Below are 57,083 nucleotides of genomic sequence, written 5' to 3'. Positions count from 1 at the left end.
CGGACCGATGACGGCAACGACTTCGCCGCGTCCGACCGTCGTCGTAATGCCTTTTAAGACTTCTAGTTTTCCAAACTGCTTATATAGATCAGTAACTTGAATCATAGGTTCCATATGATTACCCACTCTTTCTCATAGCTTTTTCGACTTGCTGACCAATCAAGGACAATCCCATGACAAGTACGAAATAGACGAATCCTGCAAACAATAACGGTTCAAAATACAAGGCCTTCTCTCCACCGACGACTTGCGCCCGGCGCATGACGTCGAGGACACCGACGGTCGAAATCAAAGCGGATTCTTTTGTTAATGTGATCAGCTCGTTCATGATCGCCGGCAGGATATTTTTGAACGCTTGCGGCAAGATGATCGACCGTAACTGTTTCATGTAAGGAATACCAAGGGCGTCTGCTGCTTCCCACTGTCCGCGGTCAACGGCTTGAATGCCGGCCCGGATGATTTCCGAAATGTAAGCCCCGGAGTTTAAGGAAAAGGCGATGATGGCGGATTGATACCCCGTCGTCACGTACCCTGTCAACTGCGGTAACCCAAAATGAATGATTGCCAGTTGTAAAATCAACGGCGTTCCACGGAAGACCGCCGTATAGGCATGACCAATAAATCGAATAAATCCGTTTTTCGTGATTTTTAACGCCGCGACGACAATCCCGATTAACATACCGGCAATCGCGGCGACGATGACGACTTGAAATAGAACTGGAATTCCTTGCAGAATATATGGGATTGAATCTTGAATCTTTGTAAAGTCTATCATAACCAATCTCCTAACGTCGCACAAAAGGGATGAGGTTACCCCCACCCCTATGCACTACTCTTATTTTGCTTCTTTTTGGAACCATTCTTCCGCGAGTTTATCGATGTCGCCGTTGTCGATCATCTTCTTCAACTCTTTGTTGAAGTCGTCACGCATTTTGTCCCCTTTTTTGAAGGCGACGGCAGAACCGGTTGGCCCGTCTTCTTTGATTTCATACGTTTTTAATGCTTTGTCCTGATCCATGTATTTGACGGCTACTGCGTCTTCAATGATCAAGGCGTCGATCCGGCCCGTATTCAACTCCTGAATGATTTCCGGAATTTTATTTAATGAAACAGCTTCACTGTCTTTGTAACGGTCCTTCGCCAACGCTTCCTGGATCGATCCGAGCTGGACACCCAGTTTCTTGCCTTTTAGCTCGTCATCTGACGCGATCGCTTTATCTTTCGTCATGACCAGGTTTTTGGACTGGAAATAAATATCCGTGAAGTCGGCGTTTTTCTTCCGCTCGTCGGTCGGCGTCATTCCCGCCATGACGAAATCAACACGTCCCGCACTGAGCGCTCCAAGCAGACTGCCGAACTCCATGTCCTCAATTTTCAAATCATATCCGAGGTTTTTTGTGACTTCTTTGGCGATTGCCACATCAAATCCGACGATGTCATCACCTTTTGCTGTATCGATATACTCGAATGGGAAGTAATCCGCTGACGTTCCCATCGTCAATACTTTATCGTTCTTTTTTGTCGTATCCCCTGTCGATTCCTCCGAAGCGCCACATGCTGCCATTGTGACTGCTAGAATGCCTGCCATTGCCGTTGCTGCTAATTTCTTCATCAATAAATTCCCCTTCCAACGCTCAATTGTCAGAACTTTAACAATAGTATGACTTATGTTTTTTTCTAATTCAATACTAAAAAGTTCGACCTGATTTATTGCTTTTAGAATATACGAATATTTATTCATTGTAAAGCATAATAATCTGTAAAAATTGCATAAAATACGGATTTATTCATATTTGATGAGTAATCACTTATGTTGATAACGCTTACATTTATTTCAGGACAAGCGACTTTCGTTCAACGGACGGTGTTTCATAAAAAAACCTGCCCCTCAAGCAGGGGCAGGTTTTTGATTTACTTAAGCGTAGATTTCAATCAGTGACTCTAACTTCTCGACGACTTCTTCCGCTGTAAACGATTCGATGTCAAACCGTTCGACCATCGACAGGATGTTTCCATCCTGCATCAAAGCGAATGATGGCGATGACGGTGGATATCCTTCGAAGTATTCACGGGCCCGATCGGTTGCTTCCCGGTCTTGTCCTGCAAATACCGTTACGAAATGATCCGGTTTGACACCTTCCATACGGTTGACATAGGCAGCTGCCGGGCGGGCAATACCGCCGGCACATCCACAAACGGAATTGACGAGGACAAGCGTCAGTCCTTCGCGCTTCATTGCCTCATCGACGCTCTCAGCCGTCGTCAATTCTTCAAAACCGGCTGCCGCTGCTTCTTTACGTGCCGTTTGAACGACATCTTCAAAATACATTTGGAAATCCATTGTATTTGTTTCCCCCTTTAATTCGTTGTCTTCTTTATTGTACGAGTTTCGATGAAATCTGTCCAAGTCTGCCGCTCAATTCACGTTCTAAATACGGCTTTGCATGCAACAGCTCCCGGAAAGCGATATACCGGTCGATTTTTTCTTCTGTTGGCCGTTTCGGATTTTTGTAAGCCCGAATCAGGATGTTTTTCGGCGTGTTTTCTAAATCGATGAATTCAAGCAATTGCGTCTCGTATCCGACAAGTGTCAATAACTCGGCCCGAATCGAATCCGTCGCGAGTGAAGCAAACTTTTCTTGAATCAACCCATGTTGCAGCATGACGTCAAGCGGTGAACAATCCAGTTGACGGTTTAATTCCTTTTGGCAACACGGAACGCTGAGAATCACTGATGCGTTCCAATCAACGGCACGGGCAAGTGCGACATCGGTCGCGACGTCACAGGCATGTAACGTCACCATCAAGTCAACTTCTGTGTCCTGGTCGTAATCGTGGACATCACCGACACGGAAGGACAAATCATCATACCCTAAATCAGCAGCGATCGCCGCACAGTCCTCAATGACTTCTTTTTTAAGATCAAGACCGGTGACATTTAAATCAAAACCTTTGACGATCTTCAAGTAATGATAGAGAGCAAACGTCAGATACGATTTCCCGCATCCAAAATCTAAAATCCGTAATGTGCGTCCTTTCGGCAACACGGCGATACTGTCTTCGACGAATTCCAGAAAACGATTGATTTGTTTGAACTTGTCGTATTTTTGACGTTTGACCTGTCCCTCTTCCGTCATGACGCCTAAACGGATTAAAAACGGCACCGGTACACCGTCCTCTAATAAGTGACTTTTCTTCCGGTTATGCGACAAGTCTGCTTGGATCAGCTCTTTGGCAGTCGTCTTGAGGGAGACTTTCATTTTCTTCGAGAGTTGAAATTGGATTTCTTCCGTTTCGAATCGGAATAAAAATTGACGGAATTCGTCAAAGAATTGGTCCATTCTTACAATAAATTCTTCTATACTTAAATTCTCATGCTTAATGATCCGCTCATGTTGAAACTCTAACTGGATTGCATACGTATCTCTAAGTAGAATCGGTTTTACCTTGATTCGGCGGAGATCATTTGATTTCAGACGCGGACCGCTAATCGTCGCGTGTATGAGTGAAGTCGCCTGCAGTTTTTCCGTGAGCAAGTCTTTTAATTGATGTAGTTCCACGTATCGTCCCGTCCTTTTTTGTTTGGTCTTTCGAAACTGTAGCAAATTCATCCGTGTTCGACAAGCAAGTCAGCTTTCTTTTCAGTCGTCATACTTAATTTAAGGAGGAACATAACATGTTTAAAAAAATCCTTTCCCAAATCGGTATCGGTGCCGCAACGGTCGACACACGCCTCGAGCAAGAACACTGCGAACCCGGCGGTACGATTCAAGGAATCGTCCATATCAAAGGCGGTAACGTCGATCAGGAAATCGCACGGATTTATCTTGCCTTCAACACCCAGTACAAACAGGAGGTTGGGGACAGCAAAACGTTCACGACATTCACACTGGATCGGTTTGCGTTAAATGAAGCACCTTTTACCATCGAAGCCGGTGTCGAACGCGAAATTCCGTTCACGCTGCAAGTTCCTTTTAATACACCACTCTCCGTCAGTCAATCGAAATCCTGGATCGAGACCGGTCTCGATATCGCGCAAGCGGTCGACCCGTCCGATCATGATGCGGTCGTCGTCAAGGCAAACGACTATCAATCCGTCATTCTTGAAGCAATAGAAGATCTCGGATTCCGCTTGAAAAAAGCGGATACAGAAAAATTACCGGGCCGCTTCCGAAAAGACTTACCGATTGCGCAGGAACTCGAATATTCTGCCCGCGGCACGCATTATGCCCATAAACTGGATGAAATCGAAGTCATCTTGTTGCAGGACCGGTCCGGCATCGACATCGTTCTTCAAATCGACCGTCGTGCCCACAGCCTCGGCTCTTTGTTCAGCGAAATGGCGGGTACGGACGAAACGATGACAAAACTTTCCTTATCCAATCAGGAGTTAACAAATCCGTCGCTGGTGAAACAACGCCTCGCGGATTTGATTGAACGCCACAGCTGATTTATCTTTTCCATAGAAAACACCGGATCCGCCAACAAGCGAATCCGGTGTTTTTACGTTGTCTCGTCTTATTTCAATGATGTCGTTGTAATAATCTGTGCCAGGCTTTTTTCAAATGTCTCTTCTATCCAGCCCATTTCCCAAAACATCAATTCGTAATAACAGCTTCTGACGAAATGCTGCTTCATCCGGGTACGTTCTTGATCACTTGCTTGCGTTGCCAGCTCATTCAAACGGTCGATCTGCTCAAAGACCACCCGCTCGAACCAATCCGAACTGTACGTCGCAATCCATTGTTGATAAATCGGTGAAGCCGGTGCAGCGGTCTGTAATTGTTGTCCGATCTCATAATAGAGCCAGTAACACGGCAAGATGGCAGCAATCGTCTCCCCGAGCGTCCCTTCGCTTGCATGATGCATATGTGAAATATAGGCGTATGCGGTCGGGGCCGGCTCGAATCGGGCTAATGTTTCGTCCGAAATTCCAAGCGGTTCAAAAAACGACTGGTGCAGGCTCAGTTCTGCAGCATAGGTCGATGTCGCATGTTCCGCGAGTTCCGCAATCGTCGCGAATTCCTGTGCCTTGGAAGCGGCACGTGCCTGAATTTTTGCGAAATGTTTTAAGTAATAGGCATCTTGCAGCACGTAATGCCGGAATTTCCCTTCCGGCAATGTTCCGTCTGCAAGACCGGTTACGAACGGATGCGTAAAACTGCTGTCCCAGTACGGTCTTGCTGCTTGCCGGATTTCTTCACTGAATTTCATATTTCTTCCCCCTTTTGTAATCAAAAAAACGCCACACCTGATGTCAGGCATGACGTGAAAAGACCATAAAAAGAGGATCCGTCACGCCACTTCCCTCCGTAAGTCCAAACTTAATCAGGTTCAAAGGGTCCGCACGTCTCCGTCGTCTCAGTCAGCCTACTGACTCCCCTAGTGGTCGCTATTCGATTTGTTTCAAGTGTAACATGATTTCATTCAATCCTGAACATGCTCCCCTTCTTTCCATTGTTTTTTTGTACAATGAACATGACGGAAGGTCGATGTCGGCTCGTTCTTGAGACCGATTCTCTTCCGTCACCGGTCGATTAGACTGAAATTAGTACCTGATACTTAACTTACGGAGGAATTTGACAATGAATAAAACCATCACATGGACTGCTTCGGCATTACTTGCCACGACGTTATTACTGCCTACTGCCGCATCTGCCGAGCAGGTCGTCGACAAAACGATCATCACACTCGGAGAATCACTCGGAGCAAAGGATAAAGCATGGGTCTTGTCCCGCCTCAATGCACCGGAAGGCATCACTCCGATCATCGCGACTTCTGCCGATGAGGAAAAATATCTCGGGAAAAACATTCCCCAGTCCCAGCGCGGCGGCAATATGTATTCCTCCGCCAAGATCGAATTGGCTGAAAAAGGCGACGGTCTGTCCGTCGCAACCGAAAATATCACGTGGGTCACAAAAGACATGTATTTGAATGCGCTGGTCACGGCCGGTGTGACCGATGCCGACATTACGATTACTTCCCCTTATAAAGTAACCGGTACATCTGCCTTGACCGGTATCATGAAAGCCTATGATCAAACGTCAAGTGAGACCGGTATCAAACTGACGGATGAACGGAAAGATTTAGCCCAACAAGAATTATCGGTCACATCAGATGTCGGAAAAACCGTCGGGACGGATAAAGTCGCCGACTTGATGAACGAAATCAAAGCCGAAATCGCGAAGCAAAAACCGGAGACGAAAGTCGAAATCGAGAATGTCATCGTCCAAGTCATTCAAAACAACAATATCAATCTGTCCGATGCCCAAATGGAGCGCTTGACCGGTCTGTTTAACCAAATGGAAAAAGCTGATCTTAACTGGGGACAGATTGAGACGGGACTGAAGGATGCCGGACAAAACATCCAGTCCTTTGCGACATCGGAAGAAACAAAAGGATTTTTTGCCAAACTGTTTGACGGTTTAAGTGCCTTCTTTAATTCCATCGCCGGTTTATTTAAATAATCTGCTCTTCCTTTCATTCCCGGTGGCATGGTAAAATAGAGTCATCGAATGAGAAAAGGTGGTGTGGAAAGATGGGTTTTGCTGCGTGTAAGCATTGGTTGATGGAACAACTGTATCTGTTGCGCGCGATTTTTCATGGAATGGCGTTCTAAGGGACTAGTCTGTCCTTTTTTGAAGAACTCTATACTTGAAAAATAAAGCAAAGCGCATCTTCCACTGGTGAAGGAGAGTGCTGTTTGCGCTCTCCTTTTTTTGATGCGTCAGAGAGGAAAATTCATATGATGATCTGCGACATCCAACACCTGTCCAAACAATTCGGAGGCGACGATATTTTAACGGATGTGTCCCTCTTTATCCAGTCACATGACCGCATCGGCTTGATCGGACGTAACGGGAGCGGGAAAACGACTTTCCTGCGTTTACTGGCCCGGCTTGATTCACCTGACACCGGAACCATCTACCAAAAAAGCGGGCTATCCATCGGTTATTTGGAACAATTGCCGGTATTCGATCCTCACATGACCGGTCATGACGTCCTCTGGACCGCGTTCGCCCCTTTACTCGACTTACGGCAATCGTTGCACCGGCTCGAACAAGAGATGGCAACGAAAATCGATCAACTCGAGTCATTGCTTGCACATTATACGAAGGTGACCGAAGCATTCGAGCGGCAAGGCGGCTATTTACTGGAGTCTAAAGTCGACCGGATGATTAACGGTTTACGGCTTCATCCGTTACTTGATCGTCCGTTCGATCAGCTCAGCGGCGGTGAACAAACAAAAATCTGTCTCGGACGGATGCTGTTAAGTGAACCTGACTTGTTGATTCTTGACGAACCGACTAACCATCTCGATCTGGACGCCGTCGAATGGCTCGAGTCATTTTTAGCACACTATGCCGGCGCCGTCTTACTCGTGTCTCACGACCGCGTCTTTCTTGATACGGTCGTGACGAGCATCGCCGAACTCGAAGATGGTGAAGTCCGGCTCTACCATGGAAACTATACGTACTACATGACGGAAAAAGAACGTCTTTTACTTGAACAATTCCATGCCTATCAGGAACAGCAAAAAAAGATCAAGCAAATGAAGGACGCGATCCGCCGTCTCCGGCAGTGGGCCAATGAAGCTTCTCCCCCAAGCGAAAAGCTGTTCCGGAAAGCAAAATCAATGGAACGTGCGCTGGATCGAATCGAACGGATCAAACGTCCGAAGCTTGAGGCCGAGACACCGGATCTTACGTTTACGGCACAAGGTAAAACAAGCCGGACGGTCTATCGTCTGGAGGACGTCGGCGTTTCCTTCACCGAGTCACCGTTGTTTCACTCCTTAACCGTCGATATCGTTGCCAAGGATCGCTTGGCCATCGTCGGTGCCAATGGAAGTGGGAAAACGACTCTGTTGCAATTGTTGTTAGGTCATATTCAACCGACGAGCGGTCTCATCTCCCAAGGTCCTTCGGTCAAAATCGGCTATTTATCCCAACACATCGACTTTCCTGACGATCAACGGTTAATCGATGTCTTCCGGTCAAACATCGTATGTGATGAAGGGACAGCCCGTAAACGGCTCGCCCAGTTTTTATTTTTTGGACCCCGTGTCTTTTTACCTGTGACCGCTTTAAGCGGAGGCGAGCGTATGCGGCTGATGCTCGCAATCCTTGTCAACTCGGAATTAAACGTCTTGATCCTTGATGAACCGACGAACCATCTCGACATCGAATCACGGGATGCCCTCGAAGAGGCGCTTGAATCGTTTAACGGAACGCTGATCGCTGTTTCGCATGACCGCTACTTTTTAAATCGGCTGTTTACGAAAACACTTTGGCTCGGACAAACACCGACACTGTATCACGGCCCATATGCGTATGCGGTAAGCAAACGAACTGTCGCGCCCTCTGCCGCTGAACCGACACAACTTTCTTTAAATAAAAAATCACCTCAACCGGCACCTTCGATGATTCCGATGCAAACCTCCCGGCAACTCGAAGAGACCATCCAGCAGGCAGAGCAGGAGCTTTTTCTTCTGGAGTCACGACTGGAACAGACAAGCGATTACGAAGCATTGATGAAACTTTCTACCAGTCGGGAAGAGCTGGTTCAAAAGATTGACGAACTGTACGAACAATTCCTTGCCGTAGAATGATTCTCTAACCATATATCACCCTGTTTTGACCTGTCGTAATCATCGACAGGTCTTTTTTTCTCATTCTGAATCAAGTTCTCCTTTTACATTCTAAATAATTAATTCGATTAGTTGCCGAAAAAAAGTTTTAAAATTTCTCTTGATAATTATCTGAAAATTCGTATAATTTAGCTTATAGCCATTTTACCACAATACATGAGGAGGAATTTTTCAGATGGATGCCTTTCAGCAAGCAGTACAATCAGGAGTCGATTTTGCCAACAACTTATTATGGTCCTATGTTTTAATCGCGGCATTAATCGGCGTCGGCATCTACTTCACCATCCGGACAAAATTCATTCAGTTCCGGTACTTAAAAGAAATGTTCCGCGTCACACTCGATAAAAATGAGAAAACAACGGATGATGAAGGAGAAAGCATCACTTCACTGCAATCGTTCTTCATCGGTGCCGCTACCCGGATCGGAACAGGTAATTTAGCCGGCGTTACGATTGCCATCACGCTCGGCGGTCCCGGTGCCGTCTTCTGGATGTGGATGGTCGCTTTGCTCGGTGGAGCAACGGCTTTGATTGAAAGCACGCTCGCTCAGGTCTACAAAGTCCGCGACAGTAAAACCAACGCTTACCGCGGCGGACCAGCCTACTACATCGAAAAAGGATTGAAAAACCGTGCTCTCGGCGTTGTTTTCGCCATCTTGATTGCCGTCACGTTTGGCCTGATTTTCAACTCGGTTCAATCGAATACGATCGCAGCTGCCTTTGACAATGCCTTCGGGATCAACAAAGCGGTCATCGGCGGTATTCTCGTCGTCTTGACAGGACTCGTCATCTTCGGCGGTGTTCACCGCGTTGCGAAATTCTCTGCTGTCGTTGTCCCGATCATGGCGGGTCTTTATCTAATCGCTGCCCTCTTCGTTGTCGTCACGAACTTCACAGAACTCCCTGCTGTCTTCATGATGATTCTCAAGAGCGCATTCGGCATCGAACAAGCCGTCGGCGGATCTGTCGGAGCAGCTATCTCACTTGGTGTTAAACGGGGTCTCTTCTCGAACGAGGCCGGAATGGGTTCAGCACCAAATGCTGCTGCTGCGGCTGAAGTCTCGCACCCTGCAAAACAAGGGTTCCTCCAGACACTGGGTGTTTTCCTCGATACACTGATCGTCTGTACAGCAACTGCTGCCATCGTCTTGTTGAGTGACAGCTATGCTGCCGGAAACGGTGAAGGAATTGCGATGTTACAAAATGCTTTAGGCGAACAGCTTGGAGCTGTTGCCCCGGCTTTCATCGCAGTCTGTGTTTTCCTGTTTGCCTTCAGTTCCATTGTCGGCAGTTATTACTACGGCGAAACGAACATTGAATTCATCAAAAACAGTCCGGCTGCCGTCTTCGGATTCCGGATTGCGACAATGGCTTTCGTTTTCATCGGATCTGTTCTCAGTCTCGGAATGGTCTGGAGTTTTGCCGACCTCTTCATGGCCGGTATGACCTTGATCAACTTGACAGCCATCTCACTTTTAGGTGGCATCGCGCTGAAAGTCATCAACGATTACCAGGAACAACGGAAAAAAGGACTTGATCCTGTTTTCTCGGCGAAAGCTCTCGGTATCGAAAATACAGAGTGTTGGGACGAAGAAGAAATCGTTCGTCCGGCAGCAGGAGAAGCATCCCCACCATCAATCGCTCGCCGTTAATTTCAGGATTGCCTTGGACATCGACAGAAGTCATGTCCAAGGTTTTTTTCTGTCCAGGATTATGTTTATGCAATCTTGGGAAAATAGGAACAGGTAGAATTAAAGGAGGAATCATTCGTGTCAAAAGTCATGCTCATCATCAATCCGTCGTCCGGTAAAGAACTCGGTAAAAAACATGCGGAACTCGCGGAAGGAACATTGGCTCAACGATTTACGGAAGTCGATGTACGCTTCACGGAAAAAGAACTCGATGCAACTGAATTCGCAACACAAGCTGCACTCGGCCACTATGACGCTGTCGTCGCCATGGGCGGGGATGGCACAGTGAATGAAGTCATCACTGGTATCGCGGAACAGGAGCATCGTCCGACACTCGGAATAGTGCCTCTCGGGACGGTCAATGATTTAGCGCGTGCCTTACACATCCCGACGGAACCCGAGGAGGCGATCAGCGTCTTAGAGGATGCCCCTTCCCGTTCACTCGATATCGGAAAATATGATGATCATTATTTCATGAACGTCATCGCGGTCGGGTTAATCGCTGAAGCGGTCGAAGAAGTCAGTGTCGAACAAAAAACATCACTCGGTTCCGTCGCCTACTTCATCGAAGGATTAAAAGCCTTTAAGGATCACAGCCCCTATCCGATTCGCCTGACGGCGGCAGAAAAATCGTTTGACGGTGAAACGCCTCTTCTGATCATTTCCTTGACTAATTCTGTTGGTGGTTTCGAATCATTCGCAAAGGATGCCCGTGTGGATGATGGACTGTTACATGTCTTCATCGTGAAACAGCTTGGTTTCTTTGATGCCTTACAGGCCTTACCGAAATTATTGACCGGAAAGATTTCCGATGCCGATCAAGTCGAATACTTTACGACAAAAGAAGTTCATGTCGATTCAAAAGAACGTCTTCCGATTAATGCTGACGGCGACACAGCGGGTCATCTTCCCGTTACGGTTCAGGTTTTAAGTCAACATTTAACAGTTTTCGCTCCTGTATCCAAGTAATCCTTATAGCCTATATTCGTGATGATATGCCTGGGCGCATCATCACGTTTTTTAATGTTTTCTTAAAAGAAAACTCTCAATTTCTATTTTTACAAAAACAAATTCAGATAATAAATGAAATATTATCCATTACAATATATGTTATACAACTATAACCTTGCAATGAAATTGAAATATTTTTGTGTTATTTGCGATGCTATAATCATTCTAGCAAGAAAATATTTATACATATTAAGTACATGAACTCCATATCTTACAACTTTGAAAGGGTCTTGTTCCCTTACATAATCGTCCGTCGTCTTTCACATTTTAGGAGGAACTTCTACATGAAACGCATGATTACAACTATGACAATGACAGCACTGATGGTTTCTGGTTTCGCTACAACGGCTACCGAAAAGGTTGAAGCAGCAACAACGTATAAAGTTAAAGTAACAGCGGACGGGTTACGGGTTCGAACGGGTCCATCGACTGCGTATAAAGTCGTCGGCAGTGTTAATTCCGGTCAAACCTTCAATTATTTAGGTGTTTCCGGATCTTGGACAAAAATTTCTTACGGCGGCGCATCCCGCTACATTTCTTCTACATATGCAAAAAAATACAGTGTCACGACATCAACTAAAGCATCTAGCGGATTTTCGCGTCCGGCAAGCGGTCCGATTACTCAGGGATACGGCGGGGCAAGCGGTGTCTACGGCTATACCTTCCATAACGGAATCGATATCGGCGCACCAACAGGCACACCGGTCTATGCCTCTGCCGGCGGTACCGTCATCACTTCCCGGTATTACGGGGCCTACGGTAATCACATCATGATGAAAAGTACTGTCAATGGTGTCTCATATACGACAGTCTATGCTCATTTAAACAGCCGTTCCGTGTCTGTTGGGCAAACGATTGCCAAAGGCACAAAGATCGGGACGATTGGTGCAACAGGCAATGCTTTTGGTGCTCACCTTCACTTCGAAATGCATCGCGGTAGTTATGTCTACAGCGGTACATATGCAGCAAACAGCGTCAACCCGCTCAACTACTTCAATTAAGATGTAAACTCTACTCACACGAATGTTTGTCTTCGTGTGAGTTTTTTGTCGTTCGTTCAAGATGAAATCCTTCCGAAAGAATGGTACGGTTGTAAAACAGACTGTTCGCAAAAGGAGGATTTCCCTTGAAGAAGACACTCCCGCTTCTGCTTTCAACCAGCTTCGTGCTGACGATACTTGCCGGATGTCAGGATCAACCGACACCGGAAGAACGATTGGACGCCTATATTAAGTTATGGGAAAAACAGGATTATGAAAAAATGTACGCGGAGTATGCCAGTACAGAAACGAAAAAAACTTATGGTAAAAAGGAATTCGTGGATCGGACGAAAAAACTAGCAGAATCTCTTGCGATTAAAAATATTTCCGTCAAACGGACGAAAACAGACAAAAACGAGGATAAGGAACAGGCAAGTTTACCGGTCACGATTTCTTTTGAGACGTTGGCCGGACCCGTTTCTTATAAAAAAGAAATTCCGTTGACGTTTGAAAAACAGAAAGATACGGAAAACTGGTACATCAACTGGGATTCTTCCTTTGTTCTAAAGGATTTTAAAAAAGAAGACAAGATTCAATTGACGACACTCGAGGCGAAACGCGGTGATTTGCTTGATACGAAAAAGCAACCTCTTGCCACGACCGGAACCGGATACGAGGTCGGTGCGGTCGCAGGTAAAATCAACGATCTTAAAACGCTCGCCAAACAATTGAACCGTCCTGTCTCAGCGATCGAAGAGGCGCTCGCCGCCAGCTGGGTCAAAGACGGACAGTTCGTTCCGTTGAAAACATATACCGTAAACGACAAAACACAAATCAATCGTCTGAAACAGATTGATGGTGTCAGCGTCAAGGAAACAGAAGTCCGGGCCTATCCGTTTGGCAAAGCGACTTCCCATCTGATCGGCTATACCGGTTCGGCGACAGCGGATGACATCAAACAATCGAAACAAACGATTCAGGCCGGTGAACAAGTTGGAAAACGCGGGCTCGAGCAGGTCCTCGACGAAACATTACGCGGGAAATCGGGTGCCCGAATCGAGATCGTTAAACCGGATCAATCAACGGTTAATGTCGCAGAGACAAAAGCGAAGGATGGACAAGACATCCAACTGACGATTGACGGCAAGTTACAGCAAACGACTTATGCGACGATGAAAGATGATCCGGGAACCGCAGCCGTCATCGACCCACGGACAGGTGAAACACGGGTCCTGCTAAGTTCACCGGGATTTGATCCGTCCGAGTTTACGACGGGCATTTCCCAGGCTCGGCTCGATACATTGACGAACGATCCCGATCAACCGCTCTTAAACCGGTTCACGAGTGCCTTCGCACCCGGGTCGACCCAAAAACCGTTGACGGCAGCAGTCGGCTTAAACAGCAAGACACTTGATCCGGAAAAAGCCTATACGATTGACGGGTTAAAAACGAAGATCAACGGTTTTAACGTCACCCGGATTCATGAAACACCGGATCCGGTCAATCTGCATAATGCGCTCGTTTACTCGGATAATGTCTACTTTGCAAAATCAACACTTGAACAGATCGGAACCAAAACGTTTACTTCGGGTCTGGAAGCACTCGGATACGGTGAAAAGATTCCCTTCACCTATCCGATGCGGGCATCACAAATTTCAAATGACGGCTCGATTGCTTCCGACGGACAGCTGATGGATACGTCTTACGGGCAAGGACAAATGCTGACGAACATCCTGCACCTTGCGTCGATGTACGAAATCTTCCTGACGGACGGAACGATTTACCGACCGACATTGCTCGCTGAGGAAGAAACCAAACAGGTCTGGAAAAAAGATCTCCTCGAAGTAAAAGATGCCGCCATGATCCGTGACGATCTGTATGACGTCGTCCATGCCGGTTATTCCTTACCGGCCGAAATCCCTGAGATTAAAGTCGCCGGTAAGACCGGTACGGCCGAATTAAAAAAAGCAGGCGAAGAAAACGGACAGGAAAACGGCTTTTTCGTCGGTTATGACAATGACAGAAAAGATCTGCTCGTTGCCATCATGATTGAATCGGTCGAACAGGAGGACCGGGGCAGTCCGTATGTCTCCGGACTCGTCGCGGACGTCTTAAAAAGTCATGCCGACAAATAAAACAGAAGTTACTGCAAAAAGGTGCCGGATTTAAAATCCCGGCACCTTTTTTTGCGTCTTTTCCTTTACACGGTCACGTCCGGCAGACGGGCAGCCATCAACTGTTCGATTGCCGCTTCATCTCCCTGCTGCAACAATTCGACAATCTTGCTGCCGACGATAACACCGGCAACGCTTGTACTCAGTTGACGGACATGTTCCGGCGTACTGATTCCGAAACCGGCCATAACCGGCACCGGACTCAGCTGTGCTACTTTCGCCAAATGCTGTTCGAGCGAATCCCCGAAGTTAGTCTGTCCGCCGGTCGTTCCGTTAACGGTCACAGCATAGAGGAATCCTTCACTGTGCGCCGCCAGTTTCTCAATCCGTTCCATCGGACTTGTCAAAGACACCAGTTGAACGAGTGCGATGTCCTGTTTATCGCGTCCGGCAAAAAACTGATCGCTTTGCTCGAGCGGTAAATCAGGAATAATCAGTCCGTCGACGCCGACTTCACGACAGGTCGATAAAAAAGTATCAATGCCGAAGCGGAAAATCGGATTCAAGTACGTCATGACGACAATCGGCACGCTCGTCGACTGACGGGCAATCCGGATTGCTTCGAGAACATCCTTCAGACTGATATTATCCGCCAGTGCCCGCAAACCTGCCTCCTGAATGACCGGACCATCGGAGACTGGATCGGAAAACGGGACACCGACTTCAATTGCCGTCGCACCCGATCGTTCGAGGAACGCTAAAATATCCGGCAGACGGTCGATGCCTCCGTCTCCTCCCATCACATACGGGATAAAGGCTTTTTCACCACGTGCATTGACTGTGCGAATCGCTTGTTCTAATCGCATCATGCTTCCCCCTTTAAGGCATTTCTGACGGTCATGACATCCTTATCGCCGCGTCCTGAGAGACAGATGACGACGACTTCTTCCGGTTGCATCCCTCTCGCAAGTTCCGTTGCATGGGCAACGGCATGAGCTGATTCGAGTGCGGGAATGATGCCTTCTTTTTGGCAAAGCAGTTGCAAGGCATCCAGTGCCTGCTGATCTGTCACCGCTTCATACTGGACGCGGCCGATGTCTTTTAACAGGCTGTGTTCCGGTCCGACGCCCGGATAATCAAGTCCCGCTGAAATCGAGTGTGCTTCCGTCACTTGACCGTGCTCATCCTGCAACAGGTACATCATCGAGCCGTGTAAGACTCCGACTTCACCTTTCGACATCGTCGCGGCGTGTTTCTCCGTCTCGAGTCCGCTACCGGCTGCTTCGATTCCGTACAAGGCAACCTCTTCATCATCGATAAACGGGTGGAACATTCCGATTGCATTACTGCCGCCGCCGACGCAGGCGACGATAGCTTCCGGTAACTTGCCTTCTTTTTCAAGGATTTGTGTCCGGGTCTCTTGTCCGATCACTGCCTGGAAGTCACGGACGATTTCCGGAAACGGGTGTGGTCCGAGAACGGAGCCCATCAAGTAATGCGTATCGTCGACATGTTTGACCCAGTAGCGCAATGCTTCATTGACGGCATCTTTTAACGTCCGGCTTCCTTGGGTGACGGACACGACTTTCGCGCCGAGCAACTCCATTCGGAAGACGTTTAGTTCCTGGCGGCGGATATCCTCTTCGCCCATGAAGATGACACATTCGAGATCAAGCAGTGCACAAACGGTTGCTGTCGCGACACCGTGTTGTCCCGCTCCGGTCTCGGCGACGATTTTACGTTTCCCCATCCGCTCAGCGAGTAAGGCTTGTCCGATCGTATTGTTGATTTTGTGCGCTCCGGTATGATTTAAGTCTTCCCGTTTCAGGTAGATTTTGGCGCCGCCGATTGTCCGCGTCAAATGTTCCGCATAATAAAGCGGAGTTTGCCGGCCGACGTAGTTTTCCAGCAAATCATTCATCCGTTCACGAAATGCCGGGTCTTCCTTCACTTCGGCATAGGCTTGTTCAAGTTCGAGAACAGCCTGCATCAACGTTTCCGGGATATAACGTCCTCCATAAATCCCGTACTGTCCTAAAGCGTCCGGTTGTGAATAACGTGTCATTAGAAAGTCTCCTTTACGGCATCATGAAATGCCTGCATTTTTGTTTGATCTTTTTGACCATCAGTTTCGATTCCGCTCGAGACATCGACGGCAAACGGTTCGTATCGGTCGATTACTTGTTTGACATTATCCGGATTCAGACCGCCTGCGACAAACATCGGTTGATCGATCTGTAACTCGGTCGTCCAATCGAAGGTTTGTCCGCTGCCGGCTTCCGGCGCATCAAACAAGACATAATCCGCTTCCGGATGAATCATAGCCTGTGATCCGGCTGCGAGTGCCTGAATGACCGGCACCTGTTTTTCGTGATAGATTTCGTCCACGACCGGACCATGAAGCTGAATGAAATCCAGTCCGACTTGTTCGACCGCTTCTTCGACTTCCTGTTTCGTCGGCGAGACGAACACGCCGACGACCTGAACCGTCTCTGGAATTTCTGTCCGAAGCCGTGCCGCTTCTGTCACTGTGACCTGACGTTTGCTCGGGGCAAAGACGAATCCGATATAATCTGCCAGTCTTACAGCGTACCGGACGTCTTCCGCCCGCTTCAGCCCGCAGAATTTAATACGTGTCATGTTTGACTCCGTTGACGGCTTCAATGAAATCTGCCGGATTCTCCGCCCGCATCAGTGTTTCTCCAATCAGAATCCCGTCCGCTCCTGCTGCATGAAGCATCTGTGCTTCTGCAACGGTCTTGATGCCGCTCTCACTGATATAGCGGACACCCGGTGACTTCGTCTTCAGCAGTTCGAGTGATGTGTCGAGACTCACTTCGAATTTTTTCAAATTCCGGTTGTTGATGCCGATGATTTTCGCCTGCAACCGCTCTGCCCGTTCGAGTTCTACTGCATCGTGCACTTCGACCAACACTTCGAGACCACTCGCATAGGCATACGCGTATAAATCGTCTAACGTCTCGTCATCAAGCGCTGCAACAATCAATAAAATCAAACTCGCACCATGCGCTTTTGCCAAATCAATCTGAATCCGGTCAATCATAAAATCCTTGCACAGGACCGGGACGTCGACTGCTTTCGTGACAGCCGCCAAATCTTCCATGCTTCCTTTAAAATAGGTCTGGTCGGTCAGAACGGAAATGACCGTCGCCCCGCTTTCGGCATATCGTTTCGCCTGTGCCACCGGATCGGCGTTTAATGAGATATCGCCTTTTGACGGGGACGCCCGTTTGATTTCGGCAATGACGGATAAATCGGTTCCGCCGAGTGATTGATGGATCGATTGGTTGAGTTGTCGCGCCTCTGCTTGTGCCACACCGTCGATCTTCAAGCGGGCGACTTCCTGTCGTTTCGTTTCAATGATACGGTCTAAAATATTCATCCGATTGCCTCCTGTTGTTTCATCCGTTGTAAATACTGTAATTTTTCAAGTGCCCGGCCGGAATCGATGCTTTCCGCCGATCGTTCAATTCCTTCTCGGATCGTTTCGACCCGTCCTTCGGCAAACAGGGCGATTCCGGCATTGAGTAACACCGTATCCCGGTATGGACCCGCTTCTCCACGCAGAACCCGTAACAGAATTTCTGCATTTTCCGCTGCCGTTCCGCCGCGGATGGCTTCAATCGGAGCGACAGATAATCCGACTTCTTCCGGATGCAGACTGAACCGGATCAATTCACCTTGATCAAGCAACACCAATTGATTGGTTCCGGCGAGTGAAGCTTCATCCATGCCGCATGCGCCGTGCAGGACGATGGCACGTTTTCGTCCGAGACGATGCAATGTCAAAGCCATCGTCTCCAGTAAATCTTCCCGGTAAATACCGAGCAACTGTGTTTTAAGGGGTACCGGATTCGTAAGCGGACCAATCAGATTAAAAATCGTTGGAATCCGTAAATCACGACGGACTTTCATGATTTGTTTGACACGCGGATGCATCCGTTGGGCGAACAGAAAGGCAATCCCGTTTGTCTCAAGTAACGTCGCAATTTCTTCCATTGAGACATCAAGCGGGACACCAAGGGCTTCGAGCACATCGGCGCTCCCTGTTTTACTGGAGACACTACGGTTGCCGTGTTTCGCAACCTTCGCCCCGGCACCGGCTAAGACAAACGCCGCTGTCGTGCTGATATTAAAGGACTGGGATCCGTCACCGCCTGTGCCGCAATTGTCGATGAAATCTGTTCCCGATACCGGAATGTCGACAGCGACTTCACGCATGATTGAGGCGAGGCCGGCCAGTTCTTCCGCTGTTTCCCCTTTTGCTTTTAAGGCAATCAGAAAAGCTGCGATTTCGCTGTCCGTGACGTCTTCTGCAAACAGTTCACGGGCCGCTTGTTGCATTTCTTCAAAACGAAGATGATTGGCGTTTGCCAGTTTTGTTAATACGTCCTTCATTCCTGTCACTCCTTCGTCAATTCGATAAATCGTTGAATCATCTCTTGTCCAAATGGTGTTCCGATCGATTCCGGGTGAAACTGAATCCCGTAGGTCGGATGGTCACGGTGTTCGAGTGCCATGATTATGCCGTCATCCGTCGTTGCCGTTACTTCAAGTACTTCGGGTAAGGTCGTCCGGTCGACAATCAACGAGTGATAACGCATGACGTCGAATCGTTCCGGAAGACCGGTAAACAGGCGTCCGGTTTGTTTGATGGTTGAGGTTTTCCCGTGCCGGATTTCATCCGCTTCAATGACGTGTCCGCCAAAGGCTTGACCGATCGCCTGATGTCCGAGGCAGACACCGAGAATCGGGATTTTTCCGGAATAGGTCTTAATCACGTCGAGACAGATGCCGGCGTCATCCGGATTTCCCGGACCCGGTGATAAGATGATACCGTCGGGATGCATGTCAGCCAGTGCAGTCACTTCAATCGCATCATTTCGGATGACCTGGATGTCATCGTAGACAGCCGCATATTGATACAGGTTATAGGTAAAAGAATCATAGTTATCAATCAGTACAATCATTTCCAAACCTCCAGTAGTGACTTCGCTTTGTGCAACGTCTCTTCATACTCCAAGGTCGGATCAGAGTCATAGACTATACCCGCTCCGGCCTGAACATACGCTTTTCCGTGCTGGATGACCATCGTCCGGATCGCAAGCGCAAAATCAAGATTCCCGCTGACATCAAAATATCCGACGGCTCCGGCATACACTTCGCGCTTTTTTGTCTCGTATTGATTGATCAGTTGCATCGCCCGAATTTTCGGAGCTCCGGAGACCGTACCTGCCGGCAGACAAGAAATCAAGGCGTCTGCCCCTGTCTTTCCTTCCGCCAGTGTCCCTTCGACGACGGAAACGAGATGCATGACATTTTTAAAGCGTTCGATTTCCATTTGCCGTGAAACATGAATGCTGCCGATCTGACAGACTTGACCGAGATCGTTTCGACCCAAGTCAACGAGCATCCGGTGCTCAGCCTGCTCTTTTTCGTCGTTCAGTAACTCATCCGCCAGTTGTATGTCTTCCTGTTTTGTTTTGCCGCGGGGGCGTGTCCCGGCAATCGGATTCGTCGTGACATGACGGCCTTTGACTTGAACCAGGCTTTCCGGGGATGCGCCGAGGACGATGACTTCTCCCAAATCAATGTAAAAGAGGTACGGGCTCGGATTGTCCTGCCGCAACTTCCGGTAAAAGTGGAACGGATCACCGGCGAATGTTGCGTCTAACCGTTGTGACAGCACCAGTTGGAAGACATCACCCTGCCGAATATGCTGTTTTGCCTGCTCGACGAGCGAGATGAACGTTTCTTTCTCAATCTGCGGTTGGTAGACGATATTTTCAAGCGGCCGTTCGATCCGCGTCTGTTGACCGGTTTGTTCGAGCTGCGTTTTACGGATATGCAGCTTCCGTACCATCTCCTGCCGGTCGGTCAGCCCGCCGAGTGACGTATGAATCAAATGCACGCGGTGTTCCAAATGATCGTATAAAATGATTTCGTCATAGACCGCAAGCAGTGCGTCCGGTAAATTCCGATCACTGTCCGGCACAGGTCCGATGTTTTCATAGGCCCGAATCGCATCATAGCCGACATAGCCGATTGCGCCGCTTAAAAATGGAAACTCGAAATCCGTTGTTCCCCGTGTCACAGACTGTTGCAGAAGTTGGACCGGATTTCCTGTCATCGTTACGGTTTCTTCCGTCTGAAGATGATGTCGTGTCACTTGACTGCCTTCCGCCCGAAGCAGTTCAACCGGATTAACACCGATGATCGAGTAGCGACCGTTCCCGCCGCTCGCCGAACTTTCAAGCAGACATTTCCGGTCTCCTTCCAGATGTAAAAAGATCGAAATCGGTGTTAACTCATCGCCGTTCATTTCGATTTGTTCGATTATCAATTGTTCTGTCTCGATCATCCTGTTCGCCTCCTGATATAAAAAAAGTCCTCCATACAGCAAATGCCGTATGGAGGACGATAGACTCGCGGTGCCACCTCACAATTGGAACAAAAACGTTCCCACTCTTTCCGATGCTTCTTGACGAGACATCGTAGCCTGAGATAACGGGGGCTTCCGTCACGACCTACTTACCGTTCAGTCCTGCTCTCATGAGACCATTCATCACACATCCTTGTACGGAAGTCCCACCATTCTTCCGCTCTCTGAAACAACGATTTGTCTGATTACTTAACTCATTCATCGATTTATTTATTCAATTGAATACGAAAAGGGTTTTCCCATCCATTCATGATAAACATGAAGGACGGGAAAACCCGCGGTACCACCTTCGTTGACTAGTGCTAGTCCCCTCGAACGAACCGGTCACCCTGATTCGTCGTCCCTGATAACGGAAGGTACCCGTCAGAGCCTACTGTAAGTTCGGTCTGATGCTCAGAAGTCCATTCACCTGTTTCCCGATACTGATTCGCACCACCCATCAGCTCTCTTGAATCGTTTCATAGGTTACTTCTCTTCGTCATTGCGTCTGTATTGTTTAATTGTTTTTTATGTTACGTTGGAAACCGTTTTCTGTCAACAGATTTGTCTGAATCAATATAAAGACAGTTGATTCGGGTCAATTGATTCGAGTGACTGTTTGACTGTCTGCAGGAATTGACCGGCCACGAGTCCATCGAGCACCCGGTGGTCAATCGACATACAGAGGTTGACCATATCGCGTGCTGCGAACATCCCGTTGACCCAGACCGGACGTTTAACGATCGATTCGACGGATAAGATTGCGGCTTGCGGGAAGTTCAGAATCGGTGCTGACTGAATCGATCCGAATGATCCGGTATTGTTGACCGTAAACGTTCCGCCCTGCATTTCGCTTGATGACAGGCGTCCGGCTTGCGCGCGTTTACCGAAATCATCAATCGACCGGGCAAGTCCTTTAATGCTGAGCTCGTCGGCATTTTTGACGACCGGTACGAATAGTGCTTCCTGTGTCGCGACTGCCAGTGACAGGTTGATCGCTTTTTTCTGAATGATCTTGTCACCCGCCCATGTCGAGTTCATGATCGGATGTTTCTTTAGGCCTTCAACCGTGGCTTTCATAAAGAACGGCAGGAATGTCAATTTTACGCCTTCTTGTTTGAAGAAAGCGTCTTTATGCCGGTTCCGGGCTTCAACCAAGTTTGTCACGTCAACTTCAATCATTAACCAGGCATGCGGTGCTTCGTGCTTAGAACGGACCATGTTCGTTGCGATTGCCTGGCGGACACCCGCTGTCGGAATTTCAATGTCTCCGTCTTCTGTCGTGCTTGCAGTTGATTTAGATGCTTGCGGACGTGACGGTTGCGCGGATTCCCGTTGCTCAGCCGGTTTTGCTGCCGGAACCGACTCAATCGTCGGTGCTTCGACTGTATCCGGTTGCTTGATTTGTCCGGTTTCGACAATTTTTAACAAGTCTTTCCGGGTAATCCGGCCACCGGCACCCGTCCCCGAAACCTGTTCCAAATCGATGCCGTGTTCAGCCGACAACTTCAAAACGGCTGGTGAATAACGTTTCTTCATCGACTGATCACTCGAGACCGGCGTTTCTTCAGTCGCCGGAACAGCTTCTTCCGTTGCCGCGACTTCTGTCGATCCGCCGCTGACTTGCAAGGTTACGATTGCTTCTCCGACTTGCAGCGTATCTCCTTCTTCAGCAAGCAGTTTGTCGATGACGCCGTCAAACGACGACGGTACTTCTGCCGTGACTTTATCAGTAATGACTTCCGCAATCGGATCATACTTTTTGACCGTATCACCTGGTTTGACGAGCCAAAGGGAAATCGTCCCTTCCGTTACACTCTCACCAAGCTGTGGCATCGTTAATGTTTCGGTTTTCATTGACGTTTCCTCCTTAGTACGCGTGCAGCGTCCGGATTTTGTCCTCGATTTTTTCACTCGAGACGTTAAAGAATTTCTCCATCGTCGGAGCGTATGGCATCGCCGGTACATCCGGACCGCAGAGACGCTCGATCGGTGCATCGAGATCAAACAACGCTTCTTCTGCGATGATGGCGGATACTTCACTCATGACACTGCCTTCTTTGTTGTCCTCTGTCACGAGCAAGACTTTTCCAGTTTTCCGGGCTGCCGCGACGACCGCTTCCCGGTCAATCGGATAAACCGTCCGTAAATCAAGAATATGAACATCGATGCCGTCTTTCTCAAGACGCGCCGCTGCTTCAAGGGCAAACTGAACACAAAGACCGTACGTGATGACCGTTAAATCTTCACCTTCCCGTTTGACATCGGCTTTACCGATTTCAACAGTATAGTCTCCTTCCGGCACTTCACCTTTGAGAAGACGATAGCCGCGTTTATGTTCAAAGAACAGGACAGGATCGTTTGAACGGATGGCTGCTTTCAGCAAACCTTTCGCATCATATGGATTAGACGGAATGACGATTTTTAAGCCCGGCGTCGAATTGAACATCGCTTCGACGGATTGGGAATGGTAAAGGGCACCGTGAATCCCGCCGCCGAACGGTGCACGGATGACGATCGGGCATGACCAGTCATTGTTCGAACGGTAACGGATTTTTGCCGCTTCACTGACGATTTGGTTGACGGCCGGCATGATGAAATCCGCAAACTGCATTTCAGCAATTGGACGCATTCCGTACATCGCTGCGCCGATTCCAACTCCGGCAATCGCACTCTCAGCGAGTGGCGCGTCGATGACACGTTCTTCCCCGAACTGTTCCAGCAATCCTTGTGTCGCGCGGAAAACACCGCCGCGGACGCCGACGTCTTCTCCGAGGACGAAGACGGAGTCATCGCGTTCCATCTCTTCTTTGATCGCACTGTTAATGGCTTCGATTAAACTTAATGTCGTCATTTCGTTTCCCCCTCATCGTACACGTAACGGAGTGCATTTTCCGGTGCATCGTAAGCTGCCGCTTCCGCATACGCTGTCGCTTCATCGACTTCTTGTTCGAGTTTGGTTTCGAGTTCCTGTGCCGTTTCTTCTGTCAGGACACCCATTTGAATCAGTTTTTCACGGAACAGTTTGACACCGTCGCGTGTTTTCAGTTCAGCCAGTTCTTCTGCCGAACGGTAGGATTTATCATCATCATCGGACGAATGCGGTACGAGACGTTCGACTTCAACTTCAATCAGTGTCGGACCCTCACCGCGCAGACCGCGTTCACGCGCCTCTTTGACCGCTTTGTAGACAGCAAGCGGATCGATGCCGTCAATCGTCACACCCGGCATCCCGTATCCGATTGCCCGGTCGGCAACGTGTTTCGCCGATAATTGTTTCGAGAGTGGTGTCGAAATCGCATATTTATTGTTTTCACAGAACAGAATGACCGGTAATTTGTGAATGCCGGCAAAGTTTGCTCCTTCATGGAAGTCTCCTTGGTTCGACGACCCTTCACCAAACGAAACGTAGGCGACAAGCGGTTCCCGACGCATCTTCGCAGCAAGGGCAATCCCGACCGCATGCGGTACTTGCGTCGTGACCGGACTTGATCCTGTCACGATGTTCAGGGCACGTGAACCGTAATGACCCGGCATTTGACGTCCACCTGAGTTCGGGTCTTCCGCTTTTGCGAAAGCGGACAACATGATATCACGTGACGTCTGTCCAAAATGCAGGACAACTCCGAGATCGCGGTAGTACGGCAAGATATAGTCTGTTCCTTTTTCAAGCGCGAAGGCAGCACCGACTTGTGCTGCTTCCTGCCCCTGACAGGAAACGAGAAATGGAATTTTACCCGCCCGGTTTAATTTCCACATCCGTTCGTCGATTTTCCGTGCGCGGACCATCGTTTCGAACATTTGAATCGCGTCCTGCTCCGTCAAACCCAGTTCGACGAGTTCTTTAAATTCTATTTTTTCCATCTGTTTTTCCTCCTTAGGCGTGAACCGCTAATCCGTCGACTGCCAGTGCTGCTTCCCCGAACGCTTCTGAAAGTGCAGGGTGTGGATGGACAAGCTGTCCGACTTCCCATGCCGTTGCATTCAGCACAAGCGCAAGACCGCCTTCACTGATTAATTCCGTTGCTTTAGGTCCAACGATATGAACGCCGACCAGATCATCCGTCTTGGCATCGGAAACGAGTTTAATGAATCCGGCTGCTTCCCCTTCAATCCGTGCTTTTCCAAGACCGTTAAACGAGAACATCCCCGTTTTGACATCGAGTCCTGCTGCCTTCGCTTCGGCTTCCGTCAATCCGACGGAGGCGGCTTCCGGCACACTGTAAATACAACGCGGAACAAAGGCATAGTTCAGCGGTGTCGTTGAACCGTTGACAATCGTTTCGACCGCTTTTGCCCCTTCTGCTGACGCGACGTGTGCGAGTTGCAGGCGTCCGATGACATCACCAATCGCAAAGATATGATTGTCCTTCGTGCGGAACTCATCATCGACTTGGATGAATCCGTTCTCGATGATGATGTTCGTATTTTCCAGTCCGATTCCTTCGACATTTGCCATCCGGCCGATTGCGACCAACAGCTTATCTGCCACAAGCGTCGTCTTGTCACCGTTACGGTCGACATCAATCGTCACGCCGGAATCGGTTAGCTGAAAGCTGTCGCTTTGTGCCGCTGCACTCGTCATGATTTTGACACCGCGTTTTTTGAGCTGACGGGCCACTTCCCGACTGACAGCTTGATCTTCCGTCGGTAAAATCCGGTCGCTGAATTCAACGACTGTAACCTCGACGTCAAAGTCCGTCAACATCGACGCCCATTCGATTCCGATGACGCCGCCGCCGATGATGACAATTGATTTTGGTAAAGCGTTCATGTCGAGTGCCTCATCCGAGCTGAGCACATATTCGGAGTCAAACGCCAGACCGTTTAACGGACGCGGTCGTGAACCGGTCGCAACAATCAATTGGCGCGGTAAAATCAATTCGCCGTCACCTTCTTCCGGCTCGACGCTAATCGTTCCCGGCATCGGTGAAAAGATGCTTGGTCCGAGAATCGAACCGCGGCCGTGAAAGACTTCGATTTTTCCTTTTTTCATCAGATGCTGGATACCAGATTCGAGACCATCAATGATGTCCTGTTTCCGTTGTTTGACCTGTTCGAACCGTAAAAACGATTCCGGTACGTCGACGCCGTATGTAGCGGCGTGTTTTACTGTCTGATAGACGGCAGCCGACTTTAAAAATGCTTTGGATGGGATACATCCACGATGCAGACAGGTTCCCCCGAGTTTTCCTTGTTCTACGATTGCTACCGTCTTCCCGGCTTGCGCAGCGCGGATCGCTGCGACGTATCCACCGGGTCCACCACCTAGGACAACGACGTCGAATTCTCTAGCCATGTTAGTTCGCCTCCATATTCCTTCACTTGTTCCTCTTGACGCAGTACACGTATTACGCCTTCTGCAAGCGCCCGTAACTCATCTTCTCCCGGTATCCGGATGATAGATCCGATATGGGCAATCCGTTCTTCAATCGCTTTCGTCAACCGGTCACTGTATGCGAGACCGCCCGTTAAGATGACAGCATCGACTTGACCGTATAAAACAGCACTTTGGGCCGCGATTTCTTTTGCAACTCGATACGCCATCGCCTCATACAGTAGAGCGGCTTTTTCATCTCCGTCGTCAATCCGACGTTCGATTTCAACCGCATCATACGTGCCTAAGTGCGCGACAAGTCCGCCTGACCCAACGACCAGACGCTTCATTTCCTCGAGTTTATACTTGGTACTATAACATAGTTCTACTAGTTGACCAACAGGCAGGGATCCGCTTCGTTCCGGTGAAAAAGCCCCTTCTCCGTCGAGTCCATTGTTGACATCAATCACGCGTCCGTTCAGATGGGCACCGACCGTGATCCCGCCACCCATATGGGCAACAATCAGCCGTAATTGCTCGTAGGGTATTCCATTTTCTTTCGCATACCGTTTCGCGACTGCCTTTTGATTTAAGGCATGGAAAATACTTTTCCGTTCGAGTTCAGGCAATCCTGTAAGACGGGCAATCGGCTCCAGTTCATCGACGACGACCGGATCAACGATAAATGCCGGAATCGATAACGTTTGACCAATCTCATCTGCAAGCAGTCCACCGAGATTCGAAGCATGAATTCCGAATGTGCCGTTCAGTAAATCCTCACGCATTTCCTGATTGACGCGGTATGTCCCGCTGACGAGCGGACGAAGCAGACCACCGCGACCAACAATCGCCGTAAGCGCTTTCAAATCAATCTGTTCTTGTGCCAGCACATCGAGGACGACTTGGCGTCTGATGTTCAGCTGATCTGAAAGCGGTCCTCCGACCGCTTCAGCTGAATGGCGCAACGTTTTCGTAAACACTTGCTCTGTTCCATCAAAGATTCCGATTTTCGTTGAGGTTGAACCCGGATTGATGGTTAAAATACGTTCGCTCATTGAAATCCTCCTCTGATTAACCGCGTGATCCTAAAATGTTTTTATCCCGGCGTAAGAACTGGCTGCGGGCACTGCCCATTGTCGCGATCCGTTCTTCTGCCATCTTCTCTGCTGCCCGGTAAGTCGGCAGATGGTCACGTTTGGCAATTTCGATGACTTTTGCTACCGCATCATAGACGAGTTCGACTTTTTTCATCGCCCGCTCACGGTTGTACCCGTCGAGTTCGTCGGCCACATTGATGACACCTCCTGCGTTGATGACGAAGTCCGGTGTATATAAAATACCGCGTTCCTGGAGCATATCTCCATGACGATCTTCTTTGAGTTGGTTGTTTGCTGCTCCGGCAATGATTTTCACTTTCAGTTGTGGAATAGTCTCATCGTTCAATGTCGCACCTAAGGCACACGGCGCAAAGATATCGGCATCGACGCTGTAAATTTCATCCGGTCCGACGACGAGAGCGCCAAACGCTTCTTCTGCACGGCGTAATGCATCTTGATTGATGTCTGTGACAATCAATTTTGCGCCTTCTTCATGCAAGTGACGGCATAGGTTGAAAGCAACGTTACCAACACCTTGAATCGCAACTGTTTTTCCTCCGAGTGAATCTGTGCCGTATACTTCTTTAGCGGCTGCCTTCATCCCGCGGTAAACGCCATAAGCCGTGACTGGTGACGGATTGCCGCTTGATCCGAATGCCGGGCTGACACCGGTTACGAAATCTGTTTCCATGTGGATATAATCCATGTCGGCGACTGTTGTGTTGACGTCTTCCGCAGTGATGTAACGTCCGTTTAACGACTGTACGTAACGACCGAATGCACGGAACAGAGCTTCTGATTTTTGCGTTTTCGCATCACCGATGATGACCGCTTTCCCGCCGCCAAGGTTCAGACCGGCTGCCGCATTTTTATACGTCATGCCTTTTGCCAAACGAAGCGCGTCGATCAATGCTTCCTCGTCAGACGCATAGTTCCACATACGGAGTCCGCCGAGTGCTGGTCCGAGTGTCGTATCATGAATCGCGATAATCGCCTTTAATCCTGAGACTTTATCGTGACAAAATACGACTTGTTCGTAATCTTCCATTGCCATCGTTTCGAAAATACTGAATCGTGCTTCTACGTTTGTTTCAACCATTGTTAGTTCCCCCTTAGATTGTTTGTTTGATTTTTTTGGTAGGTTGCGCATTAAGTAAAGCAAAGGCTAATGAATAGAGTTTCGCTTCCGCCGTGTCGGCTCGACTTGTTAAGACGACAGGTGCTTTAGCCCCGACTAAAATCGCTGCAACCGATGCCTGAGCAAAGTACATCAGGGATTTATAAATTACGTTTCCGACCTCGATTTGTGGCACGACGAGTAGATCCGCTGCCCCCGCAACGTCTCCTGTCAGTCCCTTTTGTTTCGCCGCTTCTAAATTGACGGCGTTATCTAGAGCAAGCGGACCGTCAACAAGGCAATCCTTGATTTGTCCGCGTCGATTCATTTGTGTCAGTAAGGCGGCATCAATCGTCGCCGGCATCGTCGGATTGACGACCTCGACAGCAGCAAGTACTGCCACTTTCGGCAAGGAATATCCGACGGCTCGAAGTGCGGTCACACCGTTTTCAATGATGTGGACTTTATCCTCCAGCGTCGGAGCGATATGAATCGCAGCATCCGTCAATCCAATGGCGGTCTCCCGTCCCGGTACTTCAAACAAAGCGACATGAGACAACACTTTTCCTGATCGTAAGCCCGTCTCCTTGTTCAAGACAGCTTTCATGAACGTCGCTGTCGGAACGAGTCCTTTCATCAAGACATCCGCGTCCCCTTTGCGGACGGCATAGGCGGCACGCTCTGCTGCTTCTTGTGCCGTAGCCGTATGCGTGATGACGAACTGTGATTCGCTCAACTGTCGATCATGAATCATTTTTTGAATACGTGTCGCATCCCCGAACAAATGAAAACGGGCTAAATCATTCTCAATCGCCAACGACACTGCATCCATTACCTCTTCATCATCAGCGGATGCAATCGCAACGACTGCATCTTCAAGACCTGCTGCTTGTTGAACCATTTGTTCAAACCTCAAGCCATTTCCCCCCTTACCTGTCGTTCTCTTTATTTAATAGCAATTTCCATGCCAACTCTAAACCGACGGTATACCAACATCTTCGTCTTTATTTTTGCATGGAATTGCATTTATTTGCAATATATTGCACGCAACATTTTGCAAATCAACATTGGATGTTAAACCGTTCCACTTTGTAATAGAGTGCCCGTAAAGAGATGCCTAACTGTTTGGCAGCTTCGGTCTTATTTCCATTTACGACATCAAGTGCTTCCCGAATCAATTGTTCTTCGACGTAGGACATCTCATCCGACAGATGCTTGATTTCTTTTTTTGGACGTTCCGACCGTTTAGACGGTGTCGGGGAAACGAGTTGCAGGTGGCCTTTGCGTAAAACCTGTTCCGTTTTATCCGTAAAAATCAACGCGCGTCCGATGACATTTTCGAGTTCCCGGACGTTTCCTTTCCACGTCTGTTTTCGGATCGCTTCCAATGCATCTTCAGAAACACGTTCGACGGACCGGCCGTAACTTTGGTTCAATTTACGCAACAGATGTGTCGACAGCGGAGCAAGATCATCCGGTCGTTCGCGAAGAGCAGGAATATGGATCGGCAGCCGGTTGATCCGGTAATACAAATCTTCCCGGAACTCCCCGGTGATGATTTTCTGTTCAAGATTGGCATTTGTCGCGGCAATGATTCGGACATCGACCGGAACCGCTTTGGCTCCACCGACGCGAACGACTTCATTTTCTTGCAGTACCCGTAATAATTTGGCTTGGACATCAAGCGGCAGTTCACCAATCTCATCTAAAAACAAGGAGCCGCCATGCGCCTCTTCAAAATAGCCTCTTTTTCCGCCACGGCGGGCGCCGGAAAAGGCGCCTTCTTCATAACCAAACAATTCACTTTCAAGTAGGCTCGGCGCAATCGCTGCACAGTTGACCCGGACGAATTGTTCGTATCGGCGATCGCTTGCCGCATGAATCGCATGGGCAAACAATTCCTTCCCGGTACCGGACTCTCCCCGGATCAAGACATTGACCGGCATCGTCGCGGCAAGCTTCGCCTGATCGACGACAAAACGCATTGACTCACTTTCGGCAATGATGTCATCAAACGTGTATTTCGCCTCCAGTGTCCGGATTTTTTGTTTGGCCGCCTTCAATTCTTTTGTTAACGCTTTCATTTCCGAGATATCGCGAATGACACCGACTGATCCTCGTACTTGACCATCCACGACGACCGGTGCGGCATTGACAATGATATCCCGTCTGTCTTGACCAATCTTCATCCGGGCATCCCGAACACTTTCGCCTGTTTCGAGCACCCGTAAATGGACCGATTCCTGCATCCCGATATCTGCGCTTGCCGGCTTACCGATGACGTCTCCCTCTGTATATCCGGTCATCCGGGTATACGCAGGATTGATCAGCATCGTTTCCCCCGCCTGATTGGCTACTGAAATCGCTTCACTCGTACAGTGAATGATAGCTTCGAGCATCCGCTCTTTTTCTGCCAAACGCTCGAGTAACACACGGACAAACTCTCCCGGTAAAACCGCGGCTTCCGGAAAATAATGAATCAATTGCTCGAGCACACCGTGTTCTCCGGTCGCATCAATAATAAAGTCAATGGCCGTGCCTTGAAAAGCCGTCCATGTTTTTTCCACCCGGATATGTCCCCGTTTTGCGAGTTGAACGCCAATCGCGTGTTCGTCTGGATCGACGACCCCGATTACCGTCAACAAAGGCGAACGTTGAAAAGCATGTAATACTTCTGTTCCACCGCGCCCCGCACCAACGATCAAGAGATGATGCATTCTAATTCCCCCTTTGAAACTGCTTACATCTTTATCCTACCTGTATTAAAACAGGAGGGCAAATCGAATTCGCAGTCATATGGATTTTCTGATACAATACGCTTGGAAAGGGGTCACAATCATGCGAATCATCGGTCTATTATCTTTACTCATTCCGGGTATCATCGGTGCCATCGGCATTAAGTTGATGCGGGACAGTGTTTTCTTAAAAGCGCAATTCCCCTTCCGGTATCTAGGGGATTCTGCCTATGTATATGTATTACAAGGATTTTCCGGCCTGGCGTTAGCCATCGGCGGAATCGGCTTCGTCGCCGGTTATGTCTTTTACCGCGATCGTAAACGAGGCAAAGTATCGGAGCGCTATCAAAAAAAATAAACACACAAAAAGGTCCCCATCTCTTGAACTCATTTCAAGCGCGGGACCTTTTATTCATATAAAGTTGGTTTCACTTACGGATGAACTCCTCTCATAGCAGAACTATTCGTGTACTTCAAAACCATAGGTTGTCCTCTTAATGAAGAGGTTGAAAGAAATCAGATTTGGCTATCGAGCGATCGATAGAAAGGTAAAACTACTCCAGTATCTGACTTTACTTGGACCTAGGTGAAGCGTAATGTCATCCGCTTGTTGCAGTCGATCATTCGGTTGCTAACATTCACTGCTAGACAACACTCCTTTTCACGAACTGTACTTGTTACTGGTCTTGCTTGGTCTTGCTTGGTCTTGCTTGGTCTTGCTTGGTCTTGCTTGGTCTTGCTTGGTCTTGCTTGGTCTTACTTTGGACGTTTAATTTACGTTACCCTTCACTTTTTCCTTGCTTCGAAATCATGAAGTCTCATATCTGTTTGAGATAAATCATCCGAAAAAGATATGAAATGCCTTGGTAAGAATTCTACCAAGAGAATGTCGTCCATCATTCTTGAGCCGTTTACAGGTGGCGACCTGAGATGAAATTCGTTGAACGGTTTTCCGGGAACCAATTCGACTCGACGTTCATCTGACGTCTTTCCAAATCATTTGGTACCTTTATTATAACAAACATTTCAGTTTGTGCAACATTTATTTAATGAATATTCAGTTTTTTATTTGTATTTAAAAAAACCAGGCTTCTCCGGATTTTCTTCATCCGTCAAAACCTGATTACCGCTCTATTAAGATCCGTTCATATGGTTCGATACATAAGAGATGAACTCGGAATTTTTCGGACTTTTCTCCTGTTCAATTCGTCCGTTAAACAATGTATGTTCATTCATGCCTTCTTTCCAGGCCGACTTAATCGCATGGCGCATCGCCCGCTCGACACGCGAAGCAGTCGTTTGATGTTTTCTAGCAATCGTCGGGTATAGCTCTTTTGTAATCAGCCCCAATAAATCTTCCCGTTCCAGCACCAACAAGACCGCCTCTTTCAAGTACGTGAATCCTTTGATGTGCGGCGCAATTCCGATTTCCCGGAGCGTGGTCCCGACTTTCGTTTCGACCGGTTCCGCTTGGCTTGGCTGTACGCCGTTCACGACCAGACGAATTTTGTTGACGAGTTGATCTAAACTGAACGGTTTCAATAAAAAGTAGGCAGCGCCCAGTGAAACAGCCTGTTGCGATACTTCATCCTTCCCGAACGCACTTAACATGATGACAGCCGGACTGCTCTTTTGGTTCATCAAGGCCTCCAAGACACCCAGTCCATCGAGATGGGGCATGATGATATCCAATAACAGCACATCGGTCTCGACATGTCCCAATTTTTCGAGACAACTTTCTCCGTTATAGGCAACGCACACTACTTCCATGTCTTCTTGGGCAGATAGATGTTGCCGAATCAATTCGACCATTTCTCGGTTATCATCCGCAATCCCGACTCTAATCAATTGTTACACCCCATTTTTAAGCGATTCCTTCATGTTCATTGCCTGTTCCATCAGTTCTTCCGCATGACGCAATGTCAAGTCCGTCATATGTGTGCCGGAAATCATCCGTCCCAGTTCATTTCCGCGCTCGGAGTCCGTCAGTACGTTGACCTGTGTCGTCGTCCGGTCCGTTTCTTCGATTTTACGGATATACAAGTGTTGATCCGCAATCGATGCAACTTGCGGCAAGTGGGTGATACACAAGACTTGACTGTCGATTGACAGACGATAAATCTTTTCTGCCATCGCTTGTGCGACACGTCCGGATACCCCTGTATCCACTTCATCAAAGATGATGGAAGCCACACCGACCGAACGTGAGAAAATCGATTTCAGTCCGAGCATGATCCGAGACAATTCGCCGCCGGAAGCGACTTTCCCGAGTGATTTAAACGGTTCTCCGGCGTTCGTCATAATGTAGAACTCGACGAAGTCGATTCCGTTTTTACGTAAAGTCGGCGCCTTTCCATCTTGGAGGAAGCGGATTTCAAAGCGGGCTTTTTCCATATACAACTGACGGAGTTCAAGGTGAATCGCTTCACCTAAATGATGCGCTGCCTTTCTCCGGGCCTGAGACAGTTCTCCGCCGATGTCGAACAGTTCCATCTCCAACTGTTCCACTTCTGTTTTCAGTTTTTCAATCCGCTCATCGCGATTCGTCATCGTATCCAGTTCCACACCGATTTTTTTACCGTAAGCGATGACTTCTTCTATCGTTGCTCCGTATTTCCGTTTGAGTTGTTGGAATACAGATAAACGAAGCTCGATTTCGTCGAGCCGGTTCGAATCAAACTCCAAAGTTTCAAGTTGATCCCGAACCGCATAGCCGACTTCCTCAAGCGCATAAAATGCATTGGCCAATGTATCGCTTTGACCCGAAAATTCATCATCGATACTTGAAGCCTGTTGCAGTTCACGCATGGCGTCTCCGACGGAATCAATCCCGCGCCGTTCGTCATGTAACGCATCGTAAGCGGCGCTGAGAGAAGCATGAAGCTTTTCAAAGTTTGCCAACCGGTTTCGTTCGCTCAATAAATCTTCTTCCTCACCTGTTCGGAGTTTCGCACTGTCGATTTCTTCCGTTTGAAAAGACAACAAGTCAATGCGTTGGGCTAACTCCTGTTCACTTTGCGCCAGTGCCTGCAAGGCATCCCGTTTTTCTTCATACTGCTGAAAACGTTCCTGATACCGTTCGAGAATCGGAGCAATCGTCGCATGTCCAAAGTCATCCAAAATCGTTTGATGATACGTACTTTCCATCAGATGTTGATGTTCATGCTGACCATGGAGATCGACAAGCGCCCGGCCGAATTCCCGTAAAATCGTCAAGGTGACTAATTTATGATTGACGCGACAGACACTTTTTCCGGAAGCAAACAAATCGCGGCGTAAAATGATCATGCCGTCTTCCATGTCGATCCCGTACTCTTCTGCTAACGTATAGGCCATATGACCGTCTTCAATCATGAAGAGACCTTCTAATTCCGCCTTGTCCTCACCGTACCGGACAAATTCAGCAGAACCGCGACCACCGATCAGTAATCCAATCGCATCCAGTACGATCGATTTACCGGCTCCCGTTTCTCCGGTCAAGACCGTCATGCCTTTTTTGAAATCAATCTGTAGCTGGTCAATGATTGCAAATTGTTTTATCGATAGTTCAGCTAACATCATGTCAACTCCTTACAACATTCCTAAAATACGTTCGGTCACTTCCGTTGCTGCTTCTTCATTTCGTGTAATCATCAGGATCGTATCGTCACCACAGACTGTCCCGAGTAACTCCGGCCAGTTTAAATGATCGAGCAAGACACCTAATGCATTTGCGTTTCCGGGTAAGACATGCATGACAATCAAGTTTTGTGCGGAATCAATCGAGATGAAGCTATCTCCGAGTAATCGGCGTAACTTTCCAAGTGGATTGAACCGCTGATCGGCAGGCAAGCTGTATTTGTATCGGCCATCATTGAGCGGCACCTTCACGAGATGGAGTTCTTTAATATCTCGAGAGACGGTCGCCTGGGTTACTTTATAGCCTGCATTTCGAAGTTCCTCGACTAACTCATCTTGTGTTTCGATTTCTGACTGCGTAATGATTTCCCGAATCTTGATTAACCGTTGCCCCTTTGTCATCCTTGCACCTCACAGTTTTTCTTCACTGATACTATTGTAATCCAATAATTCGATAAAAGTCCATGCTTGCCCTATTCATTCCTGACAAATCAAAAACAGACTCCATCATCTTTGACGGAGCCTGTTTGGAAATCGATTAGACTTACAACGCGGCATGGGCCAGACGAACGGTTTCAAGCGGATCAACCGATTCTTCCATCCCCGGTGTCTCAAGCTTGGCGTGCAGGAGAAACTCGATATTTCCCTCACCGCCGGTAATCGGTGAAAAATCCAATTGTTGAACGTAAAATCCTTCCCGGACAAAGAAATCTACCATCTCTTTGAGTACCCGATCGTGAATCCGCTCATCTCGAACGATTCCCTTTTTACCGACATCATCGCGCCCTGCTTCAAACTGTGGTTTGACAAGCGCAATGACATCCCCGCCATCAGCTAAAATCGCTTTTAATGGCGGCAAAATCAATCTCAGTGAGATGAACGAGACATCGATGGTCGCAAAGCTCGGCTGAACAGGAAACATATCTGGCGTCGCATGACGGAAGTTGGTTTTTTCCATTGCCGTCACACGATCGTCCGACCGTAATTTCCAGTCCAGTTGATTGGAGCCGACATCCAGCGCATACATATGGGCAGCCCCGTTTTGTAAGGCACAATCCGTAAACCCGCCTGTCGAAGAACCGATATCAAGACCAGTCCGTCCAGATACATCGATAGCGAATACCGCTAATGCTTTTTCCATCTTGTATCCACCGCGACCGACGTATGGCATGACTTGACCTTTGACCGTCAAATCGATGTCTGATTTTACTTTTTCACCGGCTTTCTCCAGCCGTTCCGTGCCACTGAATACAAGACCTGCCATAATGGTCCGTTTTGCTTTTTCACGTGTTTCACATAAACCGCGCTCGACGAGCAGAACGTCGAGGCGGATTTTTTTTACAGTTTCCATTAATCGTTACACACTCTGTTTCTTTCCTTGATTGACAAATGAGCGGACTTCTTCCGCAATTTGTCCAGGTAATAATCCGATTTCTTCTAACAATTCGTTGACACCGCCATGCTCGATATACCAATCCGGGATACCAAATCGTTTGACGCGCGGGAAAGCTTCCTGTTCATTGGCATGTTCGAGAACAGCTGAACCGAATCCGCCCTTGAGCACCGCTTCTTCAAGCGTTACGAGTGGAATACCTTCCGCGTATAATGCATTCAACATTTTTTCATCCAGTGGTTTGATCGTCCGGGCATTGATGACCCGTACCGATACATCCCCTTCTAGAAGTTCCGCAATTTTCAAGGCGTCCTGTACTTGTGGACCGAATGCCATGATGGCGACATCCGTTCCTTCGCGTTCGACGTCCCATGTATCAAGCGAAATTTCATGGAGTGTCTCATCCATCGGAACACCGATGCCTTCTCCGCGTGGGAAACGGACGGCAATCGGTCCTTCGTATTTAACAGCCGAATAGAGAAGGTGTTGCAGTTCATTCTCATCTTTCGCCATGACAATCCGGATATTCGGTACGTGACGCATGAAGGCGATATCAAAGACACCTTGGTGTGTTTCGCCGTCCGCACCGACGAGACCCGAACGGTCGATTGTGAACGTCACATCGAGGTTCTGGCGTGCGACATCATGAACGAGTTGGTCGTATGCACGCTGGAAGAAGGTCGAATAAATCGAGACGACCGGCTTCATGCCTTGTGTTGCCTGACCGGCAGCAAATGTTACGGCATGTTGCTCCGCAATCCCGACATCAAACATCCGTTCCGGGAATTCTTTTTCAAAGCAGTCGAGTTTCGATCCGACACTCATCGCCGGTGTAATCAGAGTTAACTTATCATCCTCACGGGCCATCTTCGTCAACGTGTCTGCCACTGTGAACGAATAACTTGGTGCTTTTGATTTCCCTTTGATGACTTCGCCTGACTCGATCTTGTACGGTCCTAGACCGTGCCATGTGCCGATGCCGTCGTATTCAGCCGGACGGTAGCCTTTTCCTTTTTTCGTGATGACATGAAGCAGGACAGGCCCTTCTTCTTTCTTCACATAGTTCAGCTGTTCGATTAAGTCCGTTAAATCATGACCATCGACCGGTCCGTAATAATTAAAACCGAGTTCTTCAAAGAACATACCTGGAACGAGTGCTCCTTTGACCGCTTCTTTCAGCTTCTCGCCGCCTTTTTCAAGCTTTCCGCCGATTAACGGGATTTTTTTAATCAATGTTTCGAGCTCATCTTGCGCGTAACGGACTTTGCGCGAAGAACGGATTCTTCCTAACATCTGATGCATCGCCCCGACATTCGGTGCGATCGACATCTCGTTGTCGTTTAAGATGACGATGACGTTTTGTTGTTCCGCTCCGATATGGTTCAATGCTTCGAGTGCCATTCCGCCTGTCAACGCACCGTCCCCGATAATAGCGATCGCCCGGTCATCATTACCTTTTAGTTCATTTGACACAGCAATCCCCATCGCTGCCGAAAGTGAGGTCGAACTGTGGCCTGTTTCCCAGACGTCATGAACGCTCTCGTTGCGTTTCGGGAATCCGCATAACCCTTTGTGTTGACGCAGCGTATCAAACTGACCTGCCCGTCCTGTCAAAATTTTATGCACGTATGCTTGGTGTCCGACATCCCAGACGAATTTATCGTTCGGACTGTCAAATTCGCGGTGAAGCGCCAATGTCAGTTCGACGACACCTAGATTCGGTGCTAAATGTCCACCTGTCGTTGCTAATTCTTCAATCAAAAAGCGTCGGATGTCACCTGCGAACAGTTCTAATTCCGAGACTGACATACGCTTTAAAAATGACGGATCCTGTATCTCTGTCAACTTCATACCTTACCGCCTCTTTCCCTTGCATTCTTATATGGTTTGTACCCTACATTGTACTAGAACAATCTTGCGAACGCCACATTCCCGGCGCATAAAAAAAGACGGCTTACTACGCCGCCTCTCTTAATGGTCACGCTTGACGACGAAGTCGAGCAAATCCTTAAGCGGTGTCGCTTCGACGGAAAGAGCCTCGATTGCTTCATTCGCTGCCGTCACTTGGGCTGCAAGTGCCCGTTTCGCCCCGTCAAGACCCAACAGTTTCGGATAAGTTGCTTTGTCATTTCCTTCATCACTGCCAACCGGTTTCCCGATTTTGTCAGCATCTCCGGTCACATCCAGGATGTCGTCTTGAATTTGGAAAGCAATTCCGAGATGACGGCCGTACCGTTTCAACTGTTCGAGATCCTCATCTGCGACTCCGGCTAAAATGCCGCCTGCTTCGACTGCAAAAATCAACAAGGCTCCTGTTTTCCGGCGGTGAATCGATTCCAGTTCTTCCGCATCACTGATTCCTCCGCGCTCTCCAAGCATGTCATCCAGTTGACCGCCGACCATCCCGGCTGCACCCGCTGCTGCTGCGAGTCGCTCGAGTAATTTCACTTTAACTTCCGCTGCGGCCGTCGTTTCGAGTAGACACGTAAAGGCATTCGTCAGTAACGCATCCCCTGCGAGAATGGCGGTCGCCTCATCGAATTCAATATGATTGGTCGGACGTCCGCGTCGCATATCATCATCGTCCATCGCCGGTAGATCATCATGAATCAATGAATATGTATGAATCATCTCAAGCGCCGCCGCTGTTGCGTCACCCGTCTTACGATCGATGCCGTAAGCATCGAGGACAGCATAAATCAATGCCGGCCGGACACGTTTCCCCCCTGCATCAAGGGAATACAGCATCGCTTCCCGCAGACGATCCGGTGCTTCGAGACGGTTCATGAAAGTTTCCAGTGCTTGCTCCACCTGCGTTTTCCACTCCGTTAAGACAATCATTGTGATCCCCCTTTTTCACGTAACGTGCCATCTTGTTCCAAGATTTGATCGAGCCGTTTTTCTGCCGTCGACAGCTTTCCTTGACAGAGTGCCGTCAATTTCACGCCTTCCTCGTACAAATTCATCGCTTGCTCAAGCGGTGCTTCACCCGCCTCCAGTAGTTCGACGATTTCTTCCAACCGCTCTAAAGCGGCTTCAAAGGATTGTTCTGTTTCCATCTTCTTCATCCTCTCGTTTCGCTAGGATACTCCCGTCATGAAACTGAACCCGGAAGGTCTGATCTGACAATTCTGTTACGGAACGGACGAGTCGACCGTCCTGCTCGACGTAAGTATACCCACGCAACATGACTTGCGTCGGGCTGACCGAGTCAAGGCGGGCAATCATTTGATGCAACCGGTCCTGCTTCGTGCGGAGGACGGTCTGGATCCGTTCCAGCTGTTTCCGTGTCCGGACCAACTGGCGTCCTTGTTCCGCCAAACGTTCCTGCATCGCGATTCGGGCAAACCGGTTCACCTGATCCGTCAAGGCTTGTTGCTTCGACTGCAACACCTGTTTTCCGATCCGGTTCAGTCCCATCTCTGCCCGGTCCAACCGTTCCTGTTTCAAACCTAACAAGACACGAGGAGACTTCAAGCCGTAACTCGTTGCCAGCCGCTGGACTTGATCCTTACGTTCGGTGATGTACTGGGCGTAATGGCGCGTCAATCTCCGATTCAGTTCATTGAGACGCTTCGCAAGTTCCGCTGCTTCCGGCGTCACGAGTTCTGCTGCGGCAGTCGGCGTCGCCGCCCGGACATCTGCAACAAAATCCGCAATCGTAAAGTCTGTTTCGTGACCGACTGCTGACACGATCGGAATCCGCGACTGATGAATGGCTGTTACGACCGGCATTTCGTTAAACGCCCACAATTCCTCAATCGATCCGCCACCGCGACCGATGATCATCACGTCACATGCCTGATGTTCGTTCATCCATTCAATGGCACGGACGATTTGGGGTGCGGCCTCTTTCCCTTGAACGAGAACCGGCGCAAAAACAATAGCGGCTTGCGGATAACGGCGACGTAACGTCGTCGCGATATCATGAAGGGCGGCTCCCTTCGGCGAGGTTACGATGCCGATTTTTTGCGGGAAAGCCGGTAACGGCAGTTTCTGTTCCGCTTCAAACCATCCGCGGGCCTCGACATCCTCTTTTAGCTGGACATAGGCTTCGTAAAGGGCTCCTACACCGTCTTCCATCATCCGTTCGACGTAAAGCTGCATCTCACCCGATGCGACATAAACCGAAATCCGAGCCGTAATGATGACACGGGCTCCGTCCCGGATGTCCGTCTTGACACGACTGGCATCCCGGGCGAACATGACAGCTTTCATCCGCGACTGTTCATCTTTCAACGTAAAATAAAGGTGACCGGAAGAGTGTCGTTTAAAGTTCGACACTTCTCCCACCACCTGGACTTGTTGGAGCAACGAGTCGTTCTCGAGTTCCCGTTTCACATATTGGACGAGTTCGGAAACCTGGAGAGGATTCGTCATTTCGCTGCCTCGATCGTATTGTGAAGCAACATCGTGATCGTCATCGGCCCGACCCCACCAGGAACTGGTGTAATCATCGAGGCGACTTCTTTCACTGCTTCAAATTCGACATCTCCGACTAATTTTCCGTCGACCCGGTTGACACCGACGTCGATGACGACGGCTTCCGGCTTGACCATATCGGCAGTAATCAATTTCGGCACACCGACAGCGACAATCAGAATGTCCGCCTGACGGGTCATCGCACCGAGATCTGCCGTCTTCGAGTGACAATACGTCACGGTCGCTGATTCATTTAAAAACAGCATTCCGACCGGCTTACCGACGATTTGGCTTCGACCGACGACAACGACATGACGACCGGCAATCGGAACATTCATTTCCTTGACGAGATGCAAAATACCATTTGGTGTACATGGCAAGAAAGTAGGTTCACCGATCATCATTTTCCCGACCGAGACCGGATGGAAACCATCGACATCTTTTTCTGGAGCGATGGCGAAGATGACCTTACTCTCATCAATATGTTTTGGCAAAGGTAATTGAACGAGAATACCGTGTACGCTGGCATCGGCATTCAGCCGTTCAATCAAGTGAAGCAATTCCGATTCTTTTGTCTCTTCCGGTAATCGGATCAAATCGGAATCCATCCCAATCTCCTGCGCCGCTTTTTCTTTACCACGGACATACGATTGACTGGCTGGATCTTCTCCGATTAAGATGACGGTCAGTTTCGGTTGAATACGTTCTTCTTTCAGACGTGCGACTTCTTCTTTCAGTTTCAAACGATACGATTGTGCGACTTGTTTCCCATCGATTACGACTGCCATGATTTTGTCCACTCCCCCAAAAATATTCGCTTCACTCTTTGCCTGATCAAACTTCTCTGTTTTTAAGTTAGTTGCTTTGCGGGTTTTCTTTCAAACCGTTTTGTTCCACTTCTTGCGCTACTTTTCCGAGCACACCGTTGACGATTTTTGTTGCTTCTTCATCGGCAAAAGCTTTCGTTAATTCGATTGCTTCATTGATGGTTACCCGGACTGGAATCTTCGCTTCAAACAACAGTTCATACACCGCAAGACGAAGAATCGTCCGTTCGATGTTTCCGAGACGCTCAAATGACCAGTTCACGAGCGCAGCACGCAGCTTTTGATCAATTTCCGGTTTGTTTGCTTCGACTCCTTCAACCAATCGTGTCACAAACGTATCATATTCTTTACCTTCTACTGCGAATTCAATGGCTTCTTGTGCAGACAGATCCGAGAGTTCCATTTGGAACAAAGACTGTACTGCCAGTTCGCGTGCCATATGTCTTTTCATCATGATTTTACGTGCTCCTTTTTTTATCGTTCTCAATCAATTAGTTTAGCACATTCTTTTTTCAAAAAACATAGAGAACGGCAAAAAGACGGGAGTTAAATACAATCGACTCCCGTCCACGATTACTTCACGATTTCTGCTTTTAGTTCACGTTCTGTAAATTTCGTCGTAAACGTTCCACGACGGAATACGGGATGTGCCAACACTTGTTGATGGAAAGGTATCGTTGTTTTGACACCTTCAATCCAAAACTCGGACAATGCCCGTTCCATCTTCGCACAGGCTTCTTCACGCGTTTCGGCATGAACGATCAGCTTAGCGACCATCGAGTCATAGTACGGAGGAATCATATACCCCGGATATACGGCACTATCAATCCGGACGCCCATTCCACCCGGTGCGACATATTGTGTGACGCGTCCGGCATGCGGACGGAAGTCATGATCAGGATCTTCGGCATTGATCCGGCATTCAATCGAATGACCACGGAATTCAATATCCTGCTGTTGAACAGCTAACGGGTGATCGAGTGCCACCTGGAGCTGTGCCTGAACAAGATCAAATCCTGTAATCATTTCCGTCACCGGATGTTCAACCTGGATTCGCGTATTCATTTCCATGAAGAAAAATTCTTCCGTTTCTTCCACAAAGATGAATTCGATCGTCCCGGCACCGGTGTAGTCAATCGCCTTCGCCGCTTTGACTGCCGCTTCGCCCATCTTCAGACGGGTTGCAGGGCTGACAGCAGGTGATGGTGCTTCCTCAATCAGCTTTTGCATCCGGCGTTGGACGGTACAATCCCGCTCCCCGAGATGGATCACGTTTCCGTGACGATCGGCGAGTACTTGAACTTCGACATGACGAAATTCTTCGATGAAACGCTCGAGATACACTTCACTGTTTCCAAACGCCTGCTTTGCCTCACGGCGTGTTTCATCCAGGCCGGTTACAAGTTCTTCTTGTGAACGGGCGACACGGATGCCTCGTCCGCCTCCACCGGCAGTCGCTTTGATGATGACCGGATAGCCGATCTCATCCGCCAATTGTAAGGCTTCCTCGTCTGTGACCGTACCGGCAGAACCGGGTACGACAGGTACGCCGCAGGCAATCATCGTTTGTTTTGCGACATCCTTGATTCCCATCTGACGGATAGCAGCCGATGTCGGTCCGACGAATTTGATGCCACATGCTTCACACATCTCGGCAAAATCAACATTCTCAGCCAGGAAACCGTATCCCGGGTGAATCATCGTGACGTTCCGATTAGTCGCGACCGCCAGGATATTCGTGACATTCAAGTAAGAAGCAGTCGAACTGACATCTCCGATACAATATGCTTCATCTGCTAAACGGACGTGCAAGGCATCCCGGTCCGCTGTCGAATAAACGGCGACCGTTTGAATGCCAAGTTCTTTTGCAGCTCGAATGATCCGGACTGCAATCTCGCCCCGGTTCGCGATTAAAAGTTTTTCCATTGCCATCACCCCGCTCAAGGACGAATCCGGAAGAGAGGTTGTCCGAATTCAACAAGGTCTCCATCTGCGACGAGAATCTCGACGACTGTTCCGGCTACTTCCGAGTTCAGATTATTAAATAGTTTCATTGCTTCTAAGACACAGACGACTTGACCGACTTCGATCTTGTCGCCGACTTTGACGAACGAAGGTTTGTCCGGATTCGGACGCGAATAAAACGTCCCGACCATCAATGCATTGATCGTTACTGTGTCGGCTTCAACGCTCTGTTCTTCCGGAGCTGGTTCTGCTGTGACTGTCGCAGCTTGCGGCGCCGGCGTTGCCACGCGGGCCGGTGCTTCGTGTGAGACCACGATATTATCATTTTGTTTTTTTAATTTTAACTTATACGTATCGGTTTCAAGAGAAAGTTCATTGACACTCGATTGGTCCAACATTTCGAGTACTTGCTTTAACTGATCGATTTTCATTTTTCTTCATCCCCTATCTCAACATTCACCTTTATTATTATACTTTAATATTATACCAGGTGCTAATGCCTACTCAAATACTAATATTAACTGGTCATACCAAAGGACGCAAGTTAAGACAAAAGGAAAAAACGCCCATCCGTCCAAGTCGAGGAGGAATAGGCGTTTCGAAAACTTGATTATCCGTTGTAACGCCCTGTGAAATCACCAGTACGTGTATCAACTGTTACTTTTTCTCCTGCTTCGATGAAGAGTGGTACATGGATGATATGTCCCGTTTCAACCGTTGCATTTTTCTTAACGTTTGAAGCTGTATCGCCTTTGACGCCCGGCTCTGCTTCAACAATCGTCATAACGATCGTGTTCGGCAATTCGATTCCGAGAACTTCACCGTTGTAGATCGCGATTTGAACTTCCATGTTTTCTAGAAGGAATGGGAGTGCCGCTTCAACTTGAGCCGTTGTCAATTCAAGTTGTTCGTATGATTCTGTATCCATGAAGACATATGTTTCCCCCATCGGATAGAGATATTGCATTTTGTTGCGTTCGATGTGGGCACGCTCGACACGTTCACCACCACGGAATGTCATCTCTTGAATGTTTCCGTTACGGATGTTACGCATTTTCGTCCGGACGAATGCTGCCCCTTTACCCGGTTTAACGTGTTGGAATTCAAGAACCTGCCAAATCATTCCGTCTGATGTTTTAATTGTAAGTCCTGTTTTTAAATCGTTTACTGATACCATGAAAAGTTCCTCCTAAATGTTGATCTTGCCGTTTTACAGTGTGATAAGTTCTTTTGGTGAAGACGAAAGAATTTCACGCCCTGACTCGGTGATCAAGACGTCATCTTCAATCCGACATCCTCCGACTTGCGGTACGTAAATGCCCGGTTCAACCGTCACGATCATCCCAGGTTGCAGTTTCGTTTCAGAACGGAATGACAATCCTGGTCCTTCATGTACTTCCAACCCGATTCCATGCCCCGTCGAATGACCGAAATATTCCCCATATCCTGCATCCTTGATGATGTCACGCGTCAAAGCGTCTGCTTCAATTCCAGTGATTCCCGGACGTAACCCGTCAACGCCTGCGAGCTGCGCTTTGAGAACCGTATCGTAAATCGTTTGTAACTCCGGACTGATCGGTCCGACGGCCACAGTACGCGTGATATCCGAAACATATCCGTTCAACAATGCACCGAAATCAAGCGTCACAAGTTCACCTGACTGGATTACTTTCGAACTGGCGACACCGTGTGGCAACGCTGAACGATATCCAGACGCAACAATCGTATCGAATGACGACGACGTCGCACCGTGTTTACGCATGAAGAACTCGAGTTCGTTCGAGACTTCAAGCTCTGTCCGGCCAGCTTGAATATACGTCAAGATGTGGTGGAACGTCGCATCTGCTAAATCCACCGCTTCCTTAATCATCTTAATCTCTGACGAATCCTTAATCAAGCGTAGGTTTTCAACGATTCCAGTCGTCGGAACCAATTCCACGGAAGATGCTTGATCGAACGCTTCGAATGCGCCGAGTGTCATTGCATCTTTTTCAACGCCAACTGCACGCACACGGGCTCCAGCCATCAATTCGCCCATCGTTTCAGGGATCGACCGTTCAATTTGGACGATTTCCATTCCCTTCACTTGATCCGCCGCTTGTTCCGTGTAACGGAAATCCGTCACGAAATAAGCTTGTTCAGCCGTCACGAGACATGCACCGCTCGAACCGGTGAATCCAGAAATATATCGGATATTTTCTGCCTTCGTCACAAGAAGACCTGGTAAATCACGTTCTTTAAGAGCTGTTTGAAGTGCTTCAATACGATGTTTCATGTCTGTTTCCCCCTTTGATTATGTAGACGGTTGAATCAATGCTTCGATTGCGAGCAAGTAACCTGTCATCCCTAATCCGCTGATGACTCCTCGGCAAACCGGTGCAAGCATCGAATGATGCCGAAATGCTTCGCGTGCATGAACGTTTGATAAATGAACTTCAATCGTCGGTACATCGATTGCCGCGATCGCATCACGCAACGCAACACTCGTATGCGTGTAAGCCGCCGCATTGAAGACGATTCCGTCATATCCGCGCGCTCCGTGTAAATAGTCGATCAGTTCGCCTTCATGATTTGACTGGGCGAACTGAAAATCAACATCTTTAAAACGAGTCCTGACCAGACTTTCCAAATCCGATAATGTTTGCGTCCCATATGTATCCGGTTCCCGTGTCCCGAGCAAATTCAAGTTCGGTCCATTCAAGACTAAAATCTGCATTTCATCACCTCCAGATTGTCTCTATTATTGTATCATAAGTCGTTTTCCGCCTCCTAAATTTTCGACTGCTATTAACAGCTGAGCATAGTGTTTTTCTACTAAATCGAGTAAAATGACGGTACACGATATTTTATTTGAAGATGGGATGCGTTGCTCTATGAAAACTGCTCAAGCGCCCGTCGGTGGACAAGCCATCGTCGAAGGGGTCATGTTCCAAAATGCCACACATGCCGTCTCAGCCATTCGTCGAAATGACGATACGATTGAAACGTTCGAACAAAAAAAACCAATCCGGCCACGAATCGCCGTCGGTAAAAAAATCCCGTTGATCCGCGGATTGTTTGCCTTAGTCGAATCGTCCGCGAACGGGGCAAGTCATATGAACTTTGCCAGTGACCGGTACGGGGTCAATCCGGGGGAAGAAGAGCCGGAAGAGGCTTCCCAAGGTCAACTGACGAAATGGCTTGGTGTCGCTGTCCTCGGTGTACTGTCGTTCTTTTTCGGAAAGCTGATGTTTACACTGCTTCCGGCTTTTTTAGCTTCTCTGTTCAGTTACTTCCCGGCGCTGTCCGGTCATGTGATTCAAAATGTACTGGAAGCTGTAATCAAGTTGACGTTACTTTTCAGTTATCTTTATCTGATTTCCTTGACTCCGCTCGTCAAACGGCTGTTTCAATATCACGGTGCCGAACATAAAGTCATCAACTGTGTCGAAAGCGGAAGGCCATTGACGGTCGAAAACGTCCGGACCAGCAGTCGCCTGCATTACCGTTGCGGTTCAAGTTTCTTGATTTTCACCGTCATCGTCGGCTTTTTCGTTTATTTAATCGTCCCGACCGACCCGTTATGGTTACGTCTCGTTTGCCGGATTGCGTTACTTCCTGTCGTCATCGGTTTATCTTTCGAGGTTTTACAATTAACAAATAAAGCCCAAAATATTAAAGGTTTACGCGTCATCGCCTTGCCCGGCCTGTGGTTACAGTACTTGACGACAAAAGAACCGGATGATTCTCAGATCGAGGTTGCGATTTACGCGTTTGAAGCACTCGAAAAACAGGAACATAACCTACATGAGAATGCACTTGGTTAATTGATAACAGGGGTGATAATATGATTAGACAACGGATTGGTTCTACATTCGCACTTGTCGTGTTACTGTTTGCGTTCGTCGGCTTTGGATATAAGCTCGCCAATGATCCCGGTAGTCTGTTTTCACAATTACTGTTTTTTGCGATTACAGCTGGAATCATCTTCCTGCTGTTTAAATTTTTAACACGCAACAGCGTCAACAGCAACACAAATTCTCAATATCGAAAATCTGTTGCGCAGTCTAAAAAAATGTACGCTAAAAACAACCCTTCACCCCGCCGGACCGATTTTAAGAAGAAGCCGGTTAAAACAACGAAAACGGCTGCTTCTAGTAAAGTCCGCCCCCTTCGCGACCGATCAAAAGCACCACATTTGACTGTCATCGAAGGAAAAAAAGGCAAAAAGAAAAAACGTGCTTTTTAAACAAATCAACAGTAGCTGTGCGCCTTCGAGGCACACAGCTACTGTTTTTTTAATCCGTTTCAACCCAACCCACATATGGCAGATTCCGATACTCCTCGGCACAATCAATACCATAACCAACCACAAAATAATCGGGAATCTCAAATCCGACATAATCGGCATCGAGCGGTACTTCCCGTCGTGCCGGCTTGTCGAGTAACGTACAAATTTTCAAGACACCTGGTTTATGCAGCTTCATGTGTTCACACAAGAAACTTAAGGTATGCCCGGTATCGATGATATCCTCGATGACGACGACGTATTTCCCTTCGACATCAAGATCCAAGTCCTTTTTCAACTGGACGCGTCCTGACGAGACGGTTTTGGCCCCGTACGATGAACAGGCAACCGTATCGATTTGGACACTACCTTTGATTTCACGCATTAAATCAGCAGCAAATACCATCGATCCTTTTAACACGACGACTAAAACAATTTGCCGTCCTGCCGCATCACGTTCAATTGCAACGGCAAGTTCTTTTACTTTGGCGGCAAGTTCTGACTCTGATACCAACTTTTCCTTAATCACGATTTCCATAACCGGATGGATCCCCATCCGTCACCCCCTTCGATGATTTCACGGTCAGTATAGCATATCCGATGCCGATTAACCGTACTATAACGATTTTTTATTATATATCGTTCGTCTTTTAAGAATTTTCATACAAAAAAACAAGTACACTTATTCTTCCGGGTGTACTTGCTGGTGTTTTTGAAATTCTTCTTGTAATTCAGGACGTTCGGCAAAAAATTGAATCATCCCGTTGATCTTATCGAGCGCTTCAATACTGATGTGATGTTCGATCCCTTCCACGTCTTTGTAGATCAATGATTCATCTACTCCGACCAGGCGCAGAAAATCTTCCAACAACGCATGCCGTTCGACAAGACGTTTTCCGATTTTCCGTCCTTTTGCCGTCAGCATCAATCCGCGGTACTTTTCGTAGACCAGATACTCTTCCCGGTCTAACTTCTGGACCATCTTCGTGACAGACGACGGATGAACGCCTAACAGCTCTGCAATATCGGACACACGGGCATATCCTTTTTCTTCAATCAACATATAAATCTGTTCTAAATAATCTTCCATACTCGGAGTCGGCACGACATCACCTTCCAATCCATCTCTTTAGCGCTTCCAGTTCCATTCTTCACTACGATACTTCTCTGCTAACCGTTCAATTTCCTGCCATTGGGTGCTGTTGAACTCCAGCGGTCTGAAGGTCAGTTGAAGTGCGTCTTCAAATCCTTTTACAAAGGCAAGGCGGACTTCTTCGAATGAAACGGAGCGTCCCGCCAACTCATTTAAGGCAACCGCTTTTCCGGCAAATCGCGCTTTCATTCGTTCACGCATCGTCTCATCTTCGTAAAGAAAGCAATCAAACAATTCCCCTTCATCCACTGACAGCGGAACGGAACCATGTTGCAAGACGACCCCTTGATGCCGGACTTGTGCACTTCCGGCCACTTTTCGTTTCCCGACCGCAAGTTCGTAATACGATGCCGCATCAAAACAGACGGCAGACTTCGGTTTTCGTAATTCTTCTTTTTCTTCCTCTGTCATCGGAACCGAAAATTCAACGGGAATGCCTAAATGATGGTACCCTTTACGGATTCCTTCTGTCAGCATCCGGTAACTTTCAATGACGGTTTTCGGGACCCCTTCCATCTGTTCGGGAAGAATCACACTGTACGTCAATTCATCCGCATGCAGGACGGCCCGGCCGCCGGTCATCCGGCGAACGATCGGAATCCCCAGCGCCTCGATCCGGTTTCGGTCAATATCTTTGGTCGCCCGTTGAAAATGACCGACACTTAACCCTCTTGGTTCCCATGAATAAAAACGAAGTGTCGGTGCCACTTCGCCGCGACCGACAAAACCGATTAAAGCTTCATCAATTGCCATGTTTAATGCCGGTTCCATTCTTTCAGTCGTCAATACTTGCCACTCTCTGATCAAGTGAACACCCCCAGAAACGTTTCCGTATTAGTGTATCAGACCCTTTCTATCCTGCGCAACGACGAGTCGATTGCCGAAATCGATTTCGTTTACTATAATGGTAAAGATGTTATATGAACGAAGGGGTTGGAACTTAGATATGGAAATCAGTACAATCATCACGATCGTATTATGGGTGGCTTTGATCGCTTATATCGTATGGCGCTTCATGCCGGTCAAAGGAATTACAAAACTTTCACAAGAAGAATTCCGGGCAAATTACCGGAAAGCACAAATCGTGGATGTCCGCGAGACACAGGAATTCAAAGGCGGACATATCATCGGAGCCCGTAACATCCCGGTCAGTCAGATGAAAATGCGCGCTAAAGAATTACGCAAGGACATGCCGATTTATTTGTACTGCCAAGGCAACATGCGTTCGTCGCAAGCGGCCAAAGTCCTGAAAAAAGCAGGTTATACAAATCTGTATCAACTTAAAGGCGGCTTCAAGCAGTGGACTGGAAAAGTCAAACGCAGCTGATTCCTCTTATTTCATAACAAAAACCATCCCCGTCAACTGAGACGCGGGATGGTTTTTTGGTTTAAACGTGTACTTCTTGTTTCGGCTGATAACGTAAAATCGGCTTGCGGGCCGCTAATGTCTCATCCATTCGTTTAACGACCGTCGTATGCGGTGCGTTCAAGACGACGTCCGGTGTTTCTTCCACTTCTTTTGCGATCTGGAGCATCGCATCACAGAAGGCATCAAGCGTCTCTTTCGATTCGGTTTCTGTCGGTTCGATCATGATACACTCTTCGACGTTCAACGGGAAGTAAATCGTCGGTGGATGATATCCGAAGTCAAGCAGACGTTTTGCGATATCGAGTGTCCGTACCCCAAGTGCTTTTTGACGACGGCCCGACAGGACAAATTCGTGTTTGCAATAGACGTCATAAGGGGCATCATATGCGCCTTTCAGACGTGCCAACATATAATTGGCATTCAAGACGGCTTCTTTTGAAACGCGGGCAAGTCCTGCGCCTCCCATTGTCCGGATATAACTGTAGGCCCGAACGTTGATACCGAAGTTTCCGTAGAACGGTTTGACACGTCCGATTGATTCCGGACGGTCGTAATCGAGTACAAAACCTTCTGCTGTCTTGGCAACAATCGGTTTTGGCAGATACGGAATCAAATCTTTTTTGACACCGACCGGACCTGAACCCGGACCGCCGCCGCCGTGAGGACCCGTAAACGTCTTATGGAGATTCAAGTGGACGACATCAAAGCCCATGTCTCCCGGACGTGCAATTCCCATGATTGCATTTGAATTCGCGCCGTCATAGTACAGTTTTCCTCCGGCTTCATGGACCGCTTTCGCAATCTCAACGATATCCGACTCAAACAGACCGAGCGTATTCGGGTTCGTCAGCATCAATGCGGCCGTATCTTCCCCGACTTTACTCTTTAGGTCAGCTAGGTCAACTAATCCGCGCTCGTCAGATAAGACGGTCACCGTATCAAAACCAGCGACAGAAGCCGATGCCGGATTTGTTCCGTGGGCGGAGTCCGGGACGAGAACTTTCGTCCGTTTAAAGTCACCCCGGGCATGGTGATAAGCTTTGATCAACATTAATCCCGTCCACTCACCATGCGCTCCCGCTGCCGGTTGCAACGTCACTTCGTCCATACCGGTAATGACCGCAAGTTTTTCTTGTAAATCGTACATCAGTCCGAGAGCCCCTTGAACGCTCTCAACCGGTTGCAACGGGTGGATATGGGCGAATCCAGGGAGACGTGCCATATCTTCATTGATTTTCGGATTGTATTTCATCGTACATGAACCAAGCGGATAGAAACCGGAATCGACCCCGTGATTTCGGTTCGAAAGCGCTGTATAGTGACGGACAAGATCGAGTTCGGACACTTCCGGCAACTCGACGTCTTCCTGGCGCAGCAAATGGGCAGGCAGTAATTCTTCCGCCGCTACTTCATCAACCGTCGGAAGCGGTAAACTGTAGGCGACACGACCGGCTTTTGAGATTTCAAAAATCAATGTCTGTTCACTAGTTTTATGCATGAGTCAGTCCTCCTAACGCAGTCACGAATTGATCCAATTCTTCTTTTGTCCGTAGTTCAGTCGCACAAACGAGCATTTGGTTGCTCCGGCTTTCGTCGAACGTACCAAGCGGCAGTCCACCGATGATCCCGGCTTTTAATAACTGTTTGCTTGCTTGTGTCGCATCGATCGGTAATTCAACGACAAATTCATTGAAGCTCGGACCGTCGTCCACGATGTGGAAGCCTGCTTGAATCAATGATTTTTTCAAGGCGTAGGCCGTCTGGAGGTTGCGGGTTGCCAGTTCACGGATTCCGCGTTTTCCCAGTGCACTCATTGCAATTGATGCAGCCAAAGCGTTTAAGGCCTGGTTCGAACAGATATTCGAAGTCGCTTTATCACGACGTATGTGTTGCTCACGTGCTTGTAACGTCAGGACGAACCCGCGTTTTCCGTCCTCATCGACTGTCTGACCGACAAGACGTCCCGGAATTTTTCGCATCAAGGCTTTTGTCGTCGTGAAGTATCCACACGTCGGTCCACCGAAGCTCTGCGGAATGCCGAACGGTTGGCAGTCCCCGATCGTAATGTCGGCGCCGAGTTTACCAGGTGCCTCTAACAAACCGAGCGCAAGTGGATTGGCCGAGACAATAAATAGACCGCCTTTCGCATGTGTCGCGTCCGCCAGTGCCTGTAAGTCTTCGACACGTCCATAGAAGTTCGGATACTGTACGATGACGCAGGCGACATCATCCAGTGCATCCAGGTTCGCAATCGCCGTTTCCCCATTCACGAGCGGTAGTGTCTCGACTTCAAGTCCAGGACCGTTTGCATATGTCCGTACGACATCGTGTGCTTCCGGATGGACACCATCCGAGAGAACGATTGTTTTTTTCTTCTTGTGGGCACAGGCAAGCATCGCCGCTTCAGCCAGTGCGGTGATCCCGTCGTACATGGAAGAGTTCGCGACATCCATTCCTGTCAGTTCACAAATCATCGTTTGGTACTCGAAGATTGCTTGCAGCTCCCCTTGCGAAATCTCAGGCTGATACGGGGTGTACGCCGTGTAGAACTCAGACCGGAGTAACATGTGGTTGACAACAGCCGGTGCATAGTGGTCATAAATGCCGGCACCGAGGAACGACGGGTACTGTTTCGTATTCATGTTTTGATCGGCAAGTTTCGAGAGCGTTCGAATCAAGTCAGTTTCCGGTAACGGAATGCCCACTTCTTCCAACGTCCCTTGGTCGCGTACACTTGCCGGAATATCGGCAAGCAGGTCTTCAATCGAGTCTGCACCAATCGTCTGTAACATTTCTTTTTCATCTTCTTGCGTCATCGGTAAATAACGAAAATCCATCTTTTATGTCCCCCTTATTTGCTCCGGCGATAGAATGGCGTATCAATTCGTTTTGCTGCCAGTTTTTTTCCGCGTACTTCGATTTCAAATATTTCCTCGGTCGCATATTCCGTCGGCACAAGTGCTAACGCAATGGCTTTACCGATTGTCGGCGGTAATGTACCCGTCGTAACGAATCCGACTGTTTCCCCATTTACCAAAACAGGAGCATCTTGACGAGCGATCCCTTTATCCGTCAGTTCAAGGCCGATTAATTGACGACGCGGTCCTTCTTCTTTCTGTTTCAACAAGGCTTCCGATCCGACAAACGACTTCACTTGCGGTTTAACGGCAAATCCCATTCCTGCTTCAATCGGTGAAATCGTCGCCGATAACTCGTGTCCGTATAACGGCAGGCAGGCTTCAAATCGTAACGTATCCCGGGCACCCAGCCCGCATGGTACGACATCCGCTTCCAATAACGCATTCCAGACCGCTGGTGCGTCTGCTGACGGCATATACAATTCGAAGCCGTCTTCCCCTGTATAACCGCTGCGTGATACAAGCATCTCGACTCCAGCCAATTTTCCTTGCGCAAAGCGGAAAAATTTGATGTCTTCCAGCTTGAGTGCCGTCAGTTCCTGCAACACTTCAACAACTTTTGGGCCTTGAACGGCAATTTGACCGTAGGCATCCGATTGATTTTTAAGCAACACGTCCCCCATCAGATACTGACGTAAGTGTGCTTCATCTTTCTCGATGTTGGATGCATTGACGACGAGCAGGTAATCCTGTTCGTCCAAACGATATACCAACAAATCGTCTACTGTCCCGCCGTCTTCCTGACATAAGACGTTGTATTGAGCCTGTCCGATCGCAATCTTCGAGATATCATTCGACAGCGTCTGTTGCAAAAACGCTAACGCATCTGATCCGGAAACAAATAACTCGCCCATATGGGATACATCAAACATCCCGACACGTTCCCGCACCGCTGTATGCTCTTCCTTGATGGATGAAAACAGAACTGGCATTTCAAACCCTGCAAAATCGACCATTTTCCCCGTTGGTGCAATGATGTCGAACAATGGCGTTCTCTTCAATGTCGTCTGACTCATACTTTTCCCCCTAATTACGAACATTTTTAGTTCCTTTTCTCTTTATCGTTCAACTTTCAATTACATTCTACCAATTTCGAATCTATTATTCTAGGTTTATTCGGAAATTGAACAAAAGGAAAGAGAGAAAGGACAAAGTCCCTTCTCTCCTATTGTTTCATATTCAGCCGATGAAAGCCATTTCAAAATGGTTTGAGTCCGGCAGTATGTTCAACTTCTGTTTTAAGGCGTTGCCCTTCAGCAATGAGTTGACGTCCTCCTTGCTCGACCCGCTTCCCTTCCGCGACCAAATGATCGATGTTTCCTTTAATTTGATCGATCCGGCTTGTCGTATGATCAATGCCCGTCTGCAACGTTTGTTGACGAATTGAAAAACGTTCCAGCAGTTGTTTGAGCACTGCCACATCTTTTGAAATTTTTTTCTTGTATAAACTTAACCCGAAAATCACCAGACCGATGATGGCTAAGACGATAATTCCAAGATTGATCCAAATCATACGTTCTCCTCCAGTATCGTTTCAATTTCTTTTGCCAGTTCGCGGACGGTTTTTGTTCCGTCCAAGCGGATATTGGCCAACCGTGCGTAAACGGGACGCCGTCTCCGAAATAACTTTTCGACTGTCATCCGTGATTTGACAAGTGGACGGGATGGGTCTGTCCTGATCCGATTCCAGACCAAATGGAACGGCGTATCAATCCAGATGATGAGTCCCGATTCTTGCATGAGCGTCCGATTTTCCAAACGCTCGATAATTCCGCCTCCCGTGATGACAATCTCTGCTTCGCTGTTTCGTAACAATTCGACTTCCCGATCCCGAAATCCTGTTTCGCCGTATTTTGCGAAGAAATCCGTAATCGAACCGTGTTCCTTGACGAAGCGTTCATCCAGTTCCTCGACATCGTAACGTGTCTGAAGATGACGTCCAATCGCTGTTTTACCAGTTCCCATAAAACCAATCAAATAAACCTTATCCATTCGAAACGACCGCCTCGATTCTCTGTCCGTTATCTAGTATCGCTTCCATTTTAAAGCCTTTATCCGTCCGTGTACAGATAACCCGGCCAATCGGATACCGAACGGTTTCATCTTGACGGCAGTCGTCCGTCGCGGCCCGTACCAGCGACTCGAGTTGTAACGCCTCTTTCTCCAGTTGAATCTGCTTGACCGCTTCATCCATCTGATGGCAGCCTAACATGATGGCCACACCTATCCCGAGCAGGAGTAACAAGGTTTGAATCAGGATGAACCCGTGTTCTTGCACTGAACGGTTCGTTGACGCTGATTGAGCTCGAAAATCAGCGTCCGTCCTTCCTGCCGGACCTGATAATGCGTTACATCGTGGGCATAAGTCAGTTCGCCTCCAAATTCTTTTTTTAATCGGATTTGATTTTGGACACGGACGAGCCGCCACTTGATCGGCTCCTCTTCCGGATCGACGTCCACGCCGTGAACCTCATCCCCCTGCTTCTCACAAGAAGTACTTCGCCACATCAGCCGTTCAATCGTATGAAAAAATAACTCTTCATCCATCCGCTGTTCCTGATGTGCGGTACTGACGATTTGTGTCATAGCAATCAGACTAATCAATAAGAGCGGGCTCAGCCAAAGGACCAACGAAATTTCGAGGAGTGTCGTTCCGGATTGAGCTCGCCAAACAGAGCCCCTCACTACACCACATCCCTTCCCGGATATCGTATCCCGTTCTTTTTTCTGCGATTTGATTGGATGCCATTTGATCGAGCCGCCGCGTTTCGACCAGCAATTGATTTTTCTGCTTTTGAACAGACAACACAGGATCGATTGCGAGTATCAGGAAAAACGCGATGGCAACCATTGACAAGACGACTTCAAGGAGTGTGAATCCCTGTTGCTGAACACTTATATTTTTCACGGTTTTCACCTCAATTTTTGAATCAGCATCTGATAGTTGCCGAGTAAAAATTTGATTTCAAATGCTTGTGTCGTCGATTGACAGACCCAGGTCGAGGCATACGTCGAATGATAACTTTTAAAATAAATGATCCGTCCGTTTGAAGGTACGACACAGGAATGCCCCGGTTGAAACGTCCGTTGCCATAACAGCCGGTCATTCGCCATGACCAAATAACCTTTTCCGTCATTTTTCCAACGAAGCTGCATCTGATTCTGGTCACTCGTTTTAGAATACTGAATCAGTCGAAGTGTTTGGATATCCTGCTCGAGTATTCCAATGTCCTGTTCCAACGTATACAAGGCCGGCCGCCGCTCAATGACGGTCGGCAACAGTAACACTAACAGGCATCCGATCATTACTAGGACAACCGTCATCTCAATTAATGTAAATCCGTCATTTGACTTTCGTAAGTTCCCCAGTCTTCGCATCATACGTATAGGTCTCCTGATCGCAAGCAAGCTCGTTCGGTTTTTCCGCCGTTCCTCGATTGATGGTTTGCAGTGATTCCGGATATTTTTTCTCCTTGGCATAGTAAAGATTTACTTCGGAACGGATGACACGGATGTTTGCTTCGCAACTGACTCCTTTCGCCTGATCTTTCCCGCTCGTCATCGTCGGAATCAATACGAGTAAAAGCAAAGAAATGATCAGCAGGACAGCTGCCATTTCGAGCAATGTAAACCCTCGTTGATTTTGAATAAACCGTTTCATTTAATCGACTCCTCGTCTCTTTAAAATGGAAGTTGCTGAATCGCGAGTTGGATCGGATAATACAGAATCAAGAATAGTGTGCCTGTCATCACGGTTAATCCTCCGTACAATGCCGGTTCAATCAGCAACAGTTTCTTTTCGACTTCTTCCTCAATCGATTCATGTAACAATGCTGCCTGTTCCAGTAATAAAGGGCCTAAATCACCACTTTCCCGTGCAATATGAACCAATCCGACGGTTTCAACATCAATGATGTTTTCATCCTGCATCGCTTCCGATAATGGTTGACCGCTTTTTTGACGGTGATGCAACATCTGGTACATCTGTTTCTTTTTAC

At 48.3% G+C, this 57,083-nt stretch carries 61 protein-coding genes, 1 riboswitch and 2 other annotated features (2 of these 64 running past the window's edge); of the genes, 11 read left to right on the top strand and 50 right to left on the bottom strand.

All coding sequences use genetic code 11. The features are described from left to right. From N7U64_RS09080 to N7U64_RS09060, 5 genes are all read right to left on the bottom strand, one after another. Window positions 1-105: the 5' end (the start) of an amino acid ABC transporter ATP-binding protein gene (locus N7U64_RS09080; protein WP_041261856.1), read on the bottom strand. 618 nt of this gene lie to the left of the window's left edge; 105 of the gene's 723 nt are visible here — the first part of the coding sequence; it begins with the start codon at window positions 103-105; its stop codon lies off the left edge, out of view. Between the two features lie 13 nt (window positions 106-118). Beyond that, window positions 119-775, bottom strand: a complete 657-nt coding sequence (locus N7U64_RS09075; RefSeq protein WP_214766060.1) for an amino acid ABC transporter permease — start codon at window positions 773-775, stop codon at window positions 119-121. 60 nt (window positions 776-835) lie between these two features. Further along, window positions 836-1,612, bottom strand: a complete 777-nt coding sequence (locus tag N7U64_RS09070) for a transporter substrate-binding domain-containing protein (RefSeq protein WP_012369843.1) — start codon at window positions 1,610-1,612, stop codon at window positions 836-838. A gap of 303 nt (window positions 1,613-1,915) precedes the next feature. Further along, window positions 1,916-2,341 (bottom strand): BrxA/BrxB family bacilliredoxin, encoded by a 426-nt coding sequence (locus N7U64_RS09065; RefSeq protein WP_012369842.1) that lies wholly within the window; start codon window positions 2,339-2,341, stop codon window positions 1,916-1,918. 34 nt (window positions 2,342-2,375) lie between these two features. Then, window positions 2,376-3,560 (bottom strand): SAM-dependent methyltransferase, encoded by a 1,185-nt coding sequence (locus tag N7U64_RS09060; protein ID WP_318929485.1) that lies wholly within the window; start codon window positions 3,558-3,560, stop codon window positions 2,376-2,378. Between the two features lie 116 nt (window positions 3,561-3,676). Between N7U64_RS09060 and N7U64_RS09055 the strand changes: the two genes are divergently transcribed. Further along, window positions 3,677-4,450 carry a sporulation protein gene (locus tag N7U64_RS09055; protein WP_318929483.1) on the top strand — a complete coding sequence of 258 codons (774 nt, stop codon included), beginning with the start codon at window positions 3,677-3,679 and terminating at the stop codon, window positions 4,448-4,450. Between the two features lie 68 nt (window positions 4,451-4,518). Here the strand turns inward: N7U64_RS09055 and tenA are convergent, their stop codons facing one another. Further along, window positions 4,519-5,214: a thiaminase II gene (gene tenA, locus N7U64_RS09050; protein WP_318929481.1), complete on the bottom strand. Its 696-nt coding sequence runs from the start codon at window positions 5,212-5,214 to the stop codon at window positions 4,519-4,521. 74 nt (window positions 5,215-5,288) lie between these two features. Then, window positions 5,289-5,394: riboswitch (TPP riboswitch) on the bottom strand. 191 nt (window positions 5,395-5,585) lie between these two features. Between tenA and N7U64_RS09045 the strand changes: the two genes are divergently transcribed. From N7U64_RS09045 to N7U64_RS09020, 6 genes are all read left to right on the top strand, one after another. After that, a complete protein-coding gene (locus tag N7U64_RS09045) occupies window positions 5,586-6,467 on the top strand; it encodes a DUF1002 domain-containing protein (RefSeq protein WP_012369838.1) in 882 nt (293 codons plus the stop codon). A 278-nt stretch (window positions 6,468-6,745) separates the two neighbouring features. Then, window positions 6,746-8,611 (top strand): ribosomal protection-like ABC-F family protein, encoded by a 1,866-nt coding sequence (gene abc-f / locus N7U64_RS09040; RefSeq protein WP_318929478.1) that lies wholly within the window; start codon window positions 6,746-6,748, stop codon window positions 8,609-8,611. A 214-nt stretch (window positions 8,612-8,825) separates the two neighbouring features. Further along, window positions 8,826-10,301, top strand: coding sequence for an alanine/glycine:cation symporter family protein (locus tag N7U64_RS09035; RefSeq protein WP_318929476.1), 1,476 nt, complete (start codon window positions 8,826-8,828; stop codon window positions 10,299-10,301). Window positions 10,302-10,418: 117 nt separating this feature from the next. After that, on the top strand, window positions 10,419-11,309 hold the full coding sequence (locus tag N7U64_RS09030; protein ID WP_318929475.1) for a diacylglycerol kinase family lipid kinase: 891 nt from the start codon (window positions 10,419-10,421) through the stop codon (window positions 11,307-11,309). A gap of 326 nt (window positions 11,310-11,635) precedes the next feature. Continuing rightward, window positions 11,636-12,352: a M23 family metallopeptidase gene (locus N7U64_RS09025; protein WP_318929473.1), complete on the top strand. Its 717-nt coding sequence runs from the start codon at window positions 11,636-11,638 to the stop codon at window positions 12,350-12,352. Between the two features lie 125 nt (window positions 12,353-12,477). Further along, window positions 12,478-14,466 (top strand): penicillin-binding transpeptidase domain-containing protein, encoded by a 1,989-nt coding sequence (locus tag N7U64_RS09020; RefSeq protein WP_318929471.1) that lies wholly within the window; start codon window positions 12,478-12,480, stop codon window positions 14,464-14,466. A 65-nt stretch (window positions 14,467-14,531) separates the two neighbouring features. Here the strand turns inward: N7U64_RS09020 and trpA are convergent, their stop codons facing one another. From trpA to N7U64_RS08945, 15 genes are all read right to left on the bottom strand, one after another. After that, complete coding sequence (gene trpA, locus N7U64_RS09015) at window positions 14,532-15,311, bottom strand: tryptophan synthase subunit alpha (protein ID WP_318929469.1); 780 nt, start codon at window positions 15,309-15,311, stop codon at window positions 14,532-14,534. Further along, the gene (gene trpB / locus N7U64_RS09010) at window positions 15,311-16,510 is read right to left on the bottom strand and encodes a tryptophan synthase subunit beta (RefSeq protein WP_214766078.1); all 1,200 of its coding nucleotides are present in this window, start codon (window positions 16,508-16,510) and stop codon (window positions 15,311-15,313) included. The genes trpA and trpB overlap by 1 nt, the downstream gene beginning before the upstream one ends. Next, window positions 16,510-17,085 (bottom strand): phosphoribosylanthranilate isomerase, encoded by a 576-nt coding sequence (locus tag N7U64_RS09005; protein ID WP_318929467.1) that lies wholly within the window; start codon window positions 17,083-17,085, stop codon window positions 16,510-16,512. The genes trpB and N7U64_RS09005 overlap by 1 nt, the downstream gene beginning before the upstream one ends. Next, the gene (trpC, locus tag N7U64_RS09000) at window positions 17,072-17,848 is read right to left on the bottom strand and encodes an indole-3-glycerol phosphate synthase TrpC (protein WP_318929465.1); all 777 of its coding nucleotides are present in this window, start codon (window positions 17,846-17,848) and stop codon (window positions 17,072-17,074) included. The genes N7U64_RS09005 and trpC overlap by 14 nt, the downstream gene beginning before the upstream one ends. After that, complete coding sequence (gene trpD / locus N7U64_RS08995; RefSeq protein WP_318929464.1) at window positions 17,845-18,864, bottom strand: anthranilate phosphoribosyltransferase; 1,020 nt, start codon at window positions 18,862-18,864, stop codon at window positions 17,845-17,847. Before trpD ends, trpC begins: the two co-directional genes overlap by 4 nt. Before the next feature lie 5 nt (window positions 18,865-18,869). Next, window positions 18,870-19,436 (bottom strand): aminodeoxychorismate/anthranilate synthase component II, encoded by a 567-nt coding sequence (locus tag N7U64_RS08990; protein WP_318929462.1) that lies wholly within the window; start codon window positions 19,434-19,436, stop codon window positions 18,870-18,872. Next, window positions 19,433-20,827, bottom strand: a complete 1,395-nt coding sequence (gene trpE, locus N7U64_RS08985; RefSeq protein WP_318929459.1) for an anthranilate synthase component I — start codon at window positions 20,825-20,827, stop codon at window positions 19,433-19,435. The genes N7U64_RS08990 and trpE overlap by 4 nt, the downstream gene beginning before the upstream one ends. Window positions 20,828-20,876: 49 nt before the next feature. Further along, window positions 20,877-21,119, bottom strand: a binding site (T-box leader). A gap of 47 nt (window positions 21,120-21,166) precedes the next feature. Beyond that, window positions 21,167-21,399 (bottom strand) — a binding site (T-box leader). A 61-nt stretch (window positions 21,400-21,460) separates the two neighbouring features. After that, window positions 21,461-22,744 carry a dihydrolipoamide acetyltransferase family protein gene (locus N7U64_RS08980; protein ID WP_318929457.1) on the bottom strand — a complete coding sequence of 428 codons (1,284 nt, stop codon included), beginning with the start codon at window positions 22,742-22,744 and terminating at the stop codon, window positions 21,461-21,463. 13 nt (window positions 22,745-22,757) lie between these two features. Continuing rightward, window positions 22,758-23,741 carry an alpha-ketoacid dehydrogenase subunit beta gene (locus N7U64_RS08975; protein WP_290830208.1) on the bottom strand — a complete coding sequence of 328 codons (984 nt, stop codon included), beginning with the start codon at window positions 23,739-23,741 and terminating at the stop codon, window positions 22,758-22,760. Beyond that, window positions 23,738-24,751, bottom strand: a complete 1,014-nt coding sequence (locus tag N7U64_RS08970; RefSeq protein ID WP_318929455.1) for a thiamine pyrophosphate-dependent dehydrogenase E1 component subunit alpha — start codon at window positions 24,749-24,751, stop codon at window positions 23,738-23,740. Before N7U64_RS08970 ends, N7U64_RS08975 begins: the two co-directional genes overlap by 4 nt. A gap of 13 nt (window positions 24,752-24,764) precedes the next feature. Beyond that, window positions 24,765-26,186 carry a dihydrolipoyl dehydrogenase gene (gene lpdA, locus N7U64_RS08965; RefSeq protein ID WP_318929454.1) on the bottom strand — a complete coding sequence of 474 codons (1,422 nt, stop codon included), beginning with the start codon at window positions 26,184-26,186 and terminating at the stop codon, window positions 24,765-24,767. Beyond that, on the bottom strand, window positions 26,156-27,259 hold the full coding sequence (gene buk, locus N7U64_RS08960) for a butyrate kinase (RefSeq protein WP_012369821.1): 1,104 nt from the start codon (window positions 27,257-27,259) through the stop codon (window positions 26,156-26,158). The genes lpdA and buk overlap by 31 nt, the downstream gene beginning before the upstream one ends. 16 nt (window positions 27,260-27,275) lie before the next feature. Beyond that, entirely contained in the window at window positions 27,276-28,400 is a 1,125-nt protein-coding gene (locus N7U64_RS08955; protein WP_012369820.1) for a Leu/Phe/Val dehydrogenase, read from the bottom strand. A gap of 13 nt (window positions 28,401-28,413) precedes the next feature. Further along, entirely contained in the window at window positions 28,414-29,334 is a 921-nt protein-coding gene (yqiS, locus tag N7U64_RS08950) for a phosphate butyryltransferase (protein ID WP_214766094.1), read from the bottom strand. Between the two features lie 145 nt (window positions 29,335-29,479). Beyond that, window positions 29,480-31,135, bottom strand: coding sequence for a sigma 54-interacting transcriptional regulator (locus N7U64_RS08945; RefSeq protein WP_318929451.1), 1,656 nt, complete (start codon window positions 31,133-31,135; stop codon window positions 29,480-29,482). Between the two features lie 121 nt (window positions 31,136-31,256). Between N7U64_RS08945 and N7U64_RS08940 the strand changes: the two genes are divergently transcribed. Next, window positions 31,257-31,511, top strand: a complete 255-nt coding sequence (locus N7U64_RS08940) for a DUF2627 family protein (RefSeq protein ID WP_012369817.1) — start codon at window positions 31,257-31,259, stop codon at window positions 31,509-31,511. Between the two features lie 776 nt (window positions 31,512-32,287). On the opposite strand, the gene spo0A is transcribed toward N7U64_RS08940, so the two are convergent. The 15 genes from spo0A to aroQ form a co-directional block, all read right to left on the bottom strand. Continuing rightward, window positions 32,288-33,001, bottom strand: a complete 714-nt coding sequence (gene spo0A, locus N7U64_RS08935) for a sporulation transcription factor Spo0A (RefSeq protein WP_081432739.1) — start codon at window positions 32,999-33,001, stop codon at window positions 32,288-32,290. A gap of 3 nt (window positions 33,002-33,004) precedes the next feature. After that, window positions 33,005-34,711 (bottom strand): DNA repair protein RecN, encoded by a 1,707-nt coding sequence (gene recN / locus N7U64_RS08930; protein ID WP_318929449.1) that lies wholly within the window; start codon window positions 34,709-34,711, stop codon window positions 33,005-33,007. 12 nt (window positions 34,712-34,723) lie between these two features. Next, window positions 34,724-35,173, bottom strand: coding sequence for a transcriptional regulator AhrC/ArgR (gene ahrC, locus N7U64_RS08925; protein WP_012369814.1), 450 nt, complete (start codon window positions 35,171-35,173; stop codon window positions 34,724-34,726). 142 nt (window positions 35,174-35,315) lie between these two features. Beyond that, the gene (locus tag N7U64_RS08920) at window positions 35,316-36,122 is read right to left on the bottom strand and encodes a TlyA family RNA methyltransferase (RefSeq protein WP_318929447.1); all 807 of its coding nucleotides are present in this window, start codon (window positions 36,120-36,122) and stop codon (window positions 35,316-35,318) included. A gap of 6 nt (window positions 36,123-36,128) precedes the next feature. After that, window positions 36,129-38,015 carry a 1-deoxy-D-xylulose-5-phosphate synthase gene (dxs, locus tag N7U64_RS08915; RefSeq protein WP_012369812.1) on the bottom strand — a complete coding sequence of 629 codons (1,887 nt, stop codon included), beginning with the start codon at window positions 38,013-38,015 and terminating at the stop codon, window positions 36,129-36,131. A gap of 120 nt (window positions 38,016-38,135) precedes the next feature. Next, entirely contained in the window at window positions 38,136-39,005 is an 870-nt protein-coding gene (locus N7U64_RS08910) for a farnesyl diphosphate synthase (RefSeq protein WP_318929445.1), read from the bottom strand. Beyond that, complete coding sequence (gene xseB / locus N7U64_RS08905; protein WP_012369810.1) at window positions 39,002-39,223, bottom strand: exodeoxyribonuclease VII small subunit; 222 nt, start codon at window positions 39,221-39,223, stop codon at window positions 39,002-39,004. Before xseB ends, N7U64_RS08910 begins: the two co-directional genes overlap by 4 nt. After that, entirely contained in the window at window positions 39,201-40,544 is a 1,344-nt protein-coding gene (xseA, locus tag N7U64_RS08900) for an exodeoxyribonuclease VII large subunit (RefSeq protein ID WP_318929444.1), read from the bottom strand. Before xseA ends, xseB begins: the two co-directional genes overlap by 23 nt. Continuing rightward, complete coding sequence (gene folD, locus N7U64_RS08895) at window positions 40,541-41,374, bottom strand: bifunctional methylenetetrahydrofolate dehydrogenase/methenyltetrahydrofolate cyclohydrolase FolD (protein ID WP_012369808.1); 834 nt, start codon at window positions 41,372-41,374, stop codon at window positions 40,541-40,543. The genes xseA and folD overlap by 4 nt, the downstream gene beginning before the upstream one ends. Window positions 41,375-41,441: 67 nt before the next feature. Then, window positions 41,442-41,867, bottom strand: a complete 426-nt coding sequence (nusB, locus tag N7U64_RS08890) for a transcription antitermination factor NusB (RefSeq protein ID WP_114596348.1) — start codon at window positions 41,865-41,867, stop codon at window positions 41,442-41,444. Between the two features lie 119 nt (window positions 41,868-41,986). Then, complete coding sequence (gene accC, locus N7U64_RS08885; RefSeq protein WP_214766098.1) at window positions 41,987-43,339, bottom strand: acetyl-CoA carboxylase biotin carboxylase subunit; 1,353 nt, start codon at window positions 43,337-43,339, stop codon at window positions 41,987-41,989. A gap of 14 nt (window positions 43,340-43,353) precedes the next feature. Then, window positions 43,354-43,809 (bottom strand): acetyl-CoA carboxylase biotin carboxyl carrier protein, encoded by a 456-nt coding sequence (gene accB, locus N7U64_RS08880; RefSeq protein ID WP_012369805.1) that lies wholly within the window; start codon window positions 43,807-43,809, stop codon window positions 43,354-43,356. A 179-nt stretch (window positions 43,810-43,988) separates the two neighbouring features. After that, on the bottom strand, window positions 43,989-44,555 hold the full coding sequence (gene efp, locus N7U64_RS08875) for an elongation factor P (RefSeq protein ID WP_012369804.1): 567 nt from the start codon (window positions 44,553-44,555) through the stop codon (window positions 43,989-43,991). A gap of 33 nt (window positions 44,556-44,588) precedes the next feature. After that, window positions 44,589-45,653 carry a M24 family metallopeptidase gene (locus N7U64_RS08870; RefSeq protein ID WP_012369803.1) on the bottom strand — a complete coding sequence of 355 codons (1,065 nt, stop codon included), beginning with the start codon at window positions 45,651-45,653 and terminating at the stop codon, window positions 44,589-44,591. An 18-nt stretch (window positions 45,654-45,671) separates the two neighbouring features. Further along, entirely contained in the window at window positions 45,672-46,094 is a 423-nt protein-coding gene (gene aroQ, locus N7U64_RS08865; RefSeq protein ID WP_012369802.1) for a type II 3-dehydroquinate dehydratase, read from the bottom strand. Window positions 46,095-46,251: 157 nt separating this feature from the next. Here aroQ and N7U64_RS08860 point away from each other — a divergent pair, with 157 nt between their 5' ends. Together N7U64_RS08860 and N7U64_RS08855 are read left to right on the top strand one after the other, a co-directional pair. Then, entirely contained in the window at window positions 46,252-47,184 is a 933-nt protein-coding gene (locus tag N7U64_RS08860; RefSeq protein ID WP_012369801.1) for a DUF1385 domain-containing protein, read from the top strand. Between the two features lie 20 nt (window positions 47,185-47,204). Beyond that, window positions 47,205-47,606: an SA1362 family protein gene (locus N7U64_RS08855; RefSeq protein WP_318929438.1), complete on the top strand. Its 402-nt coding sequence runs from the start codon at window positions 47,205-47,207 to the stop codon at window positions 47,604-47,606. 49 nt (window positions 47,607-47,655) lie between these two features. Here N7U64_RS08855 and hpt read toward each other — a convergent pair whose 3' ends face one another. The 3 genes from hpt to N7U64_RS08840 form a co-directional block, all read right to left on the bottom strand. Next, window positions 47,656-48,183 carry a hypoxanthine phosphoribosyltransferase gene (gene hpt / locus N7U64_RS08850; protein WP_041261847.1) on the bottom strand — a complete coding sequence of 176 codons (528 nt, stop codon included), beginning with the start codon at window positions 48,181-48,183 and terminating at the stop codon, window positions 47,656-47,658. Between the two features lie 144 nt (window positions 48,184-48,327). Next, window positions 48,328-48,750, bottom strand: a complete 423-nt coding sequence (gene mntR / locus N7U64_RS08845) for a transcriptional regulator MntR (protein ID WP_012369798.1) — start codon at window positions 48,748-48,750, stop codon at window positions 48,328-48,330. 24 nt (window positions 48,751-48,774) lie between these two features. Next, window positions 48,775-49,605: a biotin/lipoate A/B protein ligase family protein gene (locus tag N7U64_RS08840; RefSeq protein ID WP_012369797.1), complete on the bottom strand. Its 831-nt coding sequence runs from the start codon at window positions 49,603-49,605 to the stop codon at window positions 48,775-48,777. 139 nt (window positions 49,606-49,744) lie between these two features. Between N7U64_RS08840 and N7U64_RS08835 the strand changes: the two genes are divergently transcribed. Beyond that, the gene (locus N7U64_RS08835; RefSeq protein WP_214766100.1) at window positions 49,745-50,125 is read left to right on the top strand and encodes a rhodanese-like domain-containing protein; all 381 of its coding nucleotides are present in this window, start codon (window positions 49,745-49,747) and stop codon (window positions 50,123-50,125) included. 61 nt (window positions 50,126-50,186) lie between these two features. On the opposite strand, the gene gcvPB is transcribed toward N7U64_RS08835, so the two are convergent. From gcvPB to N7U64_RS08780, 11 genes are all read right to left on the bottom strand, one after another. Continuing rightward, the gene (gene gcvPB / locus N7U64_RS08830) at window positions 50,187-51,665 is read right to left on the bottom strand and encodes an aminomethyl-transferring glycine dehydrogenase subunit GcvPB (RefSeq protein WP_290830174.1); all 1,479 of its coding nucleotides are present in this window, start codon (window positions 51,663-51,665) and stop codon (window positions 50,187-50,189) included. Continuing rightward, complete coding sequence (gene gcvPA / locus N7U64_RS08825) at window positions 51,658-53,004, bottom strand: aminomethyl-transferring glycine dehydrogenase subunit GcvPA (protein WP_318929434.1); 1,347 nt, start codon at window positions 53,002-53,004, stop codon at window positions 51,658-51,660. Before gcvPA ends, gcvPB begins: the two co-directional genes overlap by 8 nt. A 14-nt stretch (window positions 53,005-53,018) precedes the next feature. Then, window positions 53,019-54,101, bottom strand: a complete 1,083-nt coding sequence (gene gcvT, locus N7U64_RS08820) for a glycine cleavage system aminomethyltransferase GcvT (protein ID WP_318929431.1) — start codon at window positions 54,099-54,101, stop codon at window positions 53,019-53,021. A 182-nt stretch (window positions 54,102-54,283) separates the two neighbouring features. Then, a complete protein-coding gene (locus N7U64_RS08815) occupies window positions 54,284-54,598 on the bottom strand; it encodes a hypothetical protein (RefSeq protein WP_012369792.1) in 315 nt (104 codons plus the stop codon). Further along, window positions 54,595-55,077 carry a shikimate kinase gene (locus N7U64_RS08810; protein WP_318929430.1) on the bottom strand — a complete coding sequence of 161 codons (483 nt, stop codon included), beginning with the start codon at window positions 55,075-55,077 and terminating at the stop codon, window positions 54,595-54,597. The genes N7U64_RS08815 and N7U64_RS08810 overlap by 4 nt, the downstream gene beginning before the upstream one ends. After that, complete coding sequence (locus N7U64_RS08805; protein WP_318929428.1) at window positions 55,070-55,297, bottom strand: hypothetical protein; 228 nt, start codon at window positions 55,295-55,297, stop codon at window positions 55,070-55,072. The genes N7U64_RS08810 and N7U64_RS08805 overlap by 8 nt, the downstream gene beginning before the upstream one ends. A gap of 41 nt (window positions 55,298-55,338) precedes the next feature. After that, complete coding sequence (locus N7U64_RS08800; RefSeq protein ID WP_261966366.1) at window positions 55,339-55,689, bottom strand: hypothetical protein; 351 nt, start codon at window positions 55,687-55,689, stop codon at window positions 55,339-55,341. After that, entirely contained in the window at window positions 55,682-55,993 is a 312-nt protein-coding gene (locus N7U64_RS08795; RefSeq protein ID WP_318929422.1) for a type II secretion system protein J, read from the bottom strand. Before N7U64_RS08795 ends, N7U64_RS08800 begins: the two co-directional genes overlap by 8 nt. A 5-nt stretch (window positions 55,994-55,998) precedes the next feature. Beyond that, window positions 55,999-56,466, bottom strand: a complete 468-nt coding sequence (locus N7U64_RS08790; protein WP_012369787.1) for a prepilin-type N-terminal cleavage/methylation domain-containing protein — start codon at window positions 56,464-56,466, stop codon at window positions 55,999-56,001. Further along, entirely contained in the window at window positions 56,429-56,746 is a 318-nt protein-coding gene (locus tag N7U64_RS08785) for a competence type IV pilus major pilin ComGC (protein WP_012369786.1), read from the bottom strand. Before N7U64_RS08785 ends, N7U64_RS08790 begins: the two co-directional genes overlap by 38 nt. A 20-nt stretch (window positions 56,747-56,766) precedes the next feature. Continuing rightward, on the bottom strand, window positions 56,767-57,083 hold the end of the coding sequence (locus tag N7U64_RS08780) for a type II secretion system F family protein (protein ID WP_251135832.1). The gene runs 592 nt beyond the window's last position; only the last 317 of its 909 coding nucleotides appear in the window; its start codon lies off the right edge, out of view; it ends in the stop codon at window positions 56,767-56,769.

This window comes from Exiguobacterium sp. K1, assembly GCF_033721435.1.
Classification (GTDB): domain Bacteria; phylum Bacillota; class Bacilli; order Exiguobacteriales; family Exiguobacteriaceae; genus Exiguobacterium_A; species Exiguobacterium_A artemiae.
This window is presented reverse-complemented; position numbering and strand designations above follow the sequence as displayed.

Excerpts from the sequence above, each read along its gene's own strand:
- N7U64_RS09075 (WP_214766060.1), bottom strand. The coding sequence starts at position 775 with ATGATAGACTTTACAAAGATTCAAGATTCAATCCCATATATTCTGCAA.
- N7U64_RS09070 (WP_012369843.1), bottom strand. The coding sequence starts at position 1,612 with ATGAAGAAATTAGCAGCAACGGCAATGGCAGGCATTCTAGCAGTCACA.
- N7U64_RS09065 (WP_012369842.1), bottom strand. The coding sequence starts at position 2,341 with ATGGATTTCCAAATGTATTTTGAAGATGTCGTTCAAACGGCACGTAAA.
- N7U64_RS09055 (WP_318929483.1), top strand. The coding sequence starts at position 3,677 with ATGTTTAAAAAAATCCTTTCCCAAATCGGTATCGGTGCCGCAACGGTC.
- tenA (WP_318929481.1), bottom strand. The coding sequence starts at position 5,214 with ATGAAATTCAGTGAAGAAATCCGGCAAGCAGCAAGACCGTACTGGGAC.
- N7U64_RS09045 (WP_012369838.1), top strand. The coding sequence starts at position 5,586 with ATGAATAAAACCATCACATGGACTGCTTCGGCATTACTTGCCACGACG.
- abc-f (WP_318929478.1), top strand. The coding sequence starts at position 6,746 with ATGATGATCTGCGACATCCAACACCTGTCCAAACAATTCGGAGGCGAC.
- N7U64_RS09035 (WP_318929476.1), top strand. The coding sequence starts at position 8,826 with ATGGATGCCTTTCAGCAAGCAGTACAATCAGGAGTCGATTTTGCCAAC.
- N7U64_RS09025 (WP_318929473.1), top strand. The coding sequence starts at position 11,636 with ATGAAACGCATGATTACAACTATGACAATGACAGCACTGATGGTTTCT.
- trpA (WP_318929469.1), bottom strand. The coding sequence starts at position 15,311 with ATGCGATTAGAACAAGCGATTCGCACAGTCAATGCACGTGGTGAAAAA.
- trpB (WP_214766078.1), bottom strand. The coding sequence starts at position 16,510 with ATGACACGTTATTCACAACCGGACGCTTTAGGACAGTACGGGATTTAT.
- N7U64_RS09005 (WP_318929467.1), bottom strand. The coding sequence starts at position 17,085 with ATGACACGTATTAAATTCTGCGGGCTGAAGCGGGCGGAAGACGTCCGG.
- trpC (WP_318929465.1), bottom strand. The coding sequence starts at position 17,848 with ATGAATATTTTAGACCGTATCATTGAAACGAAACGACAGGAAGTCGCC.
- trpD (WP_318929464.1), bottom strand. The coding sequence starts at position 18,864 with ATGAAGGACGTATTAACAAAACTGGCAAACGCCAATCATCTTCGTTTT.
- N7U64_RS08990 (WP_318929462.1), bottom strand. The coding sequence starts at position 19,436 with ATGATTGTACTGATTGATAACTATGATTCTTTTACCTATAACCTGTAT.
- trpE (WP_318929459.1), bottom strand. The coding sequence starts at position 20,827 with ATGATCGAGACAGAACAATTGATAATCGAACAAATCGAAATGAACGGC.
- N7U64_RS08980 (WP_318929457.1), bottom strand. The coding sequence starts at position 22,744 with ATGAAAACCGAAACATTAACGATGCCACAGCTTGGTGAGAGTGTAACG.
- N7U64_RS08975 (WP_290830208.1), bottom strand. The coding sequence starts at position 23,741 with ATGACGACATTAAGTTTAATCGAAGCCATTAACAGTGCGATCAAAGAA.
- N7U64_RS08970 (WP_318929455.1), bottom strand. The coding sequence starts at position 24,751 with ATGGAAAAAATAGAATTTAAAGAACTCGTCGAACTGGGTTTGACGGAG.
- lpdA (WP_318929454.1), bottom strand. The coding sequence starts at position 26,186 with ATGGCTAGAGAATTCGACGTCGTTGTCCTAGGTGGTGGACCCGGTGGA.
- buk (WP_012369821.1), bottom strand. The coding sequence starts at position 27,259 with ATGAGCGAACGTATTTTAACCATCAATCCGGGTTCAACCTCAACGAAA.
- N7U64_RS08955 (WP_012369820.1), bottom strand. The coding sequence starts at position 28,400 with ATGGTTGAAACAAACGTAGAAGCACGATTCAGTATTTTCGAAACGATG.
- N7U64_RS08945 (WP_318929451.1), bottom strand. The coding sequence starts at position 31,135 with ATGCATCATCTCTTGATCGTTGGTGCGGGGCGCGGTGGAACAGAAGTA.
- N7U64_RS08940 (WP_012369817.1), top strand. The coding sequence starts at position 31,257 with ATGCGAATCATCGGTCTATTATCTTTACTCATTCCGGGTATCATCGGT.
- recN (WP_318929449.1), bottom strand. The coding sequence starts at position 34,711 with ATGTTAGCTGAACTATCGATAAAACAATTTGCAATCATTGACCAGCTA.
- ahrC (WP_012369814.1), bottom strand. The coding sequence starts at position 35,173 with ATGACAAAGGGGCAACGGTTAATCAAGATTCGGGAAATCATTACGCAG.
- N7U64_RS08920 (WP_318929447.1), bottom strand. The coding sequence starts at position 36,122 with ATGGAAACTGTAAAAAAAATCCGCCTCGACGTTCTGCTCGTCGAGCGC.
- dxs (WP_012369812.1), bottom strand. The coding sequence starts at position 38,015 with ATGAAGTTGACAGAGATACAGGATCCGTCATTTTTAAAGCGTATGTCA.
- N7U64_RS08910 (WP_318929445.1), bottom strand. The coding sequence starts at position 39,005 with ATGATTGTCTTAACGGAGTGGAAAACGCAGGTGGAGCAAGCACTGGAA.
- xseB (WP_012369810.1), bottom strand. The coding sequence starts at position 39,223 with ATGGAAACAGAACAATCCTTTGAAGCCGCTTTAGAGCGGTTGGAAGAA.
- xseA (WP_318929444.1), bottom strand. The coding sequence starts at position 40,544 with ATGACGAATCCTCTCCAGGTTTCCGAACTCGTCCAATATGTGAAACGG.
- folD (WP_012369808.1), bottom strand. The coding sequence starts at position 41,374 with ATGGCAGTCGTAATCGATGGGAAACAAGTCGCACAATCGTATCGTTTG.
- nusB (WP_114596348.1), bottom strand. The coding sequence starts at position 41,867 with ATGATGAAAAGACATATGGCACGCGAACTGGCAGTACAGTCTTTGTTC.
- accC (WP_214766098.1), bottom strand. The coding sequence starts at position 43,339 with ATGGAAAAACTTTTAATCGCGAACCGGGGCGAGATTGCAGTCCGGATC.
- accB (WP_012369805.1), bottom strand. The coding sequence starts at position 43,809 with ATGAAAATCGATCAGTTAAAGCAAGTACTCGAAATGTTGGACCAATCG.
- efp (WP_012369804.1), bottom strand. The coding sequence starts at position 44,555 with ATGGTATCAGTAAACGATTTAAAAACAGGACTTACAATTAAAACATCA.
- N7U64_RS08870 (WP_012369803.1), bottom strand. The coding sequence starts at position 45,653 with ATGAAACATCGTATTGAAGCACTTCAAACAGCTCTTAAAGAACGTGAT.
- aroQ (WP_012369802.1), bottom strand. The coding sequence starts at position 46,094 with ATGCAGATTTTAGTCTTGAATGGACCGAACTTGAATTTGCTCGGGACA.
- N7U64_RS08860 (WP_012369801.1), top strand. The coding sequence starts at position 46,252 with ATGAAAACTGCTCAAGCGCCCGTCGGTGGACAAGCCATCGTCGAAGGG.
- N7U64_RS08855 (WP_318929438.1), top strand. The coding sequence starts at position 47,205 with ATGATTAGACAACGGATTGGTTCTACATTCGCACTTGTCGTGTTACTG.
- hpt (WP_041261847.1), bottom strand. The coding sequence starts at position 48,183 with ATGGAAATCGTGATTAAGGAAAAGTTGGTATCAGAGTCAGAACTTGCC.
- N7U64_RS08835 (WP_214766100.1), top strand. The coding sequence starts at position 49,745 with ATGGAAATCAGTACAATCATCACGATCGTATTATGGGTGGCTTTGATC.
- gcvPB (WP_290830174.1), bottom strand. The coding sequence starts at position 51,665 with ATGCATAAAACTAGTGAACAGACATTGATTTTTGAAATCTCAAAAGCC.
- gcvPA (WP_318929434.1), bottom strand. The coding sequence starts at position 53,004 with ATGGATTTTCGTTATTTACCGATGACGCAAGAAGATGAAAAAGAAATG.
- gcvT (WP_318929431.1), bottom strand. The coding sequence starts at position 54,101 with ATGAGTCAGACGACATTGAAGAGAACGCCATTGTTCGACATCATTGCA.
- N7U64_RS08815 (WP_012369792.1), bottom strand. The coding sequence starts at position 54,598 with ATGATTTGGATCAATCTTGGAATTATCGTCTTAGCCATCATCGGTCTG.
- N7U64_RS08810 (WP_318929430.1), bottom strand. The coding sequence starts at position 55,077 with ATGGATAAGGTTTATTTGATTGGTTTTATGGGAACTGGTAAAACAGCG.
- N7U64_RS08805 (WP_318929428.1), bottom strand. The coding sequence starts at position 55,297 with ATGTTAGGCTGCCATCAGATGGATGAAGCGGTCAAGCAGATTCAACTG.
- N7U64_RS08790 (WP_012369787.1), bottom strand. The coding sequence starts at position 56,466 with ATGATGCGAAGACTGGGGAACTTACGAAAGTCAAATGACGGATTTACA.
- N7U64_RS08785 (WP_012369786.1), bottom strand. The coding sequence starts at position 56,746 with ATGAAACGGTTTATTCAAAATCAACGAGGGTTTACATTGCTCGAAATG.